Origin of the sequence: Amycolatopsis sp. NPDC004079 (assembly GCF_040610415.1) — a bacterium.
Taxonomy (GTDB): Bacteria; Actinomycetota; Actinomycetes; order Mycobacteriales; family Pseudonocardiaceae; genus Amycolatopsis; species Amycolatopsis halotolerans.
Genome location: NZ_JBEXMH010000021.1, coordinates 1 through 54,216, shown reverse-complemented (window position 1 = coordinate 54,216; position 54,216 = coordinate 1). Strand labels below are relative to the sequence as shown.

Annotated in this window: 56 protein-coding genes (1 of these 56 only partly in view); 29 read left to right on the top strand and 27 right to left on the bottom strand. The window is 67.9% G+C overall.

All coding sequences use genetic code 11. The features are described from left to right. Positions 1–263 carry the 3' portion of an NADP-dependent isocitrate dehydrogenase gene (locus ABZX37_RS22415; protein ID WP_354742371.1) on the top strand. The gene continues 961 nt to the left of window position 1, outside the view, so the window shows 263 of its 1,224 coding nt (coding positions 962–1,224); its start codon lies beyond the left edge, outside the window; the stop codon is at positions 261–263. 191 nt (positions 264–454) lie between these two features. Beyond that, positions 455–766: an SH3 domain-containing protein gene (locus tag ABZX37_RS22410; protein ID WP_354742369.1), complete on the top strand. Its 312-nt coding sequence runs from the start codon at positions 455–457 to the stop codon at positions 764–766. Positions 767–1,160: 394 nt separating this feature from the next. Here the strand turns inward: ABZX37_RS22410 and ABZX37_RS22405 are convergent, their stop codons facing one another. Next, positions 1,161–1,892 carry an MBL fold metallo-hydrolase gene (locus ABZX37_RS22405; protein ID WP_354742367.1) on the bottom strand — a complete coding sequence of 244 codons (732 nt, stop codon included), beginning with the start codon at positions 1,890–1,892 and terminating at the stop codon, positions 1,161–1,163. A gap of 64 nt (positions 1,893–1,956) precedes the next feature. On the opposite strand from ABZX37_RS22405, the gene ABZX37_RS22400 reads away from it, so the two are divergent. The 4 genes from ABZX37_RS22400 (at position 1,957) to yhjD (ending at position 6,054) form a co-directional block, all read left to right on the top strand. After that, complete coding sequence (locus ABZX37_RS22400; RefSeq protein WP_354742511.1) at positions 1,957–2,772, top strand: exodeoxyribonuclease III; 816 nt, start codon at positions 1,957–1,959, stop codon at positions 2,770–2,772. 350 nt (positions 2,773–3,122) lie between these two features. Beyond that, positions 3,123–3,608: a hypothetical protein gene (locus ABZX37_RS22395; protein WP_354742365.1), complete on the top strand. Its 486-nt coding sequence runs from the start codon at positions 3,123–3,125 to the stop codon at positions 3,606–3,608. 345 nt (positions 3,609–3,953) lie between these two features. Next, the gene (trpS, locus tag ABZX37_RS22390; protein ID WP_354742363.1) at positions 3,954–4,973 is read left to right on the top strand and encodes a tryptophan--tRNA ligase; all 1,020 of its coding nucleotides are present in this window, start codon (positions 3,954–3,956) and stop codon (positions 4,971–4,973) included. A 67-nt stretch (positions 4,974–5,040) separates the two neighbouring features. Continuing rightward, positions 5,041–6,054 (top strand): inner membrane protein YhjD, encoded by a 1,014-nt coding sequence (gene yhjD / locus ABZX37_RS22385; protein WP_354742361.1) that lies wholly within the window; start codon positions 5,041–5,043, stop codon positions 6,052–6,054. A 69-nt stretch (positions 6,055–6,123) separates the two neighbouring features. Here yhjD and ABZX37_RS22380 read toward each other — a convergent pair whose 3' ends face one another. Beyond that, positions 6,124–7,353, bottom strand: a complete 1,230-nt coding sequence (locus ABZX37_RS22380; RefSeq protein WP_354742359.1) for a D-alanyl-D-alanine carboxypeptidase family protein — start codon at positions 7,351–7,353, stop codon at positions 6,124–6,126. Positions 7,354–7,395: 42 nt separating this feature from the next. Here ABZX37_RS22380 and ABZX37_RS22375 point away from each other — a divergent pair, with 42 nt between their 5' ends. Together ABZX37_RS22375 and ABZX37_RS22370 are read left to right on the top strand one after the other, a co-directional pair. After that, positions 7,396–7,641 carry a hypothetical protein gene (locus ABZX37_RS22375; protein WP_354742357.1) on the top strand — a complete coding sequence of 82 codons (246 nt, stop codon included), beginning with the start codon at positions 7,396–7,398 and terminating at the stop codon, positions 7,639–7,641. Positions 7,642–7,710: 69 nt separating this feature from the next. Next, the gene (locus ABZX37_RS22370; protein ID WP_354742355.1) at positions 7,711–9,093 is read left to right on the top strand and encodes a S8 family serine peptidase; all 1,383 of its coding nucleotides are present in this window, start codon (positions 7,711–7,713) and stop codon (positions 9,091–9,093) included. 65 nt (positions 9,094–9,158) lie between these two features. On the opposite strand, the gene ABZX37_RS22365 is transcribed toward ABZX37_RS22370, so the two are convergent. Genes ABZX37_RS22365 through sdhC form a run of 4 tightly spaced genes read right to left on the bottom strand, consistent with a single transcriptional unit; the run spans position 9,159 to position 12,589 of the window. Further along, on the bottom strand, positions 9,159–9,929 hold the full coding sequence (locus ABZX37_RS22365) for a succinate dehydrogenase iron-sulfur subunit (RefSeq protein ID WP_354742353.1): 771 nt from the start codon (positions 9,927–9,929) through the stop codon (positions 9,159–9,161). After that, positions 9,929–11,683, bottom strand: a complete 1,755-nt coding sequence (sdhA, locus tag ABZX37_RS22360; RefSeq protein ID WP_354742351.1) for a succinate dehydrogenase flavoprotein subunit — start codon at positions 11,681–11,683, stop codon at positions 9,929–9,931. The genes ABZX37_RS22365 and sdhA overlap by 1 nt, the downstream gene beginning before the upstream one ends. Before the next feature lie 35 nt (positions 11,684–11,718). Then, on the bottom strand, positions 11,719–12,135 hold the full coding sequence (locus ABZX37_RS22355; RefSeq protein WP_067589564.1) for a succinate dehydrogenase hydrophobic membrane anchor subunit: 417 nt from the start codon (positions 12,133–12,135) through the stop codon (positions 11,719–11,721). 4 nt (positions 12,136–12,139) lie between these two features. After that, positions 12,140–12,589 carry a succinate dehydrogenase, cytochrome b556 subunit gene (sdhC, locus tag ABZX37_RS22350; protein WP_354742349.1) on the bottom strand — a complete coding sequence of 150 codons (450 nt, stop codon included), beginning with the start codon at positions 12,587–12,589 and terminating at the stop codon, positions 12,140–12,142. 553 nt (positions 12,590–13,142) lie between these two features. On the opposite strand from sdhC, the gene ABZX37_RS22345 reads away from it, so the two are divergent. From ABZX37_RS22345 to ABZX37_RS22320, 6 genes are all read left to right on the top strand, one after another. Next, positions 13,143–14,285 (top strand): BMP family ABC transporter substrate-binding protein, encoded by a 1,143-nt coding sequence (locus ABZX37_RS22345; RefSeq protein ID WP_354742347.1) that lies wholly within the window; start codon positions 13,143–13,145, stop codon positions 14,283–14,285. Between the two features lie 79 nt (positions 14,286–14,364). Beyond that, on the top strand, positions 14,365–15,930 hold the full coding sequence (locus ABZX37_RS22340) for an ABC transporter ATP-binding protein (protein WP_354742345.1): 1,566 nt from the start codon (positions 14,365–14,367) through the stop codon (positions 15,928–15,930). Then, positions 15,927–17,024 carry an ABC transporter permease gene (locus ABZX37_RS22335; protein WP_354742343.1) on the top strand — a complete coding sequence of 366 codons (1,098 nt, stop codon included), beginning with the start codon at positions 15,927–15,929 and terminating at the stop codon, positions 17,022–17,024. Before ABZX37_RS22340 ends, ABZX37_RS22335 begins: the two co-directional genes overlap by 4 nt. Positions 17,025–17,071: 47 nt before the next feature. Beyond that, positions 17,072–18,304, top strand: coding sequence for an ABC transporter permease (locus tag ABZX37_RS22330; protein WP_354742509.1), 1,233 nt, complete (start codon positions 17,072–17,074; stop codon positions 18,302–18,304). Continuing rightward, on the top strand, positions 18,304–18,693 hold the full coding sequence (locus tag ABZX37_RS22325; protein WP_067589577.1) for a cytidine deaminase: 390 nt from the start codon (positions 18,304–18,306) through the stop codon (positions 18,691–18,693). The genes ABZX37_RS22330 and ABZX37_RS22325 overlap by 1 nt, the downstream gene beginning before the upstream one ends. Further along, positions 18,690–19,964, top strand: a complete 1,275-nt coding sequence (locus tag ABZX37_RS22320; protein ID WP_354742341.1) for a thymidine phosphorylase — start codon at positions 18,690–18,692, stop codon at positions 19,962–19,964. Before ABZX37_RS22325 ends, ABZX37_RS22320 begins: the two co-directional genes overlap by 4 nt. Positions 19,965–20,025: 61 nt before the next feature. Here ABZX37_RS22320 and ABZX37_RS22315 read toward each other — a convergent pair whose 3' ends face one another. Beyond that, positions 20,026–21,117, bottom strand: coding sequence for a PA containing protein (locus ABZX37_RS22315; protein WP_354742339.1), 1,092 nt, complete (start codon positions 21,115–21,117; stop codon positions 20,026–20,028). Positions 21,118–21,328: 211 nt separating this feature from the next. Here ABZX37_RS22315 and ABZX37_RS22310 point away from each other — a divergent pair, with 211 nt between their 5' ends. After that, a complete protein-coding gene (locus ABZX37_RS22310; RefSeq protein WP_354742337.1) occupies positions 21,329–22,420 on the top strand; it encodes an adenosine deaminase in 1,092 nt (363 codons plus the stop codon). 112 nt (positions 22,421–22,532) lie between these two features. Further along, positions 22,533–23,741, top strand: coding sequence for an MFS transporter (locus ABZX37_RS22305; RefSeq protein WP_354742335.1), 1,209 nt, complete (start codon positions 22,533–22,535; stop codon positions 23,739–23,741). On the opposite strand, the gene ABZX37_RS22300 is transcribed toward ABZX37_RS22305, so the two are convergent. Beyond that, positions 23,738–24,292, bottom strand: a complete 555-nt coding sequence (locus tag ABZX37_RS22300; RefSeq protein ID WP_354742333.1) for a helix-turn-helix domain-containing protein — start codon at positions 24,290–24,292, stop codon at positions 23,738–23,740. The two genes, ABZX37_RS22305 and ABZX37_RS22300, sit on opposite strands and share 4 nt — an antisense overlap. A 100-nt stretch (positions 24,293–24,392) precedes the next feature. Here ABZX37_RS22300 and ABZX37_RS22295 point away from each other — a divergent pair, with 100 nt between their 5' ends. Then, positions 24,393–25,097 carry an SDR family NAD(P)-dependent oxidoreductase gene (locus ABZX37_RS22295; protein WP_354742331.1) on the top strand — a complete coding sequence of 235 codons (705 nt, stop codon included), beginning with the start codon at positions 24,393–24,395 and terminating at the stop codon, positions 25,095–25,097. A gap of 5 nt (positions 25,098–25,102) precedes the next feature. Here ABZX37_RS22295 and ABZX37_RS22290 read toward each other — a convergent pair whose 3' ends face one another. Further along, positions 25,103–26,356 carry a primosomal protein gene (locus ABZX37_RS22290; RefSeq protein WP_354742329.1) on the bottom strand — a complete coding sequence of 418 codons (1,254 nt, stop codon included), beginning with the start codon at positions 26,354–26,356 and terminating at the stop codon, positions 25,103–25,105. Positions 26,357–26,508: 152 nt separating this feature from the next. On the opposite strand from ABZX37_RS22290, the gene ABZX37_RS22285 reads away from it, so the two are divergent. Further along, positions 26,509–29,013, top strand: coding sequence for a DUF3516 domain-containing protein (locus ABZX37_RS22285; RefSeq protein ID WP_354742327.1), 2,505 nt, complete (start codon positions 26,509–26,511; stop codon positions 29,011–29,013). A gap of 36 nt (positions 29,014–29,049) precedes the next feature. Here the strand turns inward: ABZX37_RS22285 and ABZX37_RS22280 are convergent, their stop codons facing one another. From ABZX37_RS22280 to ABZX37_RS22270, 3 genes are read right to left on the bottom strand one after another with little or no spacing between them, the layout of a single operon-like run. Beyond that, positions 29,050–29,673, bottom strand: coding sequence for a hypothetical protein (locus ABZX37_RS22280; protein ID WP_354742325.1), 624 nt, complete (start codon positions 29,671–29,673; stop codon positions 29,050–29,052). A 6-nt stretch (positions 29,674–29,679) separates the two neighbouring features. Then, entirely contained in the window at positions 29,680–30,834 is a 1,155-nt protein-coding gene (locus tag ABZX37_RS22275; RefSeq protein ID WP_354742323.1) for an FAD-dependent monooxygenase, read from the bottom strand. A 21-nt stretch (positions 30,835–30,855) separates the two neighbouring features. Beyond that, complete coding sequence (locus ABZX37_RS22270) at positions 30,856–31,437, bottom strand: NAD(P)-binding domain-containing protein (RefSeq protein WP_354742321.1); 582 nt, start codon at positions 31,435–31,437, stop codon at positions 30,856–30,858. Between the two features lie 73 nt (positions 31,438–31,510). On the opposite strand from ABZX37_RS22270, the gene ABZX37_RS22265 reads away from it, so the two are divergent. After that, entirely contained in the window at positions 31,511–31,828 is a 318-nt protein-coding gene (locus ABZX37_RS22265) for a helix-turn-helix domain-containing protein (RefSeq protein WP_354742319.1), read from the top strand. Positions 31,829–31,860: 32 nt separating this feature from the next. Here the strand turns inward: ABZX37_RS22265 and ABZX37_RS22260 are convergent, their stop codons facing one another. Then, complete coding sequence (locus tag ABZX37_RS22260; RefSeq protein ID WP_354742507.1) at positions 31,861–32,790, bottom strand: sugar-binding domain-containing protein; 930 nt, start codon at positions 32,788–32,790, stop codon at positions 31,861–31,863. 185 nt (positions 32,791–32,975) lie between these two features. Here ABZX37_RS22260 and ABZX37_RS22255 point away from each other — a divergent pair, with 185 nt between their 5' ends. From ABZX37_RS22255 to ABZX37_RS22230, 6 genes are all read left to right on the top strand, one after another. Further along, positions 32,976–33,983, top strand: coding sequence for a zinc-dependent alcohol dehydrogenase family protein (locus tag ABZX37_RS22255; RefSeq protein ID WP_354742317.1), 1,008 nt, complete (start codon positions 32,976–32,978; stop codon positions 33,981–33,983). Beyond that, the gene (locus tag ABZX37_RS22250; RefSeq protein ID WP_354742505.1) at positions 33,970–35,316 is read left to right on the top strand and encodes a sugar ABC transporter substrate-binding protein; all 1,347 of its coding nucleotides are present in this window, start codon (positions 33,970–33,972) and stop codon (positions 35,314–35,316) included. The genes ABZX37_RS22255 and ABZX37_RS22250 overlap by 14 nt, the downstream gene beginning before the upstream one ends. Continuing rightward, positions 35,313–36,245 (top strand): sugar ABC transporter permease, encoded by a 933-nt coding sequence (locus tag ABZX37_RS22245; RefSeq protein WP_354742315.1) that lies wholly within the window; start codon positions 35,313–35,315, stop codon positions 36,243–36,245. Before ABZX37_RS22250 ends, ABZX37_RS22245 begins: the two co-directional genes overlap by 4 nt. Positions 36,246–36,334: 89 nt before the next feature. Beyond that, positions 36,335–37,123 carry a carbohydrate ABC transporter permease gene (locus ABZX37_RS22240; protein ID WP_116201681.1) on the top strand — a complete coding sequence of 263 codons (789 nt, stop codon included), beginning with the start codon at positions 36,335–36,337 and terminating at the stop codon, positions 37,121–37,123. Positions 37,124–37,135: 12 nt separating this feature from the next. After that, entirely contained in the window at positions 37,136–38,218 is a 1,083-nt protein-coding gene (gene ugpC / locus ABZX37_RS22235) for a sn-glycerol-3-phosphate ABC transporter ATP-binding protein UgpC (RefSeq protein WP_354742313.1), read from the top strand. 111 nt (positions 38,219–38,329) lie between these two features. Then, positions 38,330–38,899: a DUF3995 domain-containing protein gene (locus ABZX37_RS22230; RefSeq protein ID WP_354742311.1), complete on the top strand. Its 570-nt coding sequence runs from the start codon at positions 38,330–38,332 to the stop codon at positions 38,897–38,899. A gap of 30 nt (positions 38,900–38,929) precedes the next feature. Here ABZX37_RS22230 and ABZX37_RS22225 read toward each other — a convergent pair whose 3' ends face one another. After that, positions 38,930–39,529 (bottom strand): TetR/AcrR family transcriptional regulator, encoded by a 600-nt coding sequence (locus ABZX37_RS22225; protein ID WP_354742309.1) that lies wholly within the window; start codon positions 39,527–39,529, stop codon positions 38,930–38,932. 51 nt (positions 39,530–39,580) lie between these two features. Between ABZX37_RS22225 and ABZX37_RS22220 the strand changes: the two genes are divergently transcribed. Then, a complete protein-coding gene (locus ABZX37_RS22220) occupies positions 39,581–40,384 on the top strand; it encodes a class I SAM-dependent methyltransferase (protein ID WP_354742307.1) in 804 nt (267 codons plus the stop codon). Positions 40,385–40,391: 7 nt separating this feature from the next. Here ABZX37_RS22220 and ABZX37_RS22215 read toward each other — a convergent pair whose 3' ends face one another. The 3 genes from ABZX37_RS22215 to ABZX37_RS22205 are packed head-to-tail and all read right to left on the bottom strand — an operon-like array spanning position 40,392 to position 43,069. After that, on the bottom strand, positions 40,392–40,586 hold the full coding sequence (locus tag ABZX37_RS22215; RefSeq protein WP_116201635.1) for a ferredoxin: 195 nt from the start codon (positions 40,584–40,586) through the stop codon (positions 40,392–40,394). A gap of 40 nt (positions 40,587–40,626) precedes the next feature. Beyond that, complete coding sequence (locus ABZX37_RS22210) at positions 40,627–41,832, bottom strand: cytochrome P450 (RefSeq protein WP_354742305.1); 1,206 nt, start codon at positions 41,830–41,832, stop codon at positions 40,627–40,629. Between the two features lie 10 nt (positions 41,833–41,842). Next, positions 41,843–43,069: a cytochrome P450 gene (locus ABZX37_RS22205; RefSeq protein WP_354742303.1), complete on the bottom strand. Its 1,227-nt coding sequence runs from the start codon at positions 43,067–43,069 to the stop codon at positions 41,843–41,845. A 205-nt stretch (positions 43,070–43,274) separates the two neighbouring features. Between ABZX37_RS22205 and ABZX37_RS22200 the strand changes: the two genes are divergently transcribed. Together ABZX37_RS22200 and ABZX37_RS22195 are read left to right on the top strand one after the other, a co-directional pair. Then, positions 43,275–43,907 (top strand): helix-turn-helix domain-containing protein, encoded by a 633-nt coding sequence (locus ABZX37_RS22200; RefSeq protein WP_344270676.1) that lies wholly within the window; start codon positions 43,275–43,277, stop codon positions 43,905–43,907. Positions 43,908–43,953: 46 nt separating this feature from the next. Next, positions 43,954–44,592, top strand: a complete 639-nt coding sequence (locus ABZX37_RS22195) for a DUF4232 domain-containing protein (RefSeq protein ID WP_354742301.1) — start codon at positions 43,954–43,956, stop codon at positions 44,590–44,592. 12 nt (positions 44,593–44,604) lie between these two features. On the opposite strand, the gene ABZX37_RS22190 is transcribed toward ABZX37_RS22195, so the two are convergent. The 10 genes from ABZX37_RS22190 to ABZX37_RS22145 form a co-directional block, all read right to left on the bottom strand. Further along, complete coding sequence (locus tag ABZX37_RS22190) at positions 44,605–45,453, bottom strand: helix-turn-helix transcriptional regulator (RefSeq protein ID WP_354742299.1); 849 nt, start codon at positions 45,451–45,453, stop codon at positions 44,605–44,607. A 140-nt stretch (positions 45,454–45,593) separates the two neighbouring features. Continuing rightward, positions 45,594–45,833: a hypothetical protein gene (locus ABZX37_RS22185; RefSeq protein WP_354742297.1), complete on the bottom strand. Its 240-nt coding sequence runs from the start codon at positions 45,831–45,833 to the stop codon at positions 45,594–45,596. A gap of 139 nt (positions 45,834–45,972) precedes the next feature. Further along, the gene (locus tag ABZX37_RS22180; protein ID WP_354742295.1) at positions 45,973–46,725 is read right to left on the bottom strand and encodes an ESX secretion-associated protein EspG; all 753 of its coding nucleotides are present in this window, start codon (positions 46,723–46,725) and stop codon (positions 45,973–45,975) included. A gap of 15 nt (positions 46,726–46,740) precedes the next feature. After that, on the bottom strand, positions 46,741–48,093 hold the full coding sequence (locus ABZX37_RS22175; RefSeq protein ID WP_354742293.1) for a hypothetical protein: 1,353 nt from the start codon (positions 48,091–48,093) through the stop codon (positions 46,741–46,743). Then, entirely contained in the window at positions 48,090–48,716 is a 627-nt protein-coding gene (locus tag ABZX37_RS22170) for a DUF3558 domain-containing protein (protein WP_354742291.1), read from the bottom strand. Before ABZX37_RS22170 ends, ABZX37_RS22175 begins: the two co-directional genes overlap by 4 nt. Continuing rightward, positions 48,713–49,141, bottom strand: a complete 429-nt coding sequence (locus tag ABZX37_RS22165) for a hypothetical protein (RefSeq protein ID WP_354742289.1) — start codon at positions 49,139–49,141, stop codon at positions 48,713–48,715. Before ABZX37_RS22165 ends, ABZX37_RS22170 begins: the two co-directional genes overlap by 4 nt. Positions 49,142–49,508: 367 nt before the next feature. Beyond that, entirely contained in the window at positions 49,509–50,375 is an 867-nt protein-coding gene (locus tag ABZX37_RS22160; RefSeq protein ID WP_354742287.1) for an aldehyde dehydrogenase family protein, read from the bottom strand. After that, positions 50,368–51,801 (bottom strand): aldehyde dehydrogenase family protein, encoded by a 1,434-nt coding sequence (locus ABZX37_RS22155; protein ID WP_354742285.1) that lies wholly within the window; start codon positions 51,799–51,801, stop codon positions 50,368–50,370. The genes ABZX37_RS22160 and ABZX37_RS22155 overlap by 8 nt, the downstream gene beginning before the upstream one ends. 1 nt (position 51,802) lies before the next feature. Further along, positions 51,803–52,777 carry a deoxyribose-phosphate aldolase gene (gene deoC / locus ABZX37_RS22150; RefSeq protein WP_354742283.1) on the bottom strand — a complete coding sequence of 325 codons (975 nt, stop codon included), beginning with the start codon at positions 52,775–52,777 and terminating at the stop codon, positions 51,803–51,805. Between the two features lie 136 nt (positions 52,778–52,913). Beyond that, positions 52,914–53,546, bottom strand: a complete 633-nt coding sequence (locus ABZX37_RS22145; protein ID WP_354742502.1) for a DUF1707 domain-containing protein — start codon at positions 53,544–53,546, stop codon at positions 52,914–52,916. A gap of 105 nt (positions 53,547–53,651) precedes the next feature. On the opposite strand from ABZX37_RS22145, the gene ABZX37_RS22140 reads away from it, so the two are divergent. Next, positions 53,652–54,095 (top strand): protein tyrosine phosphatase, encoded by a 444-nt coding sequence (locus ABZX37_RS22140; RefSeq protein ID WP_354742281.1) that lies wholly within the window; start codon positions 53,652–53,654, stop codon positions 54,093–54,095. Positions 54,096–54,216 lie beyond the last annotated feature (121 nt).

The following is a 54,216-nucleotide window of genomic DNA, read 5'->3' as shown; positions in this document are numbered from 1 at the left end:
AGGGCAAGCCGACCTCCACGAACCCGATCGCCTCGATCTACGCGTGGACCCGGGGCCTCGAGCACCGCGGCAAGCTGGACGGCAACTCGGAGCTCATCGGCTTCGCGAACAAGCTGGAGCAGGTCGTCATCGACACCGTCGAAGGCGGCAAGATGACCAAGGACCTCGCGCTGCTGGTCGGCAAGGACCAGGAATGGCAGACGACCGAGGACTTCCTCGCGACGCTGGACGAGAACCTGGCCAAGAAGATCGCGCAGGGCTGATCTTTCTTTAGCCGTTAAGGAGAAGGGCACCTCGGAGGAGTCTTCCGAGGTGCCCTTCTCTTGTGTGTCACTCTTCGTGTTGTGTCGGTGACAGGATTGGCACCTCCGGGTGGAATGGGGTCGGGAACCTGTCCGGGCACGGCCGGACTGCCTACTCTGGACGAGGGGTTTTTCGCGACTGAGGAGCGGCCGTGATTCTGGGTTTGCCCAAGAAGACACTGATTATTATCGGCGTCATCGCTGCGGTCGTGGTCATCTACGCGTTCGGCCAGAAAGGCCAGGCGGACGCGCAGGGATCCCCGACCGGCTGCAAGGTCTCGGTGACCGCCGACGTGCTCAACGCGCGGGAAACCGCCGCGGGTAACGGGAAAGTCATCGGGAAGTACTTGCGCGGCGCGGAATTCGACGCACAACCCGTGGTGCAGAACGGGTTCCGGAAGATCGCTGACGGCAAGTGGGTCGCGGACGGCTTCGTGACGCCGGTTCCTGGGGCCAAGTGCTGAGTCCGTTTCGGGCTGGTGCCTGGTTGCGGCGCTGATCGTCCTCTGTGCGGACCCAGGTCCGCGCGGACTGCTTGCGGTGCTTGGGTTCGTGTGGTTGCTGGGTTCGATGCGTCGCGTGGTTCGCCTGGGATCGAGCGATTGGTGAGCCCGGTTCCGGGCGTGTCCGGTGTGGTGTCTCGGCTCCGGTGATTGTTCGTCTCATGTGGTGGGACGGCTTCCGTTGTCCACCCGGGATTGCCGCCGATCGGCTGAGCCGATGCCCCCGTGCGGCTCGGAACTTTCGCGATTGCCGGATGCCTTTACGGCACCTGCTGCGGTTCGGTTTGCTCTTTGAACTGCTCGGTACCGCCGCGAAACGTGCGGTGGCCGATCGCGATTTTTATCCGGCGCGCGATTATGCGCGATTCAGCATGAGTCCTTCTTCCGCGGCGAGCACTTCCCCGGAGAACTCGGCGCGGGCTTCGGCCACCGAAACCGCTCGGTCGGAACCCGGCCAGAAATGCGTGAGCAGCAGCGTTCGGACATTCGCCGCGGTGGCGAGCCAGCCTGCTTCCGCGGCGGTCATCAGGTAGCGGGGGCCGTCCGGCGGCGCGCCTTGCAGGGTGGCTTCGCAGATGAGGACGTCGGCGTCGCGGGCCAGATCGGTCAGTTGCGGAGCGGGGCCGGTGTCGCCTGTGTAGGCGAGGGTATAGCCGGATGTGGTGAGGCGGATTCCGTAATTCGGCACGTGGTGCGGCAGGAGCGCGGTCGTGAGCCGGAACGGGCCGAGATCGGTCTCGGGGCCGAGGTCGTGGAGGTCGAAGTTCTCGTCGGGGGCCGGGCTGGGCTCCATCGCGGCGAGCCGGCGCACGGTGCCGGGAGTGCAGTGCATCGGGAGCTTGCGGTCGGTCGTGTAGTGGCGGGCCCGGCCGAGCGCGCTGACGTCCGCGAGGTGGTCGGGATGCTCGTGCGTCACGACGATCGCGTCGAGCCGGTCGGCGGGGACGTGCTGGAAGAGCTGTGCGGCGGCGCCGTAGCCGAGGTCGAGTGCGACGTGGAAATCCTCGTGGGACAGCAGGAATCCGGCGCAGGCGCGGCCGGGTTCCGGCCAGGCGCCACAGCTGCCGAGGACAGTCAGTCGGGGCATGGCGGTCATTCTGGACCTTGCCGGACCTGCCGTGCGCGGAAAATTGTCGGACCCGGCGGGTAGCGTGCGCGGGGTGCTGATCGTCTCCACTGTCAACGTCAATGGCCTCCGGGCCGCCGTCAAGAAGGGCTTCGTCGAGTGGCTGGCCGCCACCGAGGCGGATGTCGTCGCGTGTCAGGAAGTGCGGGCCGAGGCCGCGCAGCTGCCCGCGTCCGTCGTCGCGCCGGAGGGGTGGTTCGCCGCGCACGCGCCCTCGGTCGCGAAGGGACGCAACGGGGTCTCGCTGTACAGCCGCGTCGAGCCGGACGAGGTGCGGACCGGGTTCGGCGAGCCCGAGTTCGAGGACAGCGGGCGGTACCTGGAAATGCACCTGCCCGGCGTGGTGGTGGCGAGCCTGTACCTGCCGAGCGGCGACGTCGGCACCGAGCGCCAGGACGAGAAGGAGCGCTTCATGGCCGCGTTCCTGCCGTACCTGGTCGAGCTGCGCGCGAAGTCGGCCGCGGAGGGCCGGGAAGTTGTCGTGGTGGGCGACTGGAACATCGCCTACGACACGGTCGACCTCAAGAACTGGCGCGGCAACCAGAAGAACTCCGGCTTCCTGCCCGAGGAGCGCGAGTGGATGGGCCGCGTCTACGAGGCGGGCTACACCGACGTCCAGCGCCGTCTCGACGCCGAGGGCCCCGGCCCGTACACGTGGTGGTCCTACCGGGGCAAGGCGTTCGACAACGACTCGGGCTGGCGCATCGACTGCCAGCTCGCGACCCCCGGTCTCGCGGAGAAGGTGACGTCCGTGGTGGTCGAACGGGCAGAGTCGTACGACCAGCGCTGGTCGGACCACGCGCCGGTCACCGCGAAGTACGACGTGCCGTTCCCGGGTTGAGCCTGGTTGTGGTGCTGGTGACTAGCTGGTGAATAACCTGCTGAGGGTAGTTCGGGTTTGTTCTGCGGGGTGATTCTGTCCGGTTTCGCCGGGGTTGAGGACACTGTGCGTGGTTCCGCGAGCCGCGCACGGCGCTGACCACCGACGACACCGAGACGTCAGGGGTGCCCATGGTTACTCCCCGAGTGGGCGCTAGCCTCGGCACCCGAGTTGATCAGATCCGACAGGTCTTGACACGCTCGGTAGTTTTCTGACCAGTAGCACGTCGAGAACTCATCCTTACGGGTGAGGCACTCACTCAGAACAGTCACCTCGCGGGAGGCACTCCGGTGCGCAACCCAGGCCGGTTCGTGACACGGTCCACGCTGGCGCTTGGCCGTCCGGTGCCGCGCGCGTCCGTCACCCCATCGGGGGTGCCCGGCGCGACGGCAACCAAACCGACTTCGATTCGCGACGCGGCGCGGGACGGTCGCGGTGCTTTGGCGGCAGGCAGCAGGGCAGCGGCTTCGGGCCGTTCCTTGGCTGTTGCGGGCGGACGCGTCCTGGCGGTGCTGACGACGATCCTGGTCGCGGCCGTCGGAACGGGCGCGACAGCTTTCGCGGACGACGGTGTGGTCCGCGCGGAGACGACGTCGACCGGGTTCGGGATGCTCGGACCGGTCGGCCTGGTCGCGGTGGGCTTCGGCATCATCGGGATGGCGCTGGGCGTCGTCCGGCAGCGGCGCAAGGCCCGCGCGAAGACGATCGAGGCGGTGGCTGCCGCCGGTGCTCTCGACGAGGAGCCGACCCGGCCGCTCGAACCGGCTCCGGCCGCGCTGCCCCTGCGGCAGTCCTAGTCGGCTGGCCGGTCCTCCGGCAGCCCGGCAGCGGCGGTGAATTTCCCCGCCAGAACCTTCTTACGGCCTGGTCGGCACCGAGTCGCCAGCAGTCCCGGCGAGCTGTGTTCGGTTCGCAGAGTGCCCAGGCCTGAATCTCACGGCGGTGCTGAATCGTCGGCGGTCCCGACAAACCGCGCTCAGTTCGGGGGCTGAGCCTTCCGGCGGCGCTGAATCGCCAAGCAGCGGCTCCTCCCCGGAAGTGAATCTTCGGGCGGAGCCGTCGAGGCGTCCCGGCTGCCCGTCCGTCCCGCGAACCGGCGGGCCCGCGGCGCCGCCTCCTTCGCAGCCTGAAAGAATCTCGGCGTGTCCGACGAACAGAACGGGCGCCTGCGGGTGCTTTCCGGGATCCAGCCGACTGCCGACTCCTTCCACCTCGGCAATTACCTCGGTGCCCTGCGTCAGTGGGTGCGGCTGCAGGACACCCACGACACCTTCTACTGCGTCGTCGACCTGCACGCGATCACCGTCGAGCAGGACCCGAAGGTGCTGCTCGAGCGGACGCGGCGCTCGGCCGCGCAGCTGCTCGCCATCGGGGTCGACCCGGCGCGCAGCGCGCTGTTCGTGCAGAGCCACGTGCCCGAGCACGCTCAGCTGAGCTGGGTGCTCGAATGCCAGACCGGCTTCGGCGAGGCCGGGCGGATGACGCAGTTCAAGGACAAGGCTGCCAAGCAGGGCAGCGACCACGCGAGCGTCGGCCTGTTCACCTACCCGGTGCTGATGGCCGCGGACATCCTGCTCTACCAGACCAACGCGGTGCCGGTCGGCGAGGACCAGCGGCAGCATCTCGAGCTGACCCGCAACCTCGCGCAGCGGTTCAACAGCCGGTTCGGCAAGACGTTCGTCATGCCGGAGCCGTTCATCGTCAAGGACACCGCGAAGATCTACGACCTGCAGGAACCGACGGCGAAGATGAGCAAGTCGGCGGCGACCGCCAACGGGCTCGTCGAGCTGCTCGAGGACCCGAAGCGCTCGGCGAAGAAGATCCGTTCCGCGGTCACCGACACCGGCCGCGAGGTCCGGTTCGACCGCGAGGAGAAGGCGGGCGTCTCCAACCTGCTCACGATCTACTCCGCGCTGACCGACCGCAGCGTCGCCGACCTCGAAACCGCCTACGAGGGCAAGGGTTACGGCGATCTCAAGAAGGACCTCGCCGAGGTGCTCGTCGACTGGGTCACGCCGCTGCAGGAGAGCGTCCAGTCCTATTTGGACGATGTCGCCGAGCTGGACCGGATCCTCGCCGCGGGTGCCCGGCAGGCGCGCGAGGTCGCGTCGGCCACGCTCGCGTCGGTCTACGAGCGGATCGGGTTCCTGCCCGCGAGCTGATCGCGACCGGTAACCGCGCGGGCACGCTCGCGTTGCGGGGCCCGGTTGCCGTGGTTAGCGTTTTCCGGTGGCGAAAGAGACCGGTGACAAGGAAAAGCTGCTGCCCCGGCTGCGGCGGAAGTACCCGTGGCTGGATCACCTGATCCGCGCCAACGACTCCTTCAACGAAAACTACGGCAACCATTACGCGGCGGCGATCACCTATTTCAGCGTGCTGTCGGTGTTCCCGATCTTCATGGTGGCGTTCGCGGTCGTCGGCATGGCGCTCGGGCACAACACCGCGGTGATCGACCAGATCACGCACGGGATCGACAGCTCGGTGCCGGAGGGGCTGCGCGGCCTGGTCAAGCAGATCACCGACGCCGCGCTGAAGTCCGGCAGCGGCATCGGGGTCTTCGGGCTGCTGCTGGCGCTCTACTCCGGCATCGGCTGGATGGCCAACCTCCGCGACGCGCTCACCGCGCAGTGGGGCCAGGAGAAGAAGACGGAACCGTTCGTCAGCAAGACGATCAAGGACCTGCTGTCGCTGCTCGGGCTCGGGCTGGCGCTGGTCGTGTCGTTCGCGCTCACCGCGGCGGGCAGCGGTCTCGGCGAGCTGCTGCTGAAGCTGGTCGGGCTGGAAGGCCAGGGGTGGGCGAAGTTCCTGCTGCACCTCGCGACGATCGTGCTCAGCCTGATCGCCAACGCGCTGGTGTTCCTGTGGGTGATCGCGCGGCTGCCGCGGGAGCACGTCGCGCTGCGGAGCGCGGTCAAGGGCGCGCTCATCGCCGCGGTCGGATTCGTGGTCTTGCAGCAGGTCGCGACGGTCTACCTGGCGAGCGTCACGAAGTCCCCGTCGGCAGCGATCTTCGGGCCGGTGATCGGGTTGCTGGTGTTCGCGAACCTCGTGTCGCGGTTCCTGCTGCTGGTGACGGCGTGGACGGCGACCGCGCGGGAGAACCAGCGGCGGGTGGTGCAGCCGCCCGCCCCGGTGTTGCTGGAGCCGCGGATAACGGTGCAGCACGGGCTGGGGCTCGGTTCGGTGGCCGGCGCGTTCAGCGCTGGTGCCCTGCTTGCCTGGCTAGGCCGCCGAAAAGGCTGAAAAGTACGTGAGGGGAACCCTGAGGGAATCAGATTCCCTCAGGGTTCCCCTCACGTACCTGGCCGGTTACTACGCGCGGGGGTTGCGCTTTCGCTGATAGCTGATGACGAACCCGGCCACGATGATCACCAGCACGAGCACCGTCAGCACCCAGCCGGTGGTCCCGAACGGGTCCGGCTTTTCCGCGGCCGCGGTCGTCGCGCCAGCGGGGGTGACCTGCTTGTCGGACATCGGGGCGGAGTCGGCGCTCAGCGACTGGTAGGCGATCTGACCGACCGGCTGCGCGCCGTTCTTCTCCAGCGCGAAGCCGTAGTCGAGCAGTTTCGCCGCCTGGTCGACCACCTTCGTCGGGCGCTGTTCGGCCCGCATCATCACGATCGCGAGGCGGTGGCCGTCGCGTTCCGCGCCGCCGACGTACGTGTGCCGCGCGTCGTCGGTGAAGCCCGTTTTCCCGCCGAGGAAACCGGGATACACGCCGAGCAGCTTGTTGTCGTTGAACACCGGGATCGGCGGCTTCCCGTCGATGGCCGGGATCGTGAAATTCTTCGTCGCCACCACCTTGGCGAATTCCGGCTGCTTCATCGCGTAGTGGAAGACGAGGCTCAGGTCGTACGCCGAGGTCGACATGCCCGGTCCGTCGAGGCCGGACGGGGTCGCCGCGCGGGTGTCGGTCGCACCGATGCGGGCGGCGAGCGCGTTCATCTTGGCGACCGCCGCGTCGGCACCGCCCAGCGCGGTCGCGAAGGCGTGCGCCACGTCGTTGCCCGAGTGCATCAGCAGGCCGTGCAGCAGCTGGTCCATCGTGTAGTGCCCGCCGGCGGCGATGCCGACGCAGGTGCACTCCTGCTCGGCGTCCTCCTTCGTCGGGACGATGACCTGCTCGGGCTTCAGCTCGGTGACGACCACCAGCGCCAGCAGCGTCTTGATCAGCGACGCGGGCCGCTCCCGCGCGTGCGGGTCCTTCGCCGCGACGACCGCGCCGGTGTCGAGATCCTGCAGGACCCACGACGCCGAGGTGTCGCCAGGAGGCAGCGCGGGCGCGCCCGGCGGGAGGATCGGGCCGCAGCCGCCCAAACGGTCACCGCCGACCGGCTGGGCGGGCACCGGGAGCGGCGGCGGGACGGTCTGGCCCGGCTTCGGCTTCTCCGAGGTGTCCACCGGGGCCGGCGGCGCGGCGTGCTCGGTGCATTGCTCCGCCGACGCCGGGGCGGCGAGGGCGACAGGCGCGGCGACGGCTACGAGGGCTGCGGCGAGTGGCGCGGCGAATGCTCGCAGCGACCGGGCGAAAGCAGGGTGCACCCACGCAATCTAGCGCCGATGGCCCGGCGGCATACTCGAGACATGCGCATTTCACGAGGTACAGCGATGGCCTTGTTCGCTTTCGGCATCTGGTCCTGGATCATCTGGATCACGTTCGCCAAGAACCTGTGGGCCAGCAACCAGTCCTGGGCGGCCGACGGTTCACCCACTGGGTACTTCGTCGTGCACGCGGTGCTGACGGTCGTCTCGTTCGTGCTCGGCACCGCCATCGGGGTGCTCGGCTGGCGCGGCATCCGGGCGACGTCGAAGGACCGCGCTAACACCTGATGGGTCCTTTGGTCGGTGGCGCGTGCGTCCGGGCTGGCTTAGTTTCGGGCGACCGACCATGGAGGCTAAATGTCCCGTTTACGTCGATTGCTCGTCCCCGTCGCGGTCGCTGGGGTCGCCGCAGGAGCGGTGGCCGTGCCAGCGTCCGCCGCGCCCGCGCCGTCGTGCGACACCACCAGCACGCAGTACAGCTACGTCGTGTTGTACCAACCGGGCGAGAAGCAGCGTTCGGTCGACACGGAGCTGAGCGCCAAGTGCGGCAAGCGGATCGCGTACTACCCGGAGATCGGCGTCGCGGTCGCGAGCTCGCGCAACGCGGACTTCGCCGACCGGCTCGGCGTGAAGCGGGCGTACTCGGCGGGCAAGGACGTCGCCGCGAAGGCCGCCGCCCGCGCCGGATTGCGCTCGGCGGTCGGCATGCTGGAGCGGACGGAGAGCGTCGCCGCCGGTGACGATTTGTCGACTCAGCAGTGGGACATGCGCGCCATCCACGCTCCGGAGGCGAACAAGATCAATCCCGGTTCGCGATCGGTCACCGTCGGCGTGCTGGATTCCGGCATCGACGCCAAGCACCCCGCGCTCGCGCACGCGGTGGACCCGCGGTCGTCGACCGGCTGCGTCACCGGCGCACCGGACGCTTCCGCGTGGACGCCGACGAACTCCGACCACGGCACGCACGTCGCGGGCACCATCGCGGGCAAGGACCCCGCGCGCGGCTTCACCGGCATCGCGCCGGGCGTGCGCTTGGCGTCGGTGAAGGTGGTGAACGACGACGGCTACATCTTCCCGGAGGCGGCCGTCTGTGGCTTCGTTTGGGCCGGACAGCACGGCTTCCAGGTGACGAACAACAGCTACTACATTGACCCCGGGATGTTCTACTGCCGCAACGAAGCAGGCGACGCTGCCGCGTACGAGGCCGTACGGCGCGCTGTCACTTACTCGACGCAGCGCGGGACTCTTAACATCGCTGCAGCGGGCAACTCCGGCTTCGACGTGCGTACGCAGACTGTGGACCCGAACCGTCCACACAAGATTGACTCTTCGTGCGGCATCCTGCCGAAGGCGATCGACGGTGTGGTGACGGTGTCTGCGGTTGGTTACGCGGGTACGAAGTCTGTTTACTCCAACTACGGCTCGGTCACGGTCACAGCGCCGGGCGGGGATTCGGGGCAGAAGCCGCCTGCCGGGGAAGGCGCGGGATGCCCGCTGTCGACAGTGTTCAATGGCGCTTACGGCACTAAGTGCGGCACTTCGATGGCCTCGCCGCATGCGGCCGGGGTTGCGGCTTTGCTGGCTTCTACGCATCGGAACGCGCCGCCGCGCGCTTTGGCGGCTTTGCTTACCGCGGAGGCGGATCCGGTGGCTTGCGATGTTTCGGCTTGCGAGGGCCCGAAGCAGAACAACTCGTACTACGGGCGCGGTTTGGTGAACGCGCTCGACGCGGTTCACTGAAGTACGTGAGGGGAACCCTGAGGGACTCAGAGTCCCTCAGGGTTCCCCTCACGTACGTTCGGAGATCAGACGCGCTTGAAAAGCAGCGCCCGCTTCACTTCCTGAATCGCCTTCGTCACCTGGATCCCGCGCGGGCAGGCGTCGGTGCAGTTGAACGTCGTGCGGCAGCGCCACACGCCCTCGCCGTCGTTCAGGATGTCCAGCCGCTCTTCGGCGCCCTCGTCGCGGGAGTCGAAGATGAAGCGGTGGGCGTTCACGATCGCCGCCGGGCCGAAGTACGAGCCGTCGTTCCAGTAGACCGGGCAGGACGACGTGCAGCAGGCGCACAGGATGCACTTGGTGGTGTCGTCGAACCGGTCGCGGTCGGCCTGGGACTGGATCCGCTCGCGGGTCGGCTCGTTGCCGTAGGTGATCAGGTACGGCTTGATCGCCCGGTACGCCTCGAAGAACGGGTCCATGTCGACGTAGAGGTCCTTCAACGTCGTCAGGCCCTTGATCGGGGCGATGGTGATCTCGGTCTTCTTGCCGTTCTTCTCCAGCAGGTCCTTCATCAGGACCTTGCAGGCGAGGCGGTTGATGCCGTTGATCTGCATGGCGTCCGACCCGCACACGCCGTGCGCGCAGGAACGACGGAAGGAGAACGTGCCGTCGATGTAGTCCTTGACGTAGAACAGCAGGTTCAGCAGCCGGTCCGTGCGCTGTGCCGGGACGTCGTAGGACTCCCAGTGCGGCTCGGTGTCGACCTCCGGGTTGAACCGGAGGATCTTCAGCGTGACCGTGATGGGGGTGTGGTCGGCGTCCGCCGTGGCCTCTGCTTCAGGGGTGGCCGTCGTCATCAGTACTTCCGCTCCATCGGTTCGTAGCGGGTGAAGGTGACCGGCTTGTAGTCGAGCCGGATGTCGGACGACAGCCCCTCGCCCTGCTTGTAGGCCATGGTGTGCCGCATGAAGTTCGTGTCGTCGCGGGTCGGGTAGTCCTCGCGGGCGTGGCCGCCGCGGGACTCCTTGCGCGCGATCGCGCCGACGACCAGCACCTCGGCCAGCTCCAGCAGGAAGCCGAGTTCGACGGCCTCGAGCAGGTCGGTGTTGTACCGCTTGCCCTTGTCCGCCACGGTGATCCGCTGGTAGCGCTCCTTGAGCGCCTGGATGTCGGTCAGCGCCTGCTTCAGCGTGTCCTCGGTGCGGTACACCGACGCGTGCGAGTCCATCGTCTGCTGCATTTCCTTGCGGATGTCGGCGACGCGCTCGTCGCCGTGCTCCGACAGCAGACCGGCCAGCTGCTCCTCGACCAGGGTGGTCGGGTCCTCCGGCAGTTCGACGTGCTCGTGCGCCAGCGCGTACTCCGCGGCGGCGATGCCCGCGCGGCGGCCGAAGACGTTGATGTCCAGCAGCGAGTTCGTGCCCAGCCGGTTCGAGCCGTGCACGGACACGCAGGCGACCTCGCCCGCGGCGTACAGGCCCGGGATGACGTGCTCGTTGTCGCGCAGCGCCTCGCCGTGGATGTTCGTCGGGATGCCGCCCATGACGTAGTGGCACGTCGGGAACACCGGCACCGGCTCCTTGACCGGGTCGACGCCCAGGTAGGTGCGGGAGAACTCGGTGATGTCCGGCAGCTTGGTCTCGAGGACCTCGACCGGGAGGTGGGTCACGTCGAGGACGACGTAGTCCTTGTTCGGCCCGCAACCGCGGCCCTGCAGCACCTCCTGGACCATCGACCGGGCGACGATGTCGCGCGGCGCGAGGTCCTTGATGGTGGGGGCGTAGCGCTCCATGAACCGCTCGCCGTCGGCGTTGCGGAGGATGCCGCCCTCGCCGCGCACCGCCTCGGAGATCAGGATGCCGAGGCCGGCGAGGCCGGTCGGGTGGAACTGGAAGAACTCCATGTCCTCCAGCGGAAGGCCCTTGCGGAAGATGATGCCGAGGCCGTCGCCGGTCAGGGTGTGCGCGTTCGAGGTGGTCTTGAAGATCTTGCCCGCGCCGCCGGTGGCGAACACGATCGACTTCGCCTGGAACACGTGCAGCTCGCCGGTGGCCAGCTCGTAGGCGACCACGCCGGTGGCGATCGGGTTGCCGTCCTCGCCCTCGGAAAGGACCAGGTCGAGCACGTAGAACTCGTTGAAGAACTCGGTGCCGTGCTTGACGCAGTTTTGGTACAGCGTCTGGAGAATCATGTGGCCGGTGCGGTCCGCGGCGTAGCAGGCGCGGCGCACCGCGGCCTTGCCGTGGTCGCGGGTGTGCCCGCCGAACCGGCGCTGGTCGATCTTGCCCTCGGGCGTCCGGTTGAACGGAAGGCCCATCTTCTCCAGGTCGAGGACGGCGTCGATGGCCTCCTTGGCCATGATCTCCGCGGCGTCCTGGTCGACCAGGTAGTCACCGCCCTTGACGGTGTCGAAGGTGTGCCACTCCCAGTTGTCCTCTTCGACGTTGGCCAGCGCGGCGCACATGCCGCCCTGTGCCGCGCCGGTGTGGGACCGGGTCGGGTACAGCTTGGTGAGGACCGCGGTGCGGGCGCGCTGGCCGGACTCGATGGCCGCGCGCATGCCGGCGCCGCCCGCGCCGACGATCACCACGTCGTACTTGTGGAACTGCATAGGGAAAGACTCCGCTAGCTAGTGGTGGGTGCGCCTCAGGAGGCAGGCATCTCGGGGTCGAACGTGAAGATCACCATCGTGCCGACGGCCAGGATGAGCGCCATCGAGACGTACAGCAGGATCTTCAGCCAGAACCGGGTGGAGTCCTTGCGCGCGTAGTCGTCGATGATCGTGCGCAGGCCGTTGCCGCCGTGGATCTCGGCGAGCCACAGCATCGCGAGGTCCCAGAACTGCCAGAACGGCGAGGCCCAGCGGCCGGCGACGAAGCCCCAGTTGATGCGGTGCACGCCGCCGTCGAGGATGTTCATGATGAACAGGTGGCCCAGCACCAGGATGATCAGCGCGAGCCCGGAGATGCGCATGAACAGCCAGCTGTAGAGCTCGAAGTTGCTGCGCCGGGCGGACGGGCGCCGCGGCGAGCGCGGCTTCTCGAGGATCAGAGCGTCGGCCATGGGATCAGGCACCCCCGAAAAGCGTCTCGACGGTGCGCTTCAGCATGAAGAACGCACCCGGAACCATCACGACCACCCACACGACGCCGATGACCCAGAGCATCGTCTTCTGGTACTTCGGGCCCTTGGCCCAGAAGTCGACCAGCAGGACGCGCAGCCCGTTGAGCGCGTGGAACAGCACCGCGCCGACAAGGCCGACCTCGAGCAGGTTCACGACCGGCGTCTTGTACGTCTCGATGACCTGGTCGTAGGTGTTCGGCGACACGCGCACGAGCGCGGTGTCGAGCACGTGCACGAACAGGAAGAAAAAGGTCAGCACGCCGGTGATGCGGTGAAGCACCCAGGACCACATGCCGGGGTCGCCCCGGTAGAAAGTTCCCTGCCGGCGTGAGGCACCCGCCCGATCGCTAGCTCCTGCCCCGCTTTCGGTGGCAGTGCTCGCCGTGGTGGACATCGGTGAACGGCCTCCAACGTCATGACTGTCGTGCCCGGGTGACCGGTGAGGTCCGCACCCGCGGCCGGGGTCGGTCCACTGGGGACAACTCCGGCGACGGTGCCGAGATCAGGGGCCATCGAGCGTGGATGCATGGATGCTAGACCCGACCCATACGCGCGGCTCACCTCCGGGTTCCTCTCTGTGATGGACCAGACACCGGTGACCACGGCAGACCACTCGGACGTGTGGTCTGGAGCACGTCAAAGCGGTCCGTGAGGGGAACCCTGAGGGACTCTGATTCCCCCAGGGTTCCCTTCACGGACTTTTTCCGGGCGAAAGGCGCCACGGTGCGTGATCGCGGCGGGCGGGGCGGCGGCTCTTGATCACGGTCGGCGCCGGATTGGTCGCGGATCGAGCCTCCGAGTAAACATTTGTGTTACGTAGCGTGCCGTTCCTATGGCGGTTACCCGGCGGTTGGGTACGGTCTGCCAGTTGAGCCCGGGCGACCGTGACCGGGCCGTTCCTGGATCGTCCGCTGGATCAGCGGGGAGGGAGACACACGTTGCGTCGCATGCGTGGAACCGCGCTGGCCGCCGCGACCATGGCTGGGGTGCTTGCACTGGCCGGGTGCGCGAAGGACACCGGGGGAAGCAACAACAACGCGTCCGGTTCGGACGGTAATTCGGGCTCGAACTGCATCACCGCCCCGAAGCCGCCCGCCGCCCCGGCCGCCGCCACGAGCAGCAGCGCCGCCTCGGGCAAGGTCGACGGCAGCAAGCTGAAGGTCGGCCTGGCCTTCGACGTCGGCGGTCGCGGTGACGCTTCCTTCAACGACGCGGCCGCCGCGGGCACCGACCGGGCGAAGTCCGACCTCGGCGTCCCGACCGTCAACGAGAGCACCGCGAGCGCGTCCGAGAGCGAAGCCGCCAAGCAGCAGCGCCTCGAGCAGATGGCGCAGCAGGGCCTGAACCCGATCGTCGCGGTCGGTTTCGCCTACGCGCAGTCGGTCAAGGCCGTCGCCACCAAGTACCCGAACACCAAGTTCGCGATCGTCGACGACGACTCGATCACCCTGCCGAACGTCACGCCGCTGGTCTTCGCCGAGGAGCAGGGCTCGTTCCTGGCCGGCGTCGCCGCCGCGTACAAGAGCAAGAAGTGCCACGTCGGCTTCGTCGGCGGCGTGAACACCCCGCTGATCCAGAAGTTCGAGGCGGGCTTCCTGCAGGGCGCGAAGGCCGTTTCGAGCAAGATCAAGGTCGAGGACGAGTACCTGACGCCGGCCGGCGACTTCTCCGGCTTCCAGGACCCGCCGAAGGGCAACGCGAAGGCCGCCGCCGAGATCTCGCGCGGCGCGGACGTCGTCTACCACGCCGCCGGTGCCTCCGGTAAGGGAGTGTTCGACGCGGCGAAGCAGAACAACGCGCTGGCCATCGGCGTCGACTCCGACCAGTACAACCAGAAGACGGTCGCCGCCGACAAGGACATCATCATCACGTCGATGATCAAGCGCGTCGACGTCGCGGTGTTCGAGTACCTGCAGGCCGTCGCGAAGGGCGACCTGAGCACGGTGCCGAAGCGCTTCGACCTCAAGTCCGACGGGGTCGGCTACTCCACCTCCGGTGGCAAGGTCGACGACATCAAGGACGTGCTCGACGGGTACAAGGCCCAGATCGTTTCCGGCGCCATCACGGTTTCGGACAAGCCGGCCAAGTAACGCTCATGACGCGTCAGGGCTCGGAAGGATCTTCCTTCCGGGCCCTCACGCGTTTCGACAGAACGGGATGTCCCCTCCGATGACCGAGATCGAGGCCGAAGCCGTCCCCGACCGGGGCGTGCCGGCCGTCCAGTTGACCGGGATCACCAAGCGGTTCCCCGGCGTCGTCGCGAACTCCGACGTCAACCTCACCGTCGCGGCGGGCGAGGTGCACGCGCTGTGCGGCGAGAACGGCGCGGGCAAGTCGACCCTGATGAAGATCCTGTACGGGATGCAGCAGCCCGACGAGGGCAGCATCGCCATCAACGGCGCCGAGGTGCGACTGCGCAACCCGCAGGACGCCATCCGCACCGGGATCGGCATGGTGCACCAGCACTTCATGCTCGCCGACAACCTGACCGTCGCGGAGAACGTGTTCCTCGGCGGCGAGGCGCTGCACGGCATCGGCCGCGCGGCGCGGGCGCGGCTGGCGGAACTGTCGAAGCGGACCGGGCTGCACGCGAAGCCGGACGCGCTGCTGGAGGAACTCGGCGTCGCCGACCGCCAGCGCGTCGAGATCGTCAAAGTCCTTTACCGGGGCGCGAAAATCATCATCCTCGACGAGCCGACCGCCGTGCTCGTGCCGCAGGAAGTGGACGCGCTCTTCGCCACCGTCCGCGAGATGCAGGCCGACGGGTACACGTTCCTCTTCATCTCGCACAAGCTCGACGAGGTGCGCGCGATCGCCGACACGGTCACCGTGATCCGGCGTGGCACCACGGTCGGCACCGCGGATCCGAAGAAGATCACCAGCCGCGAACTGGCCGAGATGATGGTCGGTTCGGAGCTGCCGAGCCCGGAGACGCGCGAGTCGACGGTGACCGACCGCGAGGTCCTGCAGGTGCGCGAGCTGCGGCTGTCCGCCGAAGGCTCCGAGCGCAACGTACTGGACCACATCTCCTTCACCGTGCACGCGGGCGAGGTGCTCGGCATCGCGGGCGTCGAGGGCAACGGCCAGACCGAACTGGTCGAGACGATCATGGGGATGCGCAAGGTGAGCGGCGGCCACATCGAGCTGACCCCGCCGGACGGCAAGACGCACGATCTGGTCAAGCTGGGCACGCTCGCCCGGCGCGAGGCGGGCATCGGCTACATCGCCGAGGACCGCACCCGGCACAGCCTGCTGCTGACACAACCGTTGTGGGTCAACCGGATTCTCGGCTACCAGACGCGCGAACCGGTGTCCGGCGGGCAACTGCTCAACATCGCGGGCGCGCGCGAGGACACCGAGCGGATCGTGCGCGAGTACGACGTCCGCACGCCCGGCATCGACGTTCCGGCCGCCGCGCTGTCCGGCGGAAACCAGCAGAAGCTGATCGTCGGCCGCGAATTGTCCGGCAACCCGGTGCTGCTGATCGCTTCGCACCCGACGCGCGGGGTCGACGTCGGCGCGCAGGCGTTGATCTGGGAACAGATCCGCCAGGCGCGTGCCGACGGCCTCGCCGTGCTGTTGATCTCGGCGGACCTCGACGAGCTGATCGGGTTGTCCGACACCATTCGCGTGATGCTGCGCGGGCGGCTCGTGAGCGAGGCCAACCCCGCCACCGTCACTCCGCAGGAACTCGGTTCCGCCATGACCGGCGCCGAAGAAGGTGAAGACTCATGAGTTCGTGGCGCACGCGGCTGTTGCCGCCTCTGCTCGCGATCGCGTTCGCAGTGATCCTGTCCGCGATCGCGCTCGTCATCTCCGGCGCCGACCCGTTGCAGGCCTACGGGACGATGATCGGCCAGCTGTTCAAGGGTTCCACCGCGGTCGACACGGTGAACCTCGCGACGGTGTACTACCTGTCCGGCCTCGCCGTGGCGATCGGGTTCCAGATGAACCTGTTCAACATCGGCGTCGAGGGCCAGTACCGGTTCGCCGCGGTGATCGCCGCGATCGTCGGCGGCGCGCTGCAGCTGCCGCCGGTCATCCACACCATCGTGATCCTGCTGGTGGCCATCGTTTCCGGCGCGCTGTACGCGACGATTCCGGCGGTGCTCAAGGTGACCCGCGGCGTCAGCGAGGTCATCTCGACGATCATGCTGAACTCGATTGTCGCCGGCATTATCGCGTTCCTCATCAACGCCGACCAGTTCGGCGTGCAGACCGGCAACAACATCGGCACCAGGGTGATCGCGCCGTCCGGCCGGATCCCGGGCATCCCGCTCGGGTCGGGCACGCTGTTCGGGTTCGTGTTCATCGCGGTCGTGATCGGCGCGGCGTACTGGTTCATGTTGAACCGCACCAGGTTCGGCTTTGAGCTGAAGGCGAGCGGCGAGTCGTCGACGGCCGCCGCGGCCGGTGGCGTGAGCGCGAAGAAGATGACGCTCATCGCGATGATCCTGTCCGGTGCGGTGGCCGGTCTGGTCGCCATGCCGGAACTGCTCGGCCGCGACTACAGCTACGGCATCACCGCGACCCAGATGTACGGCTTCACCGGCATCGCGGTCGCGCTGCTCGGCCGCAACCACCCCGGCGGCATCGCGTTCGGCGCGCTGCTGTGGGCGTTCCTGGACACCTCCGCGGTGTCGCTGGAGCAGATCAACGTGTCCAAGGAAATCGCGACGATCATGCAGGGCGTCATCGTGCTCTCGGTCGTCGTGGCGTACGAGATCGTGCGCCGGGCCGACCTCGCCGCGGAACAGCGAAGGGTCGGCAGGGCGCTCGCCGGCAACGGCCGCAAGGGCGCCTCGGTCGCGGAAGGCGGTGCGGTGTGACCACCACGACGGAGTTCTCCCGGCCTGGTCCGGAATCCGGGACGCCGATGCCGGTCAAGCGCAAGCGGCCGCGGATCCCCGGCTGGCTGCGCGGCGTGATCTGGGCCGTGGTCGCGATCGCGGTCATGTCCACCGCGTCGTACGCCACCGGCGTTTCGGCGCTGACGTCCAGCAACACCGCGTCGACCGCGCTGCGGCTGGCGCTGCCGATCCTGCTGTGTGCGCTGGGCGGGCTGTGGGCCGAGCGCGTCGGTGTGATCAACATCGGCCTCGAGGGCATGATGATCCTCGGCACCTGGGGCGCGGCCTGGGGCGCGTATTACGGCGGCGCGTGGGTCGGCCTGCTGGCCGCGATCGCGTTCGGCGCGCTGGGCGGGCTGCTGCACGCGGTGGCGACGGTGACGTTCAACGTCAACCACATCGTCTCCGGCGTCGCGATCAACCTGCTCGGGCTCGGCGTCGCGAAGTATCTGGCGAACCTGATTTTCGAGCCGCTGTCGGGAAACCCGCGCCAGTCGCCGCCGGTGCCGAAGTTCGACACCTATTCGGCGGCCGGGTTGTCGGACTGGCTGGGCTCGCTGGAGAACCAGCAACGCGTCGGGCTGTCCGACGTCGCGGGCATTCTGCGCGGGCTGGTGACCGGTGTCGCGCCGCTGACCATGCTCGCGATCGTGCTGATTCCGGTGAGCTACTGGGTTCTCTGGCGCACGCGGTTCGGCCTGCGGCTGCGTTCGTGCGGCGAGAACCCGGTCGCGGCGGAGTCACTCGGCGTGAACGTGTACCGCTACAAGTACGTCGGCGTGCTGATTTCCGGCGGCTTCGCGGGCATGGGCGGTGCGTCGCTGGTGCTGCTCAAGGGCGGCGCGGACTATCTGGAGAACCAGACCAACGGCCGCGGGTACATCGGTCTGGCCGCGATGATTTTCGGCAACTGGCGGCCGGGCGGGCTCCTCGGCGGTGCGGCGCTGTTCGGGTACTCCGACGGCCTGCAGCTCGCCGGTGGCGGTGACGCGGTGCTGGCACTGCTGTACGGCGCGGTCATTCTGCTGGCGATCATCGTGATCGTGCAGCTGATCCGGAAGCGCTGGCTCGCGGCTGCCCTCGGCGTCGTCGGCGCTGGAATTCTTTACGCGATCTACTGGACCAACGACACTCTGCCGAGCGACTTGATCCCGTACACCGCGCACTTCGTGACGCTGATCGTGCTAGCCGTTGCGTCGCAACGACTTCGGCCGCCCAAGGCGGACGGTGCGCAGTACCGGCGAGGTGAGGGCGACTGATGTCCGAAGTGGACTGGGAAGCGTTGCGGGCTGAGGCGGTCAAGGCGGCTTCGCACGCTTACGCGCCTTATTCGGGACTGCACGTCGGCGTCGCGGCCATTGTGGACGATGGCCGTCAGGTGACCGGATGCAACGTCGAAAATGCTTCGTACGGTTTGGGTTTGTGCGCTGAGTGCACAATGGCCGGACAATTGCGACTGTCCGGCGGTGGCCGTTTGGTCGCCGTCGCTTGTCGCAGCGGCGCGGGCGAATTGCTGATGCCGTGCGGCCGTTGTCGGCAGATTCTGTTTGAGCTTGGCGGTTCTTCTTGCCTGGTCGACACTCCTCGCGGGGTGCTGCCGATGTCGGAGGTGCTGCCGGACGCGTTCGGGCCGGAGGATCTGCCGTGACTTTCACTGCGGTAGATGTCATCCGGGCCAAGCGCGACGGCGGACGGCTGAGCGACGAACAGATCGACTGGGTCGTCGACGCCTACACGCACGGGGTCGTCGCGGAAGAGCAGATGGCCGCGCTGGCCATGGCGATTTTCTTGCGTGGCATGGACGACGGCGAGATCTCGCGCTGGACCGGCGCGATGATCGACTCGGGCTCGCGGCTGTCGCTGGACGTCGCGCGCCCGACCGTGGACAAGCATTCGACCGGTGGGGTCGGCGACAAGATCACCTTGCCGCTGGCTCCGCTGGTCGCGGCGTGCGGAGCCGCGGTGCCGCAGCTGTCCGGCCGCGGGCTCGGCCACACCGGCGGGACGCTGGACAAACTGGAGTCGATCCCTGGCTGGCGCGCCGCGCTTTCGCTGGACGAGATCGCGGCGCAGCTGAACTCAGTCGGCGCGGTGGTCTGCGCGGCGACCGAAGGGCTGGCTCCGGCGGACAAGAAGCTTTACGCGCTGCGGGATGTCACGTCGACCGTCGAGTCGGTGCCGTTGATCGCCAGCTCGATCATGAGCAAGAAGATCGCCGAGGGTGCTTCGGGGCTCGTGCTGGATGTGAAGGCTGGCTCCGGGGCGTTCATGAAGACCGTGCCGGAGGCGCAGCTCCTGGCGCGGACGCTCGTGGACATCGGCACCGCGCACGGCGTCGCCTGTACCGCGTTGATCACCGACATGAGCACGCCGCTCGGGCGGGCGGTCGGTAATGCAGTGGAGGTCGCCGAGGCGGTCGAGGTGCTCAAGGGCGGCGGGCCGTCGGACGTGGTCGAGCTGACCGTGGCGCTGGCCCGGGAAATGCTTACGCTCGCGGGCATTTCGGTGGATCCGGCTGAGGTGCTGGCGTCCGGCGAGGCCTACGAGGTGTGGTCCCGGATGATCGCCGCGCAGGGCGGAGACCCGTCGGCTGAGCTGCCGCGTCCGGCGCACGTGCACGTTGTCGCCGCGCCGGAGTCGGGAGTGCTGACGTCGCTGGACGCCTACGCGGTGGGCGTCGCTGCCTGGCGGCTCGGGGCTGGCCGGGCGCGGAAGGAAGATCCGGTGCAGGCCGCGGCGGGGATCTTGTGCCACGCGAAGCCTGGGGATGCGGTGGTGGCGGGGGAGCCGTTGCTGGAGCTGCACACGGACACTCCGGAGGCGATCCCGGCGGCTTTGGCTGCGCTGGAAGGCGGGTACGCGGTGGGTGCGGAAGCGCCTGCTTCGCGGGAGATCGTGCTGGAGACCGTTCGGCCCTGACCCTCGGAACGACGAAGCCCCCGTCCAGATCCTGGACGGGGGCTTCGGTCATTCAGAGACTTCAGTCAGTCGACTCGTCCGAGTCGCCGCCAGCCTTCGCCTTGGCGTCAGCCGCCTTGGGCGAACGCCCGTTACGCGAGCTACGGCGCGGCTGCCGCGGAGCGGGCGGCGGCGGGGCGATCTGCTGCACCGCGGGTCCGCCGCCCAGCATCAGTTCCGCGAAGGTCGCCATGGCTTCGTCCAGCTGGCCGCCGATGCGGCGGACCGATTCGTCGTTGCTGCGGCGCACCAGCGAGTCGACCGAGTCGGTGTCCGGCTGCTTCGACAGCGTGCTTTCGACCTTCGACAGGCCGCTGCGCACCGAGCCGTCCAGGTCGCCGATGCGGCCGGTGACGTCGTCTTCGACCTTGTCGATGCGGCCGGACAGGTCGTCGAGACGCTGGGTGATCGTTTCGAGCTTCGTGCCCACCGAGTCGAGGCGCGCGGCCGGGTCGATCATCTCGCCGGTGTCGGAGACCGCGCTCTTCAGCGCGTCGGTCGCAGTGGCGATGCGTTCCTTCGTCGCGCGGTCCAGTTCGTCCACGCGGGAGCGCAGTTCCTGGTCCGTGGTCTCGATCCGCTCGCGCAGCGACGTCTCGGCCATCTCGATCCGGTCGCGGATCGGTCCCTGCGTGGCCTGCGGCAGCGACTCGAGCTTCGCGTCCTGCTTGTCCAGGTGCCCGCCCAGCTCGTCGAGCCGGCGGTGGATGTTCTGCAGCTTGTCCTCGAGCCCGTCCATCCGGCCCGCGACGCCCTCGAACCGCGCCGCCACGCCGTCGAGGCGTCCGTCGAGCTGGGCGAAGGGCTTCGCCAGCTTGTCGACGATGCTCTCCACCGCGTGCGTGAGCGCGGCGATCGCGTTGTCTTGGGACTCCAGCCGCGTCATCGCCTCGTCGAGGCGCTCCGCCAGCACCCCGACCTCGGTCCGGTCCGGCATTTCCGACAGCCGCTTGCGCACCGCGCCGAGGGAGTCCACCGGCGCGAGCCGGGCGTAGATGTCGTCGAGCGCGTCGAAGATCTGCTGCTGCTCGCTCTCACGAACCTCGGCCGCGCGCACCAGCATGTTGCGCATCCGGTCGAACGACGGTGCGGCAATGTGGTTGTCAGTGGTCACTGCGGTGTCCTTCGTCGGCGGGGAAAATGGAAGGGACTGACCCGAGCTTATCGATGAAGAAAATTGCTGTGCGTATGGCCCCCGGGGAACGCGGATAAGGGGCGCGCCACCCGGATGGCCGATTCCTTGCGCACAGTGCTGAGCAGAGGGTTGTTCCGGTGCTCTCGGTTACGACCAGGTAGGGGAATGACAGCGAGGCTACCGTTGGAGCATGTCGGACGTAACCCCGCTGAGCGCGGAGATCCTGCGCCGTGCCCCCAAGGTCCTGCTCCACGATCACCTCGACGGCGGCTTGCGCCCGGCCACCGTCGCCGAACTCGCCGAGGATCTCGGCTACCGGGACCTTCCCGCGACGGATCCGGGGGAACTCGGCCGCTGGTTCCGCGCCGCCGCGGACTCCGGTTCCCTCGTGTCGTACCTCGAAACGTTCGACCATACGTGTGGTGTCATGCAAACGGAGGAAGCGCTGGTCAGGGTTGCCGCCGAAGCGGTGGAAGACCTGGCCGCGGACGGGGTCGTCTACGCCGAGTCGAGGTACGCGCCGGAGCTGTTCGTGGAACGCGGACTGTCACTCGATGCAGTGGTCGAGGCCGTCCAGGAAGGCTTCGCCGAGGGGACGCGGAGGGTAGCCGCGGGCGGCGGCCGGATCCGGGTGCGGACGCTGTTGTGCGGCATGCGCCAGCACGCCCGCGCGCTCGAGATCGCCGAACTCGCGGTGCGCTACCGCGACGCGGGCGTGGCCGGATTCGACATCGCCGGACCGGAGGACGGATTCCCGCCCACCCGCAATCTGGACGCATTCGACTATTTGCGCCGGAACAATGCGCACTTCACTATTCATGCCGGCGAAGCGTTCGGACTTCCGTCGATCGGCGAGGCAATCCAGTACTGCGGTGCGGAACGGCTCGGGCACGGTGTGCGGATCGTCGAGGACATCACCACCGACGCCGACGGAAATGTCCATCTTGGACGGTTGGCGGGCTACGTCCGGGACCGGCGCATCCCGCTCGAAATCTGCCCCTCGTCGAATGTCCAGACCGGAACCGTGCCTTCGCTGGCCGAACATCCCATCGGGCTGCTGGCCCGGCTGCGCTTCCGCGTCACGGTCAACACGGACAACCGGCTGATGAGCGGCTGCACGATGACCAGTGAATTCGCCGCGCTGGCCGAGACGTTCGGCTTCGGCCTCGACGACTTCCGCTGGTTCACCATCAACGCCATGAAATCCGCGTTCCTCGATTTCGACGAGCGGCTCGAGCTGATCGAGAAGGTCGTCAAACCCGGGTACGCGGCGCTCGGCTGAATCCCGGCTCCCCGAACGCGGCCGCCCCCGAAAGGCGGTTGCGTTCGTTAGCTATGCCAACTATCGTTCACTATGTAAGACATATTTCTCAAATAGTGAGACGGTGGACGGAATGGCGCAGGTCGAGACCGGGGAGCAGGTGCGGCAACAGGGCAGCTCGCGGCGGTGGCTGATCCTCGCGCTCGGCCTCGCCGCGCAGACCGCCAGTTGCTCCTTCCTTTATGGGCTGCCATTTCTCGTGCCCGCCATGCGCGAGGCCGACCATCTGACGCTGGCGCAGGCGGGCACGGTCGTCGCGGCGCCGAGCATCGGCCTGTTGCTGACGCTCATCGCGTGGGGCGCGGCTGCGGACCGTTACGGCGAGCGCCTCATCATGGCGCTCGGCCTGGGCGTTTCGGGGTTACTCCTCGTGTACGCCGCCCTGTGGCACCACCCGGTCAGCCTTCTCTTTGGTGTGTTTCTCCTGGCCGGTGCGTGCACAGCTTCGGTGAACGCGGCGAGCGGCCGGGTCGTGATGGGCTGGTTCGCCAAATCCGAGCGTGGCGTCGCGATGGGGATCCGGCAGACGGCGCAGCCGCTGGGCGTCGGCGTGGCCGCGCTCGGGCTGCCGCCACTGGCCGCGCGGTGGGGATTCCAGGCGGCGATGCTGCTTCCGGCCGTGCTGGCGGTGGGCGTGGCGCTCTTGGTGGCGCTGTTCGTCGTGGACCCGCCGCGGCCGCCGCGCGCGGCGAAGGGGGAGCGGCCGCCGTCGCCGTATCGCAAGCCGTGGCTGTGGCGAGTGCACGGCGCGAGTGCGCTGTTGGTGGTGCCGCAGTTCGCGGTGTCCGCCTTCGCGCCGGTGTATCTGGTGTCGCAGCATCAGTGGACCGCCGCGCAGGCCGGGGTGTTCGTCGCGGTGGCTCAGGTGCTCGGCGCGCTCGGGCGGCTGGCGTCGGGGTATTGGTCGGACCGGGTCGGCAGCCGGTTGCGGCCGATGCGGCAGCTCGCCGTCGCCAGCGTCGTCGTGATGCTGCTGGTCGCTGTCGGCGACGCGACTGGGCTGTGGCTCGTGTTGGCCGCGCTGGTGCTGGCTGCGGTGATCACGGTGGCGGACAACGGTCTTGGCTTCACCGCGTCGGCCGAGCTGGCGGGTGTCGCGTGGTCGGGGCGGGCGATGGGGACGCAGAATACCGCGCAGAACATCGCCGCGTCGTTGACGCCGCCGTTGCTGGGTCTGGTGATCGGGGATAGCCGGTATGCGCTGGCGTATTGCGTGGCGGCGGTTTTCCCGCTGCTGGCAATAGGTTTGGTTCCGGTGCGCGCGGAGTCCGAAAAGGACTAAGCGCGCAGGCCGTCGAGAAAGAACGCCAGGTGCCGTCGCCAGGTTTCGGGGGATTCGCGGATCAGCTGCGACATCGCGGACACCAGCGGGGCGAGATCCGCAGGTTCGAAATCCGTCCGCAACTGACCGGATTCCTTTGCCCGGTCGATAATCCGCGCCGCGTGCTCGAAGCCGGTGTGGCATGCCTCCAGTACGGCTGGGCTCAGCGGCAGCCGCCGGGCGAGTGCGTCGCTGAGTCCGTGGTCCTTGGCCTGTAAGGCAAACAATCCGTCGAGGAAGCCGGTGAAGCCCTGCCACGGGTCCGGCTCCGCCAATGCCTTCGTCGCCAGGTCGTCCAACGCGGCGAGTTGCGCGGGCAGGATCGCGTCGACAAAAGCTTCTCGCGTCGGGAAGTGCGCGTACAGCGTGCCGATGCTGACCCCGGCGCTGCGAGCGATCTGCTCCAGCGGCGCGTCGAGGCCGTGCTCGCCGAACGCGCGCGTCGCGGCGGCCAGCAGCTTGTCGCGGTTGCGGGCGGCGTCCGCGCGCAACGGCTTCGATCCGGTGGCCATGGGACCCATCGTACAAAGTCGAGGGTGCCCTCGGGTTTTGTGGTAGCTTGGCGAACGAAGTCGAGGGTGACCTCGAGTTAATCCTGGGGAAGGACAAGCCATGACCACTCGCCCGACCGCTGTCGTGCTCGGAGCCGGACCCGGCCTCGGAATGTCGATGGCACACCGGTTCGCCGACGAGGGTTACCACGTCGCCCTCGTTTCGCGTACCGCTGAGCGGCACCCGGCCTACCTGGCCGAACTCGACAACGCGGAAGCGTTCGTCGGCGACGTCCGCGACGGCATCGGGACGACGCTCGACGAAATCACCGAGCGGTTCGGGATCATTGACGTCGTCTACTACGGTCCGGCCGCGATCGAACCGGACAGCATTCCCACGGACATCACCGAAGCGACCGCGGACGCCGTCCAGAAAGCGATGAGCTGGGTGTATCCGGCGGTCGAGGTCGTCGGCAAGCTGCTGCCGGGAATGCTGGAGCGCGGCAGCGGCGGATTCCTGTTCGCCGGCGGGCTCAGCGCGGTGCGGCCGATGCCCGCGCTCGGCGCGCTGGCGGTGTCGTCAGCGGCGTTGCGGAACTACGCGCGGACCCTGCACGAGGGGCTGGCCGGGACCGGGGTGTACGCGGGCAGCCTCATCATCGGCGGTCTGATCGAACGCGGCGACATTCACCGGATGGTCGTCGGGCAGCCGGAAAAATACGGCGACGCCGGCGGCCACACCCTGGATCCGGATGCGATCGCCGGCGTCGCCTGGAAGATGTTCTCCGCCGGTGACTCGGCCGAGAGCGTGTTCGACGCCCTCTAAAAGGTTCAGACCACCGTGAGGCGGTTTTCGAAGTCCTCCACCAGCTTGCGCCACGCGCTCTGCTCGGTGTCGAACGGAGCGCTCGGCTCGAGCCGGCTCGGGTCCGGCCGCAGCACGAAGGACACCAGCCAGCCGAGGCTTTCGTTGGCCGCCAGCGCGGTTTCGACGGTGTCGTCGCCGGCCCATTCGGCGGCGTCGGTGATCAGCTCGACAGCCAGCTCGAGCTGGGTCGGGTCGATCGACTCCGGGCCCTCGGCGATGTCGTCGTCGAGGCCGGGGAACACGTAGGTGTTGTCGGTGTCGACCTCCACCTCGAGCTCGTCGGCCGCCGCCTTCTCGCGGACCTCGTCCCAAGTGGACACGCCGGCGATGTCGGTGTCGGCCAGTTCGTCGCCGGCCTTGATCGCCTTGAGCAGCGCCTTCGGCGAGCTGAACACGTCGATCTCGCCGTCGTTGCCGAGGAACACCGGCTTGTCGTCGAGGTAGCAGCGCAGCGTGTAGTACTCCGCGCCGGAGGTGACGATCTTGATCGGGTCGATGCCGACCTCGCCCCAGAAGCCGACCGGCTCGTCCTCGGCGTCCTCGTCCTCGCCGTCGACGGCCTCGAGGTCTTCCGGCCCGCCGTCCTCCTCGCCGGCTTCCGCCTCAGCGGACTCCTCGTGGAAGGCGGCCAGCTCTTCGGCGGTCTGCTCCAGCACCGCGGCGTCGACGTCCGGCACGGTCACCAGGTTGTCGATCGCGTCGAGCACGGTGTCCCACTTCTCGGAGACGGCCTTCGACAGGTCGTTCCACAGCGCTTCGCCCTCGCGCCCGGTGAACGGCAGCCGGCCCTGCTCCAGCAGCGAGAAGCCCTCGTAGGCGTCGAGCACCTCGTGCACCTCGTCGAGCTCGCACACGTCGGCGAGCGAACGCACGATGCCGACGATCTCGGCCAGTTCGCCGATCGTCCACGAGTCCGGCTCCTCGGCGACCAGTTCGGGCACGCCGACGAGGTCGTAGGAGTGGTCGTCGTCGGGGATCAGCTCGGGCACGTTCAGCGCGGGCACCGCGTCCCACGCCGGGTGGTCGAGCAGGTCGTGCTGCTCGGCCGTGCGCACGAAGGCGGCCAGGTGCGCGGCGTCCGGGAAGGCGTACAGGTCGTCCTCGTCGCCGAGGAACGCTTCCCACTCCTCGCCGTCCTCCCGCCAACGGGGGGCCCAGAGGGTGACCACGTCGCCCTGCGGCAGCCCGAGTTCGATCGGGATGATGTCCTGTGCCATTGCCGAATCCTCCGCGAGTACCGCCCGTGTGCGCGCCCGCCTGTCCGTCCCCTCCGGCAGCGCGCGGTACCGGAAGCCTACGGGTTAGGGCAAGCACCCGCGATCTCCCCTGCACCCGCGGCGGGGGACGGGATGGCACGATGGTCGACACAATGACTCTCACCGACCTCCTGCCAGCGGATCCCGACGCAGATGCCCTGTTCGAAGCCTTCACGACGTGGACGGCCGAACGGGGGATCGAGCTGTACCCCGCGCAGGAGGAGGCGGTGATCGAGGTCGTCTCCGGGGCCAACGTGATCCTGTCGACGCCGACCGGCTCCGGCAAAAGCCTCGTGGCGGTCGGCGCGCACTTCACCGCGCTCGCACACGGCAAACGCAGTTTTTACACCGCGCCGATCAAGGCGCTCGTGTCGGAGAAGTTCTTCCAGCTCATCGAGATCTTCGGGGCTGAGCAGGTCGGCATGATGACCGGCGATTCGAGTGTCAACGCGGACGCCCCGATCATCTGCTGCACCGCGGAAATCTTGGCGAACATCGCGTTGCGCGACGGTGCCGACGCCCCGGTCGGCCAGGTCGTCGCGGACGAGTTCCACTTCTATTCGGAACCGGACCGCGGCTGGGCGTGGCAGGTCCCGCTGATCGAGCTGCCGAACGCGCAGTTCGTGCTCATGTCGGCCACCCTCGGCGACGTCTCGTTCTTCGAAAAGGACCTGACCCGGCGGACCGGACGGCCGACCGCGGTGGTCACGTCGGCGCAGCGGCCGGTGCCGCTCACCTTCCGGTACGCGCTCACGCCGCTGCACGAGACGATGTCCGAGCTGCTCAACGGCGGCCAGGCGCCGGTGTATGTCGTGCATTTCTCGCAGGCCGCGGCCATCGAGCGGGCGCAGACGCTGATGAGCATCAACGTCACCACCAAGGCGGAGAAGGAGGCGATCGCCGACCTGCTCGGCGACTTCCGGTTCTCCGCCGGATTCGGCAAGACGCTCTCGCGGCTCGTGCGGCACGGCATCGGCGTGCACCACGCGGGCATGCTGCCGAAGTACCGGCGGCTGGTCGAAACGCTGGCGCAGTCCGGGCTGCTGAAGGTGATCTGCGGGACGGACACCCTCGGCGTCGGCATCAACGTGCCGATCCGGACGGTGGTGTTCTCGGCGCTGACGAAGTACGACGGCGTGCGGCAGCGGCATTTGAAGGCGCGCGAGTTCCACCAGATCGCCGGACGCGCGGGCCGGGCCGGTTACGACACTGACGGTTATGTCGTCGTGCAGGCCCCGGATCACGTGGTGGAGAACGCGAAAGCGCTGGAGAAGGCGGGCGACGACCCGAAGAAGAAAAAGAAGATCGTCCGGAAGAAAGCGCCGGAGGGCTTCGTCAACTGGACCGAGAGCACATTCGACCGGCTGATCGCGGCCGATCCGGAACCGCTCACGTCCAGCTTCCGGGTCAGCCACTCGATGCTGCTGAACGTGATTTCGCGCCCCGGCAACGCTTTCGACGCGATGCGGCATCTGCTGGAGGACAACCATTCGGACCGTCCGACGCAGCGGAAGCTGATCCTGCGGGCGATCGAGATCTACCGCTCACTGCTGGCCGCCGGCGTCGTGGAACGGCTGCCCGAGCCAGATGCCGAGGGGCGCATTGTCCGCCTGACGGTGGATCTGCAGTTCGATTTCGCTTTGAATCAGCCGCTTTCGCCGTTCGCGCTGGCCGCGGTGGAATTGCTCGACATGGAGTCGCCGTCGTACGCCTTGGATGTTGTGTCCATTGTGGAATCCACTGTGGACAACCCGCGGCCGGTGCTGTCGCAGCAGCAGTTCAAGGCGCGTGGCGAAGCCGTGCAGGCGATGAAGGCCGACGGGATCGAGTACGACGAGCGGATGGAGCTTCTCGAGTCCGTCACGTACCCGAAACCGTTGGAGGAGCTGCTTAACGCGGCTTATCAGTCTTATCGCGCCGGGCATCCGTGGGTGGCGGATTACGAGCTGTCGCCGAAGTCGGTGGTGCGCGATATGTACGAGCGCGCGATGAACTTCGTGGAATACGTGGGCTTCTATCAGCTCGCGCGTTCTGAGGGTTTGGTGCTGCGCTACCTCGCCGACACTTACGACGCGTTGCGGCACACCGTGCCGGACGAGGCGAAGACCGAATCGTTGCAGGACCTCATCGAATGGCTCGGCGAATTGGTGCGCCAGGTCGACTCGAGCCTGCTGGACGAATGGGAAGCGCTGCGGCATCCGGACGAGGAGGGCCCGGTTTCGCACCGCCCGCCCGCCGAACCGCCCGCGGTCACGCGCAACGAGCGGGCGTTCCGGGTACTGGTGCGCAACGAATTGTTCCGCCGGGTGGAGCTGGCTTCGCGCCGGGCTTACGACACCCTGGGCTCGCTGGACTCCGGCTCCGGCTGGGACTCCGGCGCGTGGGAAGACGCGATCGAGGACTACTTCGACGAGCACGATTCGCTCGGGATCGGCCCGGACGCGCGTGGCCCGGCTCTGCTGCTGATCGAGCAGGAGCCGGATCTGTGGCGGGTGCGGCAGATCTTCGACGATCCGGCCGGGGACCATGACTGGGGGATCAGCGCGGAGGTCGATTTGCGTGCTTCGGACGAGGTGGGCACTGCTGTGGTCCGGGTCGTGGATGTGAATCAGCTCTGAGGGTTCGCGCCCGGACCGTCGGCCGCTGGTGAGCATTCAGTGCTTCCGCCGACTGCTCGTGACTCGGGATTCGATGTCCTGGACGAGAAGATGCGGGAGGTCGAACACCGCGTCAGCACCCGCCGTGCGGGCGGCGTCGGCGGCGCTGGAACTGGCGTTCGCGGTGTAGACCACGACCGGAATCCGGTTGCCTGCGGCCCGGAGTTCCTGGATGAACCGGGTGCCTGCCTCGGGATCGTCGTCGCGTCCGAGGTTGGTGACGACCGCGGCGAAATCCATCCGGCTGAGGTAAATGCGCGCGGCCGCGCTGGTGGTCGCCACGGTGACGAGCTTTCCGAGGCGCTCGAGTGCGAGGGTTTCGTAGACGTTGTTGCCCGGGTGGTCGTCGATCCAGAGCACCCGGGCCAGCGCGCTCGTCGCCCCCGGTTCGGGAAGTGCGGCCGGGGAGCTTTGCGCGGACTTGGTCTTCTCTGCCTCGCGGATGTCTTCCTGTGCCTGCGCCGTGTTTTGCGGGGACAAGGACAGGTCCATCTTGAAGATTTCGGCCAGGGAGAGCTTGAGAGTGCTCGGCCGGGTGCCCTTCTGTCCTCGCCACAGCAGCACCAGAACACCGACCACTACGAGTACGCCGAGGATCAGGATGACAGTGTTCGTGTCCATTGCCGGTTACTCCTGCTCGCTAGGGTTCAGGCGTGGCGGTTGCCACCGGGTGTAGCGCAGCATCGACCGGGCCATCACCGACGTCGGCATGGCCCGGAACATCAGATTCCGCACCGCGATCCCGACCGGGTTCGTCAGCTGCTGGCCCATCCGGCCGGTGCGTCGGGCGGCGAGGGCGACGGCTTGGCTGCGCGGGCGGCGTTCGGCGTCGTATCGGGTGAGCGCGGTGTCGATGTCGGCGGACGAGAGCGCGGCCGCCAGTGCCACCGCGTCTTCCAATGCCTGGCAGGCACCCTGCCCGAGGTTCGGTTGCATAGCGTGTGCGGCATCGCCGAGAAAGGCAACGCGACCGGCCACATAGGACGGCAACGGCGTAACCAGCTCGTACACATCGTGGTGCAGAACAGCTTCCGGTTCGGTCGCGTCGAGCAACGCGGTGATCGGCTCGTGCCAGGAACCGAAGCGGCGGCGCATTTCGGCCAGCGGATCCGGATACCGGGTGCCCGGCGGAACAGTCAACACTGCGTGCCATTCCGCTCGACCGTCCGCCAGGACGATGTGGCCGAACTCCACTCCTCGGCCCCAGGTGAGGTTGAAGTCCGAAGAGGACAGTCCGATCGGTTCGGCGGTAATGGCCCGAACCACTGAAGATCCACTGTAGACAGACCCGGGATGCGAGGGAAAGAAGTGCTTGCGCAGTCGGCTGTTGACGCCGTCGGCGGCGATAACCACGTCCGCTTCGTGGCGGCCGGACGTGGTGAGCACAGTGTTGCCCTCGACGGCGGTGACCTCATCTCGCACCGCCGGCGAGGGCAGCAGCGACCGCAACAACCGATGCAGTTCGTACCGTGCGATGCCGACGATCGGGGTTCCGGCGACGCGTTCGAGTTCGGCTCCGTCCATGCGGGCCAGCCAGGTGCCGCGGGGGTCGCGGGTGCTCACCGTGCGCTGGAAGCGGCCGGCGGCGCGGAGTGCGTCGCCGGCTCCTAAAGCGTCCAGGGCTCGAACTCCGTTGGCGGCCAGGGAAATGCCGGAACCGGCGTCGTCCAGTTCGCCGGGCAGGCGTTCGAGGACCGTGGCCTGCCAGCCGGCTCGGGACAAGCCGATCGCTGCGGCCAGGCCGCCGATTCCCCCGCCGACAATGATCGCTGATCCGCCCATAGGCGACCAGGATAGGCCCGATCAGCTCCCCATGAGCATGGAACGCGCGTCCAAGCCGTCGAACCACAGGCCGATCGCCAGCCCGGCGGCGGCTTCCAGCAGGGCGGCTCGCTCCAGGCCGCCAGCGGGCAGGGGAGTGCAACCCAAGTCCTGGACCAGCTCCGTTGCCACGGCGACGGCGTCCGGGGCGCCGCACAGCGGGACGCCGAGCGGACGGCCTTCGAACAGCGGCGGAGTCATGCGCCAGACGTCCACGTGGGCGAGGTTGAACGCCTTCACCACCGACGCGCCCGGGGCGTATTCGGCGATCCGGGCGGCCACCGGTTCGCCGGTCGCGCCGGGGGTATTGGTGCAATCGATGAGGACTTTGCCAGCCAGGTCGAGCGGGGTGAGCAGGGCTTCGAGGGCGGTGGTCGGGACGGCCAGCAGGATGGCGTCCGCTCGGGCGGCGGCGTCGGCCCAGTCCGCGACCTCGGTGCCGAGTTCGGTTGCCAAGGCTGCGGCAGCGGCGGGGGAACGGCCGGAAACGGTCAGGTCGTGCCGGGTCCATTGGCCGCCGAGGGCGGACGCCATTCCGCCGGTGCCGAAGAGGGCGATGCGCATGGGAAGGTCTCCTGTCGTCGCGTGGTTGTACGGAAGCGACGTTATGGACCAGGGCAGGAACCGAAAGGTAACTATGGAGTTCATGGCCGATTGCCGCACCCGGCTCGCGTTCGACCTCGTGGCCAACACCTGGCATCCAGTCGTGTTGTGGGCGTTGAGGAACGGCCCGCTGCGGCACGGTGAGCTCCGCACGCGCATCGGCGGGATCAGCGCGAAGGTGCTCACCGAGGCGGTGCGCAGGCTGGAACGCGACGGGCTCGTCGAGCGTGCGGCAGGGGCGTATCAGCTGACTGAGCTGGGGGTGAGTTTCCTCGGGCCGATCGAGGGGTTCGGAAGGTGGGCGGAGGAGTACGGGGATCGGGTGGTGGAGGCGCAGACTCGGGTGTCGTGAGTGGCGGCGCCGGTTAGAACCGGCGCTGGCGCTCACGAGGGCAACGGCCTGGCCCGCGCCAGCTCCAGCAGCGGTACGGCGGCCGCGGCGTCGGTGACCAGCGTCGACACCAGTCCGGATCGCAACACAGCGTCCACGGCCTCGGCTTTCGGGCGGCTGTAACCGATCGCGATCACCTCGGGCACTGAGCTCAGCTCCTCGTGGCTGATCGCCAGCACGTGGTGCGCGAGCCCGGTGCCGAGCGAATTCCCGTCCGCGTCGAACAGCCGCGCGGCGACCTCGGCGGTCGCGCCCCGGGCGGCGATGGCGGCGCGTTCGGCCTCGTCCAGCGCGTCGTACACAGTGGACTCCCCGGCCTCCCACGAACCGATACTCACCACGGCCTTGGTGAGTTTTCCGAACTGTGCGAACGTTTCCGCGATGCCCGGCTGGTGCCGCAGGATCTCGGTGGTCCGCCGGTCAGGCAGGACGAGCGGGCCGAAGATCGGGTACGAATCGCCGCCGGACACCGACGTCACCCGGCTGACCGTCTCCACTGAGCGGCCGCGCATGTCCATCCCGGCCTGCACCCCGCACAGCTGCACGATCGGGCAGCGCGGCAGGGTCCGGATCGCCTCGGTCATCGCGTTGACCGACCGCGCCCAGGACAGCCCGATGACGTCGTCCGGCGTCGCGATCTCCTCCAGCAGCCGGGCGGCCAGCGCGCCGACCTGCTTGCGGACGATCTCGCGCGGCTCCGTCTCGGATGCTCGTTCGAGCACGAGGACGCGGTCCAGCCGGTAGGCGCGGCGGATGTCGTCGGACAGTTCGACGTCGATCGGCGCGGGCAGGTCGAACTCGATCCGCACCAGCCCGGACTCGAGTGCCGCGTCCAGCATCCGCGCGACCTTGAACCGGCTCATGCCGAACTCGTCGGCGATCTCCAGCTTCGAGGCGCCCTGCACGTAAAACCGCCTGGCCATGGTCGCCAGCAGCAGCGTTTCGGTCAGCGGCGGTGGCCCCTTTTTCCTGCTCACATGAGCAGGATAGCGCAAAAATGAGCTTTGCCGGTTGACGGATCTGCAGGCAGGAGCCTGTAATGCCTACGCATGTTACCTACGGCATAAGTCAAAATCGCTCAAATGAGCATCTTGGAAGGTGATGACGCATGCGCGCCGCGATCGTGGACCGGCCCGGGGAGATCCGGGTCGGCGAGGTTCCCGATCCGAAGCCCGGGGAGCGCCAGGTCGTCGTGAAGGTGGGTGCCTGCGGGATCTGCGGCACGGACCTGCACATCGCCGACGGGCATTTCCCGCCGACCCCGTATCCCATCGTCCCCGGGCACGAGTTCTCCGGGGAGATCGTCGAACTCGGCGCGGACGTGCCCGCCGAGTGGAAGGTCGGCGACCGGGTCGCGGTCGACCCGTCGATCTACTGCGGATACTGCACCCCGTGCCGGTCCGGGCACGGCAACCTCTGCGCGAACTGGAACGCCACCGGCGACACGGTCAACGGCGCCTTCGCCGAGTACGTCGCGGTGCCCGCCGACACCTGCTACCGGATGCCCGACTCGATGACCTGGGAGCAGGGCGCGCTGGTCGAACCCGTTTCCTGCGCGGTGCACGGCGTGCGCCGGATCGGCGTGGAAGCGGGCGAGCGCTTCCTCGTCGTCGGCGCGGGCACAATGGGCCTGATCATGCAGCAGCTTCTGCTCCGCGCGGGCGCGCACGTGACGATGGTCGACCGCAACGCCGCACGGCTGCCGCGGGCGACTGATCTCGGTGCGGCCGCGGTGGCTTCCGATGTGTCCGAATTGGACGATAAACGCTTCGACGCCGCCGTGGACTGCACTGGCGCGGCACCTGCCATCGAGGCCGCGTTCAACGCGCTGCACCGCGGCGGCCGGTTGCTCGTGTTCGGCGTCGCCCCGGCTGAGGCACGCGTCGCACTTTCGCCGTTCCGCATCTACAACGACGAAATCACCATCGTCGGTTCGATGGCCGTGCTGAACAGCTACGGCAACGCGCTCGACCTCGTCGCGAACGGCTACATCGACACCGAAGCGCTGATCACCGACACCCTTCCGCTCGAGCAGTACCCCGAGGCGCTGGCGAAGATGCGCAGCGGGTCCGGCCTCAAGATCCAGGTGCTGCCCGGAGGTGGTGGCGGTGCGTAAACTCCTGTGCCTCCTTGCCGCGACAGCGTTGTTAGTGACGGGATGCGCCGGAGCCGGGGCGCTCGGCACCGGCGGGCGGACACTGGTCGTCGCGATCGTGTCCAATCCGCAGATGAAGGACGCCATCTCGCTCAAGGGCGAGTTCGAGCAGGCCAACCCCGGGATCAAGCTGAAGTTCGTCTCCCTGCCGGAAAACGAGGCGAGGGCGAAGATCACCGCGTCCACCGCCACCCAGGGCGGCGAGTTCGACGTGGTGATGATCAGCAATTACGAGGCTCCGCAATGGGCGGCCAACGGCTGGCTGGAGAACCTCGAACCGCACATGAAGGCGACGCCGGGCTACGACGAGGCCGACTTCATCCCGAGCATCCGGCAGTCGCTGTCGTATGAGAACCAGATGTACGCGGTGCCGTTCTACGGCGAATCGTCCTTTGTGGTCTATCGCAAGGACCTGTTCCAGAAGGCCGGGCTGGACATGCCGGCGCACCCGACGTGGCAGCAGATCGCCGGTTTCGCCGCGAAACTCGACGACAAGCAGGCCGGGATCGCGGGAATCTGCTTGCGCGGCAAGCCGGGCTGGGGCGAGAGCCTCGCGCCGTTCACCACGATGGCGAACACCTTCGGCGGGCAATGGTTCGACAAGGACTGGAACGCGAAGCTGACCAGCCCGGAGTTCACCCAGGCGGCGAACTTCTACGTCAACCTGCTGCGCGACCACGGCGAGGTCGGCGCCTCCAGCGCCGGGTTCACCGAATGCGGCACGAAGTACGCGCAGGGCAACGCCGCGATGTGGTACGACGCCACGTCGATGACCGGCACCACGGAAGACCCGAAGAGCAGCCACGTCAGCGGCAAGAACGGGTACGTCGCCGCGCCGGTGGAGAAGACGCAGGCGAGCGGCTGGCTCTACACCTGGTCGCTGGGCATTCCGAAGGTCGGCAAGAACAAGGACGACGCCTGGAAGTTCATGGCGTGGATGACGAACAAGGAATACGCGAAGAAGATCGGGCAGACCTACGGCTGGAACCGGGTGCCGCCGGGCACGCGCAAGTCCACCTATGAGATCCCGCAGTACAAGGAAGCCGCGAAAGCCTACGCACAGCCCACTTTGGACGGCATCGCGGCGGCCAACCAGCAGAAGACGATGGTGAATCCGGTGCCGTACCCGGGCATCCAGTTCGTCGGGATCCCGGAGTTCCAGGACCTCGGCACCCGGGTGAGCCAGCAGCTGTCCGCCGCGATCGCCGGTCAGACCTCCGTCGCCGACGCGCTCGCGCAATCGCAGAAATACGCGGAATCCGTCGGAAAGTCCTATCAGGAGGTGCAGCGATGAGCACCCTCTCCGTCCCCGCCGGAACCGCGCCGTCGACCGCGAAGCCCGCTGCGAAGAAAGTGACCGGTTCGACCGGGAAACGGCGGCTTCCGCTGCTGCCCGCGTTGATCTTCGTGATCGCGGTGACGCAGATTCCGTTCCTGCTCACCTTGTTCTACTCGTTCCAGTCGTGGAACCTGGTGCGCCCGGGCTCGCGGCACTTCGTCGGTTTCCGCAACTACGTCGACGTCTTCACCGACACGACGTTCCTCGGCGCGCTGCTGAACACGGTGGTGCTGACCGTGGTCTGCGTGTTCCTTTCGCTGCTGCTCGGACTCGGGCTCGCGGTGCTGCTCGACCGGAAGTTCTTCGGCCGCGGCTTCGTCCGCACGCTGCTGATCACGCCGTTCCTGATCCTCCCGGCAGCGGGTGCGCTGTTGTGGAAGACGACGGTGTTCGACCCGAGTTTCGGGTTGCTGCACTTCGTGTTCGGCACGGACACCGACTGGCTTTCGCAGTTCCCGATGGCCGCGGTGATGGCGCAGATCATCTGGCAGTGGACGCCGTTCATGACGCTGCTGATCCTCGCCGGGCTGCAAAGCCAGTCGAAGGAGGTGCTGGAGGCGGCGTCGGTGGACGGCGCGAGCCGCTGGCGCACCTTCGTGTCGATCACGCTGCCGCACCTGTCGCGCTTCCTGCAATTGGCCACGCTGCTCGGCGCGATCTACATCGTGAACAGCTTCGACGCGATTTTCCTGATGACGCAAGGCGGTCCGGGCACGGCCAGCACGAACCTGCCGTTCTACATCTACCAGCGCGCGTTCGAGGGCTTCGACATCGGCCAGTCGTCCGCGATGGGCGTCGTCGTGGTCATCCTGACGATGATCGTCGCGACGTTCGCGCTGCGGCTGATGTTCCGCGCGTTCTCCGTGGACGGAGGAGTCAAGTGAGCACCGCAACCGCCACCGCCTCGCCCGCCGCCACCGACACCGCGCCGCCGCCGCGGCGCAAGACCAAACGCCGCTACGGCCCGGGCACGCTGACCGTCGCGACCTGGATCATCGCGATCCTCTTCGTTTTCCCGTTGCTGTGGATGATTCTCACCGCGTTCAAACAGGAAAACGACGCCTACACCGATCCGCCGAAGCTGTTCTTCACGCCGACTTTCGACCAGATCTCTGGCGTGCTCAACAGCGGTTTCCTGCCGTACCTGGGAAATTCGGCGTTCGTCACGGTGATTTCGACGCTGCTCGTGCTGCTGCTGGGAATCCCGGCCGCGTACGCGCTGTCGCTGGCCCCGGTGAAGGGCACGAAGAACGCGCTGGGCTTCTTCCTGTCGACCAAGATGCTGCCGATCGTCGCGGCGATCATCCCGTTGTACGTGATCTCGCAGAACACCAACCTGCTGGACACGGTGTGGGCGCTGATCATCCTGTACACCGCGATGAACCTGCCGCTGGCGATCTGGATGATGCGGTCGTTCTTCCTGGAAGTCCCCGGCGAAATGATCGAGGCGGCGCGGATCGACGGGGCGAACCTGCCGACGCTGCTGCGCAAGATCATCATGCCGGTGGTCGCGCCCGGCATCGCGGCGACCGCGCTGATCTGCGTGATCTTCTCCTGGACGGAGTTCTTCTACGCGGTCAACCTCACCGCCGCCCGGGCCGGCACGGTGCCGGTGTTCCTGGTCGGCTTCATCACCAGCGAGGGCCTGTACTGGGCCCAGCTGTCCGCCGCCGCGCTGCTGGCCTCGCTGCCGGTGATGATCGTGGGCTGGATCGCGCAGAACCACCTGGTGCGCGGGCTTTCCATGGGTGCTGTGAAGTAAGGGAGAACGCAGATGTCCGCTGAAGTGATCTACGACAAGGCGTCGCGCGTCTATCCCGGCAACCCGGGCGTCCGCGCGGTCGACCAGTTGAGCCTCGAAGTGCCGGACGGCGAATTTCTCGTGCTCGTCGGCCCGTCCGGCTCGGGCAAGTCCACCGCGCTGAGGATGCTCGCCGGGCTGGAGGACGTCAACGAGGGCGCCATCCGGATCGGCGACCGCGACGTCACCGACCTGCCGCCGAAGGACCGCGACATCGCGATGGTGTTCCAGTCCTACGCGCTGTACCCGCACATGACGGTCGCCGACAACATGGGTTTCGCGTTGAAATTGCGCGGTTTCTCGGCGGCTGACATCAAGAAGCGCGTCGACGAGGCCGCCGCGATGCTCGACCTGTCCCGTTTCCTCGACCGCAAGCCGAAGGCGTTGTCCGGCGGGCAGCGGCAGCGGGTCGCGATGGGCCGGGCGATCGTGCGCGAGCCGAGCGTGTTCCTGATGGACGAGCCACTGTCCAATTTGGACGCGAAATTGCGCGTCGAAACCCGCGCCAACATCGCGAAACTGCAGCAACGGCTCGGCACGACGACCATCTACGTGACGCACGACCAGGTCGAGGCCATGACGATGGGCGACCGGGTGGCCGTGCTGAAGGACGGCGTGCTGCAGCAATGCGCCGCGCCGCGGTCGCTGTACGAGAAACCGGAGAATTCGTTCGTGGCCGGGTTCATCGGGTCGCCGGCGATGAACCTGGCGACGCTGCCGCTGTCCGACGGCGGCGTGCAGCTGGGCGACCTGGTGGTGCCGCTGCCCACCGAGGTGCGGACCGCGGCCGCGGGGCTGTCGGAGGTCGTGTTCGGGATCCGGCCGGAGTCGCTGCGCCTGGTCGGCGAGGCAGACGAGGGCTTCGAGCTGGTGGTGGAGCTCGTCGAGGAACTGGGCGCGGACGCGTACCTGCACGGCAAGGTCGGCGACGACCGGTTCGTGGTCCGGGTCGACGGGCGGACGCCGCCGCGGATCGGCGACAACGTCCGGGTCGCGTTGCGCGGCGCGGGCGAGACGCACGCGTTCGACCCGAAGACGACGCTTCGGCTGGGTTGAACGGAAGTGCCGGTGCTGGCTCTATCCGGCACCGGCACTTCGCTCTCACGGGGGAGATGCTTCCCTCTCGCGCCCGATCCTTTCGGCCGCCCTCCAGACGACGCTTGACGCATGTCGTCGAAGCAAGCCGAGTTGACCCAATGGCCGGGCTACGCAGCCGCGGCCTGGGGAGTGTTGTTCGCGATCCCCAGCTTCGTCTGGGCGACCGGTAACACCTTCGGCGCAACCTCGACGGTGTCCCCGTCGCTGGTCAAACTCGCGCAGGACCGGGTGCCGTGGTTTGTGGCCGTCCTGGTGATCACCGGTCTGCTCAAGGTCTTCGGCGCCGTAATCGGCATCAGCCTGACTCAACCGCGTGGCCGGTGGCTAAGCCGCACGATGGTGTTCTGCGGTGCTGGCGCGGCGATTCTGCTGACCTGGCACGGCGGGCTGTTCGTAGTGCAGGGAGTGCTGGTCAAGACCGGTGCCGTCGCCGTCGATCCGGCGTTGTCCGACCTGGTCGGCTGGTACCTCTATCTGTGGGGGCCGTGGTTCATCGCTGGTGGTCTCGCGTTCGCCGCGACTGTCGCGCTGTACCTCCGGCACCACGATGACCGACGCACGTTGACGCGCTACGGAGTGGCGGGCGCGTTGGGTGCGTTGGCCCTGTCGGTGGCCGCGGTGGCCACCGGCATCGGGTGAACTGGGGGTCGTGAGTGTTGATCCCGGGTTCTAATTGGGATCAACACTCACGAGCACTCCGGCCAGGACGGTGGCCGCCATCTGCCGCACCGCTTCCTCGGTCGGCGGCTCCCCGGTGCGATCGGCGAAGAGCAGGTGGCCAGCCCCGATGAGCGTCGGAGCCAGCGTCTTTACGTCCGCTTCCGGAGCGAGCCGACCGAGATCTCGTTCCGCGGCAAGGTAATCCGCGAGCACGTTCGCCGCGTCGGTGGCCAGCGGAATCCCCGGGCCCGGCCGCGCGGCCCGGAGCCGGTGCCGCAGTTCGTCGCGGAAGGTGATCAGGGCGACGATCGACACCGCGACCGACGAGAAGACTTCGGTGAGCACCTCGGCCACTGTCTCGACCAGGTCGCCGGTTCCGGCCCGCAGGTCGTCCGCGCGGGCTTCGAGGCGATGGATCCGGTCGAGCACCAGCGCGGCGAGGAAAGCGTCGAAATCCTCGAAATGCCGGTGCAGCACGCCCTTCGCGCAATCCGCCTCGGCGGTGACGGCGCGGCTGGTGAGGCCGCTAGGGCCCGCGCGCAGCAAAACCCGTTCCGCGGCGTCGAAAAGCTGGGCGCGGACGTCGCGGAGATGGATCCCGGTGGGCACCTCGAAGGTCCTTCCTAGCCATAGTGGGCGCTTGCCCACTATGGTGGGCACATGCCCACTTTACCCCGTCCCGAACCCCATCAGCACCGGACCATGGCGGAGTCGTTCGGCGTCGATCCCGAGCGCTACGACCGGGCCCGCCCGCGTTACCCGGACGAACTGGTGACCGCCCTCCTCGAAGCGAGCCCGGGGAGGGAAATTCTCAACGTCGGCTGCGGAACCGGCATCGAGGGGCGGCAATTTCGCGCCCACGGCGCCGCGGTGCTCGGCGTGGAGCCGGACGAGCGGATGGCGGAGTTCGCCCGGCGCGGTTTCCCGGCCGAGGTCGCGAAATTCGAGGATTGGGACCCGGCGGGGCGGACGTTCGACGCCCTCGTGTCCGGGCAGGCGTGGCACTGGGTCGACCCGGTCGCGGGAGCCGTGAAGGCCGCGCGGGTGCTCCGTCCGGGCGGCCGGTTCGCCGCGTTCTGGCACGTCTTCATGCCGCCGGAAGAAATTTCGCACGCACTGGCGGACGCGTTGCGCCGGGCGATGCCGGATTCGCCGTTCAGCGGCAACTACCTGAAAAGCCCCGGCCCGGACGCCTATCAGCCGATGCTCGACAAAGCCGCGGCCGGTTTGGCCGAGACCGGCGCGTTCGCCGAGGCGGAGTTCTGGCGCTACGACTGGACGCAGGACTACGGCCGTGACGAGTGGCTGGACCTGCTCGCCACCCAGGGCGGCGTGACGGTGGCGACGCCGGAGCAGCGCGACCAGGTGCTGGCCGAGGTCGCCGCGGCGATCGACGCGCGCGGCGGTCACCTGACGACGAATTACTCGACCGCCGTGGTGACCGCCGTGCGCCTGTCTTCGTGACCGCTGGTCACTCCTCCAGCGAAAGCGCCTGGCTCGGGCAGATGTTCACGGCCTCGCGCGCCTTCTCGATCAGTTCGCCGTCCGGAGTGTCGTTGAGGACGATGACCGTGCCGTCGTCCTCGCTCTGGTCGAACAGCGCGGGCTCGGTGAGCACGCACTGGCCGGCGCCGACGCACTTGCCGGTGTCCGCGATGATCTTCATGATGGCCTCTTCCTGGCTTGTGGTGGGAGCACTCTGATCTCTACCAGGTCACCGGCAACTGGTACAGGCCAAAGATCGTCGCGTCCTTCTTCACCGGCAGCTCGGCGGCCGGGAGCGTGCACGTGAGTGTCGGGACGCGGCGGAACAGCGTGTCGAACACGATCTGCAGTTCCATCCGCGCCAGGTTCTGCCCGAGGCACTGGTGCGGCCCGAACCCGAACGCGACGTGGTGGCGCGCGCCGCGTTCGAGGTCGAGCTTTTCCGGGCTCTCGAACACCTCCGGGTCCCAGTTCGCGGCGTAGCCCAGCACGAGCACGCCCTCGCCGGCCTTGATCGTGACGCCGCCGATCTCCACGTCCTCGGTCGCGACTCGCGCGGTCGCGCCTTCGACGATCGTGAAGTAGCGAAGGAGTTCCTCGACCGCGAGGAGCGTCTTGCCGGGGTCGGCCTCGATCGTCGCGCGCTGCCCGGGGTTCTCCAGCAGTCCGATGGTGCCGAGCGAAATCATGTTCGCGGTGGTCTCGTGCCCGGCGACCAGCAGCAGGAAGGCCAGCCCGATCATCGCGTCGTGGTCGTAAGTGCCTTCCTCGCGGCGCTTGACGATCTGCCTGCCGAGCAGGTCGTCGGTCGGGTCCTTCTCCTTCGCCGCGACGAGACCGCTGAGGTATCCGCGCAGTTCCTCGGACGCCTTCTTGCGATCCTCGACGCTGGTGCTGCGGCGGATGAGCGCCATGGTGCGCTCTTGGAAGTAGTCGTGATCGCCGTACGGGACGCCGAGCAGCTCGCAGATCACCAGCGACGGCACCGGCAGCGACAGCTTTTCCACCAGGTCCGCCGGCTTCGGGCCGGCGAGCAGGTCGTCGATGAGGCCGTCGACGATCTCCTGGATCCGCGGCCGCATCGCTTCGACCCGCTTGACGGTGAACTCGCCGAGCACCTCCCGGCGGGCCTCGCCGTGCTCGGGCGCGTCCATCCCGATCATGGCCTTCTGCTTGACGTTGGTGAGGATCGCGGCCCCGCCCTCGGCCAGGAACGGGAAGTTGGGCAGGAACCGGTCGGAGGAGAACCGGCGGTCGCCAAGGATCTGCCGGGCTTCCTCGTGCCGCACGGCCACCCAGGCTTCCTTGCCGCCGGGGATCCGCACGCGTTGGAGCGCGCTTTCCTCGCGCATCCGGACGTATTGCTCCGGCTGGGAGAACGGGCAGGTGCGGGCGACCGGCATGCGGAGTTCTTCAGTGGCAGTCATCGTTTCCCCTTCACCAGGTCACCGGGAGGCAGTAGAGCCCGAAGACGCCGGAGTCGTGTTTGAACGGCAACTGGTCGACCGGCGCGGCGAGACGCAGCGTCGGGATGCGGCGGAAGAGCGTGTCGAACACGATCTGCAGTTCCATCCGCGCGAGGTTCTGGCCGAGGCATTGGTGCGCGCCGAAGCCGAACGCGACGTGGTGCCTGCCGCCGCGGGTGATGTCGAGCTGTTCGGGCTCAGGGAAGACGTCGGGGTCGAAGTTGGCCGCGTAGCTCAGGCCGAGCACGCCTTCTCCGGCTTTGATGGTAACGCCCGCGATGTCGACGTCCTCGAGAGCGACGCGAGTGGTGGCGAATTCCGCGATGGTGAAGTAGCGCAGCAATTCCTCGACGGCGTCGAGGGTTTTGCCCGGATCCTCCTTGATCGCGGCGAGCGCGTCCGGGTTCTCGAGCAACGCGACGGTGCCGAGCGAAATCATGTTCGCGGTGGTTTCGTGCCCGGCGAGGAGCAGCAGGAAGGCCATCGACACGAGGTCGTCGCGCTCGTAGGAGCCCTCCTCGCGCTTCTTCGCGATCTGGCGGCTGAGCAGATCGTCCGCTGGTGCGGTTTCCTTCGCGGAGATCAAGTTGGACAGATACTTCTGCATTTCCTCGACCGAGGCGCTGCGTTCTTCGCCGCTCACTTCCCGGTTGAGGAGCCGTGAGCTGTGCTTCTGGAAGAACTCGTGGTCGGAGTACGGGACGCCGAGTTGTTCGCAGATCACCAGCGACGGCACCGGAAGCGAGAGCGCGGACACCAGGTCGGCGGGCTTGTCGCCGGCCAGCATCGCGTCGAGGTGCTGGTCCACGATCTCCTGGATACGCGGCTGCAAAGCCTTCATCCGCTTGACGGTGAACTCGCCGACGACGGCGCGCCGCGCCGGGCCGTGGTCCGGCGCGTCCATCCCGATCAGCGAGGGACGCAGCGTCGGGCGGCGCTGCTGGCCGTCCTTGAACAGGATCGGGAAGCCGGGGTTGAAGCGGTCCGAGCTGAATCGCGGGTCGTTCAGCATCGCCCGCAGGTCCTCGTGCCGGTGGAGCACCCAGGCGCGCTGGCCGGTTCGTTCGAGTTCGACGTAGTGCGCGCGAGCGTCGCGGAACCGGTCGTAGCCCGGCGGCGGCGCGAACGGGCAGGTCCGTTTCATCGGGAAAGCGGCCTGTTCCGGCTGGATGCGGCTGGGCTGGGCGACTTCGGTCATCAGAACCCCCTGTGGTGGGTTTGCCCCGTTACGGAATGAATGTGGAGGATTACATTCCGGTTCACTGCCCAAGGTACCGAAGTGGAGGATCGCCGTCCACTAGCAACGGGGTGACAATTGCTGTCCGGCCCGGCTCGCCGGCACGTTTGCGCAGTTGGCCGGGCATGCGAGAATGCGCGCCAACCGGAAGAGGGAAGGCCGGGTTATGAGTGCAGACCCCGAGACGCCGCTGCGGGCGGACGCGCAGCGCAACCGCGACCAGATCATCGCCGCGGCTCGCGTCATCTTCGCCAGTCATGGTCCCGAGGTCCCGATGGAGGAGATCGCGCGCGCGGCCGGCGTCGGCGTGGGCACCCTCTACCGGCGCTTCCCGGACCGCGACGCGCTGATCCGCGCGGTGGCGGTGGACAACTTCGCGGGCGTGCTGGACAACGCCAAACGGCTGTCGGTGGAGGCTCCGTCCGCGTGGGAAGCGTTGGTGCAGTTGCTGTACCACGGCGCGGAACTGCAGCTGTCGATGCAGCTGGCGATGCTTTCGCAGCGGGCGCACGAAATTCTCAAGGACGATCCCGAGGTGGCGCACCTGCGCGAAGCGGTGCTGCTCGAGGTCGACGACCTGGTGGTCCGGGCGCAGGCCGAGGGGGCGCTGCGGAAGGACGTGGGCGCTGGCGACGTCGCGGTGCTGTTCGCGCGCATCGTGCGGCAGCTGCCCGCGCATCGGCTGAAGACGCCGGAACTGGCGACCGCTCGCAGCATCGCGATCATGATCGACGGCCTGCGCGCCGGTCCGGTCACCCCGTTGCCGGGGCGGCCGCTCGGCAAGGACGACTTGATCTGACCCTTTCTTCGGACGCGGCGGGCGGTCCGGGGTTGCTCCGATAGGGGTGATCACACAACGGGCCATCGGGATCCGGCCGGGGACGTCTTATCTCGTGAAAGCCGGTGCGGAGCCGCCGGAAAACGCGAGAGGGGACGAGATCATGAAGAACATCCGCCGCATTGCCATCGCCGTCGCTGTCGCCGGGGGCGCTGCCGCGGCCTTCGCCGGGACGGCCGCCGCCACGACCGCGAGCACGGACTCGTCGGCGCTTCCGTGCACGGCGAACCAGTTCAGCACCAAGCTCGTCTACGGCGGGGCCGGCGCGGGCCAGCGCCAGGCGGCGCTGCAGTTCACCGCGAACGAGGGCGAGCGGTGCGTCCTGTCCGGCCGGGCCGACGTCAACCTGGTCGGCGCGCACGACGTCCTGGTCAACAACGAGGCGCCGGCCGACGCGCCGCCGGTGCTGATCGCGAACGGATCGTCGGCGTACGCGCCGCTGCACTGGACCGCGATCGGCGGCGAGGACGAGCAGCAGACGCCGAACGCGGTGACCATGACCGCTCCGGCCGACTCCAACCCGCACGGGGACCCGATCGACCCGAACGTGACGGTGGACTGGACCTTCGGCGCGGTGGACGCCAACGCGGACAGCCACACCGTCGACGTCGGTGCGCTGACCGCCGGTGAAGCGCCTGCCGCGTAAGGATTTCCTGGCTTAGCTCGGCGGTGTTGCGCGGGTGAGGGAATCGAGGACCCGCAGCAGCACCGCCCGGGCGGCGTCGCCCTCGGCCGCGACTGTCCACAGTAGATCCGCGACCTCGTGGTACGGGTCGGCGTCGCTCGCGATGTGCTCGCCCTCCGGGGTTTCGACCATCGCGACGTCGTCGACGACCCAGAAGTCCGCGGTGACCGGGTAGGGCAGGACGACGTCCGCGGGGATGATGCCGAAGCGGATGTTCGGGGTGCCGAGCAGCGCGAGCAGCTTGTGCGCCTGCGCGATCATCACCTCGTGCGGCGCGTTCGGGTAGCGCAGCGCGGCTTCCGAGGTGAGCAGTTCGATGGTCCGGCCGGGTTCGTAGAGGATCTGCTGGCGCTGCATCCGCGCCCGGACCGCCTCGGTGATGTCCTGGCCGCCGCCGTGGATCCGGGCGTGGGCGAGCAGCGTGTGCCGTGCGTACTCTGGAGTTTGCAGTAATCCGGAGACAATTCGGAGGTCGACCGCGCGAATTCGTAGCGCGCGGGCCTCTCTGGCAATGGATTCCTCTTGTCTAGCCCGGTGCCCGTCGCGGACCTTGTCTTTCCAGCTGGCGTGCGCGTCGCGGACCCCGACAAGCTGCTCCCGCAGCTGTTCGGCCAGCTCCGGCGGCCCGCCGACGGCGGCGATCCAGGCGTCGAGGTCGTCGTCGCCGACGGTCTGTCTGCCGTTCTCGATTTTGCTGACCTTGGGCGCGTTCCAGCCGATGGCCTTGGCGAAATCCTTCCCGGTCTCGTAGCCCGCGTCGACCCGGAGCCGGCGCAGGCGGTCGCCAAGCTCTGCCCGGCGTTTCTCGAAACTGGTAGGCACTCGCCCTCGCTATCGCATGCGGAATTCCTCGAACCCGATGGCATCTTCCCACACCTGGGGTCGAGTTTCGAGAAATCCTGGGCGCCTAGTGCGTCTGGATCGCCGGGACGCCTTGCCTCGCCTGCGCCGGTCCGTCGCGCTCAGGCTTCCTGCGGGAAGAACTTGAGCAGGCCGACGGGGATTTCGACGGCCGTTTCGGTGTCCGGCAAGCCGCGTTCGCGCAGTTGCCGCAGCGCTTGCTCGTCGGTGACCCGGTAGCCCTGGACGACGAACGTGCCGCGATTGGTGCGATAAGCGTTGGGGCAGTTGCCGCCCGCGCTGGTGGTGCCGAGGAACTCGAGGGCGAGTGCTTCTTCGGGCTGAGCGGGACGCAGGGTCATGCGGAGTCCTCCTGACGTGCTGGCGGCGCCTGAACCGGACACGGGGCGTCGAAATTTCCCCAATGGCACATGTTGGCAGAGAATTTCGCGAAAGGATAGAGGTGTGGCGCGAAATGTTGCCGCCTCGTTGATCCTTCGCTCAGCCGAGTTCGGCGAGCGTCAGCGCCAGCGCGTCGACGAGATGCGAGCGGGTGCCGGAGTAGACGTTGATCTGCAGTCCGCCAGCACTGTCCGGGCTGACGAAACTCAGCACGCGCCCGCGTCCGGTGAGGTCGATCGCGGACAGCGGGGTGCTGTGCGTCCGGTTTCCGTCCTGCCCGCGGACAGCGACGTGCATCAGGTGCACCGCGTCGCGCCGGGCCCGCATCAGATGCCGCAATTCGTCCGCGCTGGCCGAGGATTCGGCGAGGGGATCGGCGAATGCGCTGTCGTAGTAGTCCTTGGGCACCTTGAGCGGCCGGAGCTTCGCCGGATCGCAGCAGGGGAGCAGATCGACCAGGCTGCCGCCAATGTCGCGCGGTGAAACGGGTTCGAGCTGCACGGACCGGTTGTCCGTCACGAGCCGCACGGCCTCTCGCCCCGCTGCCGCAACGAGAATCGCCCCGTTGTCCCCGCGCCGATTGCCGAAATCGCTCCAGGAATACACCTCGCGCCGGGCCTCGGCGAGGAGTTCGAGAGTGTCGCGCAGCCGCGGACTGGGCGCGCCGCTCGCCGCGAGCCCGAACCTCGACAGGAGTCCGTACGACTGGACCCGGAGCTTCTCGGAGAACTCGTCGGTCATGAACATCGGCGCGTGCTCGACGACGACCGGCGGTTCGCCGAGTTTCTCGTGGCCCCACAGGGCGAGAAACGCCAACCGCGGCATCCGGACCGGTCTCTCGAGGATCGGCATCGTCGGCGATCTCCCTTAGCCGCCGATGGTCGGTGGCGTAGGAGGCAAGCCAGTGCGGGGGTCCACGGTGCGTTCGCCGTCGTCGTCGACGAGGGAGAAGGCGGCGTCGGTGTCCAGGCCGTATTTGCGGTGGTGTTCTTGGGAGTCTTGGTCTTTGTCTTTGCCGCGGGTCGGGGTTATTCCGCCTGCGCCTGGGGTGCCTCGGGTTCCGGTTGCACCCGTTGTGCCGCGTGTTGTGTTGCTTGGCGCTCGTGGTTCCTCTGCCGCGCCGGTTCCTCTGCCGATGCCCGGCCGGGGCGGGCCGTCCGTTCGGCTCCGGGACCCGCCTGCACGGTTGCTTTCCCCTCGACCGGTTCCGGCTGTGCGGCCTCCGGCAGTTCCGCCGATGTTGCCCGCGGTTCCGCGTGCGCCTTGCGCGGGAATCCCTACTGGCCCAGGCGGCCACGTGCCGCTTCCGGATGTTTCGGGGTGAGGTGCGGCAGTCGGCGGAATCCCGGTGGTCGCCGGCCCCGGTGCCCACCCGGAGGCCGTCGTCTGATCCCCGGTTCTCGGCGGCGGCGCCGTGCTCGGTCCGGACTTTTCGTTGGCCCCGTGCGTTATGTCAGGACCTGGCGGCGGTGCCGACGGCCCGCTCACCGGCGGCGCGGCGGCCGGGGGAGGAGCGTCCGGCGGCTGCCTCGGGTGTCGGGGCTGGGGGAAATGCGGTGCTTCCTCGGGCCCTCGCCGCGGCTTCGGCTTGGCGTCGACTGTGGTGCTCCGCCCGCCGAAGTCGTCGAGCCGCCCGTAGTCGGTTTGCAGTTGCTGGCTGCCCGCGCGGGCGTGCTGGACGTAAGCCTGGTAGCGGTCGATGTTCTGCTGGGCCACCGCGTTGTAGTGGTTGATCTCCCTCTCCGCGTCAGTCTCCCAAGGAGCAGCCCGATCGAGAAAGGTCAAGTGCGGCGGCCTGTCCGGCATCGGCTGCAAGGAGGTCTTCATGGCATCGAACCCGTGCGCGACGTCGGAGAGATTGGCCCCGTTGGTGGTGTAGATCGCCGCGGACACGGACGCGATCTCCGCCAAGGCCCGAATCCGAGTCTGCGCGGCGTCTGCGGCCCGGCCGGTCCAGGCGGATTCCATCCCGGTGCTCATGCGGGCGACCAAGTCGCTGGCCTCGTGATGCTGGTTGCTGAGTTCGACCGCCCGCCTGGTGCCTTCGTGCCAAACGGACGTGCCCGGTCCGGCGAGCACCTTCTGGGCAAGCTCTGGCGCGGGAATGGTCTCGGTGCCGGTGTTGCCTTGCAGCGCTGCGGAATAGAACTTGCCGAGATCGTCGACGTGCTCGCCGACCCAGTGGCCGACGTCCCCGAGAATCTCCAAGAAGCCCATCACGAACCCGCTCGCTGCCGAAGGTTCCCGGCGACCATGTCGGCGACCCTGGCCGTCAGCTCGCACGGGTCGGCTTTTCCTTCTTTGCGGCGGCCGAGGGTCAATGCCGTGTCGAAGGTGTAGTCGTCGGCGATCCCCACGCTCACGTCACAGGAATTGTCGATGCCAGGGCCGGGGTGGATCGAGAATGCGACCGCGGGGAATCCCTGGACCGAAGGAAGTGGCCGCCACGTGGTCGTCTTGGGTTTGGTGTTCTGGTAAACCGAACTGAGTCCCTGGTGGGTGCGGATGTCGTAGAAAACATTCAGTCCGGCACCGGAGTCCGGATGGTCCCAGCGGCAGGACGGCCCGGTGGCCGCGATGTTCTCGGATTTGGGCGGATCCGTGGTGCCGAGGATTTCCTTGAGCTGTCCAGTGGTCAGCGCGTTGTGGCACGGGTCGCCCGACAGGACCGACGAAGGCAGGGGCCGGTCCACCTTCGGCGCTCCTCCATAGGGCAGGGAAGCCGCAGTTGGCGAGGGTGCCGAGGAGGCAGGCAACGCGGGAGCCTCGCCTCCCGAGCAGCTCGCGGCGATGACGAGGGCTCCGACCGTGACGAGCAGCCACGCTGTCGAGTGGCGGTTCATCCGGCGAACCCCCCTGGATCGCCGGAAGCCTTCACTTCGGCGGCTGCGGCTTGGTCGGAGCTCTCGGTGATCCCGAGTGCTTGCTCCAGCTTCCGGACAAGCTCGTCTGTGTATTCGCGCAGGTGAATGAGGTTCGCCAGGCCTGTCCCGAACGCGCCGTCTTCGGGTCCGCTGCCGGTTAATCGCCTGTTGTAATCGTTGCTCGCCGGTTCGTCGGCGGGCGGAGTCAGCCTGGTCAAGTACCTCGCGTGGCTCCTCATGTCGTCGAACTGCTTGACTGCCTGTTTGGCCAGGTTGAGCATGCTGCGGGCGTCGTCGCGGCTCATGGTGAAGCCGGGGCCCGGCGGTGCTGCGGTGCCGTCGGTGATGGTGAAGGTGAAGTCCGGCAACCGGTTCTTGCCTGCGTTCGCGGCAGGCTGGTCCATGTCCTCGCCCTCCCCAAGACACGGCGGACATTTCGCGCAACGGTTGGTTCGGTGCCTCGCGGCGATATTCACCGTAACCGACGGGGCACGGTAAGTCGTGGGGATGGAGTGTATTTGTAGGAAATCGCTGGAGGGATTGAGAAATTGCGCGAATCTGGCCGTATGCCAAGATGGCTGCTGCGAGAACCTTTGTCCGGTAAATGGATGTCTCGGCTTGCTGAGCGCAGCGTAACTCACCGTAGTCCTTTCGGGGTAATCGCCTCATCTTAGGGGCGAAAACCTGCCCACCGCGCATTTGTCTGCCGGGGTAAACAAAAACCCGCCGTCGGGTGATTAGCCCGAACGGCGGGTTGAGCGAACTCGAATGTCAGACGCCCATCGGGTGCCAGACGGTCTTTGCTTCCAGGTACCGCCGAATGCGGGACAGGTCTGGCTCCGCGGTCCAGTCCGGTTCGGTGTCGGGGACGGACAGGACTCGCTTTACCGTCCCGGCGGCTTCTTGGGCCAGGGTGACTCGGTCGGCGGGGGTGGCGCCGGTCGGGTCCAGGGCGTTGACGTCGCCGTGGGAGGCCAGCCAGGGGGCCAGTTCCGCGGCTCGGCCGGTGAGGATGTTGGCGGTGCCGCCGGGGACGTCGGAGGTGGCCAGGACCTCGGACAGGGTGATGGCGGGCAGGGGGCGGTCCGCGCTGGAGACCAGGACCGCGGTCGAGCCGGTGGCCAGGACTGGGGCCAGGACCGTGATCAGGCCGAGCAAGGACGACTCTTGCGGGGCCAGGACTCCGACAACTCCGGTGGGTTCGGGAGTGGTGAAGGAGAAGTACGGGCCGGCTACCGGGTTGGCGGCGCCAAGGACTGACGCGATCTTGTCGGTCCAGCCCGCGTACCAGACCCAGCGGTCGATGGCGGCGTCCACAATGGACTCGGCCTTCTTCGCGGCGACGCCTTCGCAGGCGGCTACCTCGGCGGCGAACTGGGCGCGGCGGCCTTCCATGACCTCGGCTACGCGGTAGAGGACCTGGCCGCGGTTGTATGCAGTTGCCGACGACCAACCCGGGAACGCCTTGCGGGCGGCCGACACCGCGTCGCGCAGGTCTTTGCGCGATGCGTGGGCCGCGTTGGCCAGGAAGGAGCCCTTGGAATCGGTGACGGGGTAGACCCGGCCCGATTCCGAGCGGGGGAATTTTCCGCCGATATAGAGTTTGTAGGTCTTCGCCACCGAAATTCGGTCAGACATTGAGGTAGGCCTCCAAACCGGTGCGTCCGCCTTCGCGGCCGAAACCGGACTCCTGGTAGCCGCCGAACGGGGCGGCGGGGTCGAAGCGGTTGAACGTGTTCGCCCAGACGACGCCTGCCCGGAGCTGGTTCGCCATCCACAGAATGCGCGAACCCTTCTCGGTCCAGATGCCCGCGGACAGCCCGTACGGCGTGTTGTTCGCCTTCGCCACAGCCTCTTCCGGGGTGCGGAAGGTGAGAACCGACAGCACGGGGCCGAAGATTTCCTCCCGCGCGATGCGCATCGACTGGTGGACTTCGGAGAACACTGTCGGCGCGAAGAAGAAACCGCGGTCGGGCACCGGGCACGGGCTGGTCCAGCGTTGCGCGCCTTCCGCGTCGCCGGATTCGACCAGGCCGCGGATCTTCGCCAGCTGCTCGGCCGAGTTGATGGCGCCGAGGTCGGTGTTCTTGTCCAGCGGGTCGCCGAGGCGCAGCGTCGAGACCCGGTAGCGGAGTTTCTCCAGCACCTCTTCGGCTACCGACTCCTGCACCAGCAGTCGTGAGCCCGCGCAGCAGACGTGGCCCTGGTTGAAGAAGATCCCGTTGACGATCCCCTCCACCGCCTGGTCCAGCGGGGCGTCGTCGAACACCACGTTCGCCGCCTTGCCGCCGAGTTCCAGGGTCAGCTTCTTGCGGGTGCCCGCGACGGTGCGCTGGATCAGCTTGCCGACCTCGGTGGAGCCGGTGAACGCGATCTTGTCGACGTCCGGATGCTCCACGATGGACGCTCCGATGTCGCCCGCGCCGGGCAGGATGTTCACCACGCCCGGCGGCAGCTCCGCCTGCTGGCAGATCTCGGCGAACACCAGCGCGCTCAGCGGGGTGGTCTCGGCGGGCTTGAGCACCACGGTGTTGCCGGTGGCCAGCGCCGGCGCGATCTTCCACGCCAGCATCAGCAGCGGGAAGTTCCACGGGATCACCTGGCCCGCGACGCCGAGCGGCTTCGGGTCCGGGCCGTAGCCCGCGTAGCCGAGCTTGTCCGCCCAGCCCGCGTGGTAGAAGAAATGCGCGGCCGCGGTGGGCACGTCGGAATCGCGCGATTCCTTGATCGGCTTCCCGTTGTCCAGCGTTTCCAGCACCGCCAGCTCGCGCGAGCGTTCCTGGATCAGCCGGGCGATGCGGAACAGGTACTTCGCTCGTTCGGTGCCGGGCATTTTCGACCAGACCGACGTGTACGCCTTGCGCGCGGCCTTCACCGCGGTGTCCACATCGGACGCTGACGCGGTGCCGACCTCGGCGAGGATCTCCTCGGTGGCCGGGTTGATCGTCTTGAGCGGCTCGCCGGAGCCGTCGACGAATTGGCCGTTGATGAACGGCTTGTAATGCTCTTTCAGATTGGCCAGAGCGCGCGATTCCGGCGCGGGCGCGTATTCGAAGATGCCCATGTCAGTCCACCGTCACGTAGTCAGGGCCGCTGTAGTGGCCGTCCACCTGGGTGCGCCGCTGCAGCAGCAGGTCGTTGAGCAGGCTCGACGCGCCGAACCGGAACAGGTCCGGCGTGAGCCACTGCTCGCCCGCGACCTCGTGCACGGCGACGAGGTACTTGATCGCGTCCTTCGTCGTCCGGATCCCGCCCGCGGGCTTGACGCCGCGCAGTTCGCCGGTGCGCTCGTGCCAGTCGTGCACCGCCTGCAGCATCACGTGCGTGACCGGCAGCGTCGCGGCGGGCGACACCTTGCCGGTGGACGTCTTGATGAAGTCACCGCCGGCCAGCAGCGCGAGCCAGGACGCGCGGCGCACGTTGTCGTACGTCGCCAGCTCGCCCGTTTCCAGGATCACCTTCAGGTGCGCCGAGCCGCAGGCCTCTTTCACAGCGCGGATCTCGTTGAACACCTCCAGGTAGCGGCCTTCGAGGAAGGCGCCGCGGTCGATCACCATGTCGACCTCGTCCGCGCCCGCTTCGACGGCCATCCGGGTGTCGGCCAGCTTGACCTCGCGGCTCGTGCGGCCCGCCGGGAAGCCGGTCGCGACGCTCGCCACCCGCACCCCGCTGCCCGCGAGCGCTTCGACGGCCGTCTCCACCAGGTCCGGGTACACGCACACGGCCGCGACGCGCGGGCAGTCCTGCCGCTCGGGGTCCGGCCGCATCGCCTTGGCGGCGAGGCCGCGGACCTTGCCGCGCGTGTCGGCTCCCTCGAGCGTGGTCAGGTCGACCATCGACACCGCGGTGTCGATCGCCCACCGCTTGGCTTCCTTCTTGATGCTCCGGGTCGCGAGCCCCGCCGCGCGCTGCTCGACGCCGACCTGGTCGACACCGGGCAGCCCGTGCAGGAACCGCCGCAGGCTCGCTTCGTCGCGAGTGACGTCCGTCAGCGGCGACGGGGTTTCCGGCGCCGCTGCCGGGCTGGTGGTAGCTGTCATACCGCTGAGTGTAGGTGCGAGACAGCAGGCGCCGGAGCGCTCACCGGAATCTGTGGACAGCTGGTCACGGGCTCGCGGTTGTCCACAGCCGCGAGCCGGGAGCGGTGGTTTTTGTCGGTGCTGTGTGCCGTCGGGTTCAGGACTCGATCCGCGGCGCGTTCGTGTCCTTGGCCGGTTTGCGGTAGACCACGACGCCGCCCCAGAAGCCGAGGCCGTTGATCGTCACGGTCGGGGCGGTCGGCGGGGCGGGCGGCGCGCCGGACTTGTCCTCCAGCATGAACGCGCCCATGAAGCCGATGCCGGTGACGTTCACGTTGATGTCGTCGGGCACCGTGATCTCGATCCCGCCCATGATCGCGACGGCGGTGATCGTGCAGGACTTCTCGGCGAACCGGGCGCTGCGCAGGTCGATCTCGGCGCCGCCCCAGAACGCGAAAGTCGTGTGCTGCTGCGGCAGGACCCAGCTGCCCTTGCGCACGGCCCCGGACATCACGCCGATCGACACGGCGGAACCCGGATGCCCGCCGACGCGGTTGTCCGGCAGCCCGAGCGCGCGCGAGGGGGCGGGTTGCAGCGAGGCCGAAGCGGTGGTGGCGACCGCGGCGCTGCCGGGCAGGTCCGCGGTCACCGGTTTCAGATCGGCGAACGTTTTCGCGGAGTAGACGCTGGAGAGCCGCTCTTCCAGTTCGTTGATCGTGATGCGGCCTTCGGACAGCGCCTGGTGCAGTACCTGCGCGACCTGCTCCCGATCGGCGTCCGACACTCGCATCTGGTCCGGGCCCGGCGTGGCTGGGTCTTCACTCACCTGGGGCAGCCTAGTCCTGTCGGGTCTGGCTTGGGTCCGTCGAACGGTGGATAGGGGGATCATGGCGTGATGGATTCTGCGTTGGTGGGTACTTTGGTGCTTCCGGACGGGGCGGTCGTGCGGGCTCGGGGGCTGGGGAAGCCGAAACCGGAGGGGCCGGAGCCGGAATTCGGGTTGTATTTGGGGTCTCGGCGGATGCAAGGGAAGTACGAGCCCGGTCTGCGGTGGGAGCATCGGTGGATTCGGTGGCCGGACTTTCTGCTGCCGAGGGATCGGGAGGGGGCTCGGCGGGAGATTCTGGGGTTGCATGAGCGGGCGGTTGCTGGGGAGGCCGTGGAGGTGGCTTGTCTTGGTGGGGTTGGGCGTAGTGGGACTGTGTTGGCTTGTTTGGTGACGATTGGTGGGGCGGGGGCTGACGAAGCCGTCGCTTGGGTTCGGGAGAACCATCACGCTCGGGCGGTGGAGACGCCTTGGCAGCGGCGGTGGGTTCGGTGGTTTGCTGAGTCTCGGTAGGGGCTGCTCGTCGCCTGGCGGCGACATTGCCGCAGGGGTTGCGTGGGGCACCCCGAAGGTTGATTGTGCTGACGGTTCGGGGGTGCTTGTCAAGGCGGGAAAGATGCCTTGACACTTGGCC

Excerpts from the sequence above, each read along its gene's own strand:
- ABZX37_RS22405 (WP_354742367.1), bottom strand. The coding sequence starts at position 1,892 with ATGCCCCGACTGACTGTCCTCGGCAGCTGTGGCGCCTGGCCGGAACCC.
- ABZX37_RS22375 (WP_354742357.1), top strand. The coding sequence starts at position 7,396 with ATGCGCATTTCACGAGGTACAGCGATGGCCTTGTTCGCTTTCGGCATC.
- ABZX37_RS22370 (WP_354742355.1), top strand. The coding sequence starts at position 7,711 with ATGTCCCGTTTACGTCGATTGCTCGTCCCCGTCGCGGTCGCTGGGGTC.
- ABZX37_RS22365 (WP_354742353.1), bottom strand. The coding sequence starts at position 9,929 with ATGACGACGGCCACCCCTGAAGCAGAGGCCACGGCGGACGCCGACCAC.
- sdhA (WP_354742351.1), bottom strand. The coding sequence starts at position 11,683 with ATGCAGTTCCACAAGTACGACGTGGTGATCGTCGGCGCGGGCGGCGCC.
- ABZX37_RS22355 (WP_067589564.1), bottom strand. The coding sequence starts at position 12,135 with ATGGCCGACGCTCTGATCCTCGAGAAGCCGCGCTCGCCGCGGCGCCCG.
- sdhC (WP_354742349.1), bottom strand. The coding sequence starts at position 12,589 with ATGTCCACCACGGCGAGCACTGCCACCGAAAGCGGGGCAGGAGCTAGC.
- ABZX37_RS22345 (WP_354742347.1), top strand. The coding sequence starts at position 13,143 with ATGCGTGGAACCGCGCTGGCCGCCGCGACCATGGCTGGGGTGCTTGCA.
- ABZX37_RS22340 (WP_354742345.1), top strand. The coding sequence starts at position 14,365 with ATGACCGAGATCGAGGCCGAAGCCGTCCCCGACCGGGGCGTGCCGGCC.
- ABZX37_RS22335 (WP_354742343.1), top strand. The coding sequence starts at position 15,927 with ATGAGTTCGTGGCGCACGCGGCTGTTGCCGCCTCTGCTCGCGATCGCG.
- ABZX37_RS22330 (WP_354742509.1), top strand. The coding sequence starts at position 17,072 with ATGCCGGTCAAGCGCAAGCGGCCGCGGATCCCCGGCTGGCTGCGCGGC.
- ABZX37_RS22325 (WP_067589577.1), top strand. The coding sequence starts at position 18,304 with ATGTCCGAAGTGGACTGGGAAGCGTTGCGGGCTGAGGCGGTCAAGGCG.
- ABZX37_RS22310 (WP_354742337.1), top strand. The coding sequence starts at position 21,329 with ATGTCGGACGTAACCCCGCTGAGCGCGGAGATCCTGCGCCGTGCCCCC.
- ABZX37_RS22305 (WP_354742335.1), top strand. The coding sequence starts at position 22,533 with ATGGCGCAGGTCGAGACCGGGGAGCAGGTGCGGCAACAGGGCAGCTCG.
- ABZX37_RS22300 (WP_354742333.1), bottom strand. The coding sequence starts at position 24,292 with ATGGCCACCGGATCGAAGCCGTTGCGCGCGGACGCCGCCCGCAACCGC.
- ABZX37_RS22295 (WP_354742331.1), top strand. The coding sequence starts at position 24,393 with ATGACCACTCGCCCGACCGCTGTCGTGCTCGGAGCCGGACCCGGCCTC.
- ABZX37_RS22290 (WP_354742329.1), bottom strand. The coding sequence starts at position 26,356 with ATGGCACAGGACATCATCCCGATCGAACTCGGGCTGCCGCAGGGCGAC.
- ABZX37_RS22285 (WP_354742327.1), top strand. The coding sequence starts at position 26,509 with ATGACTCTCACCGACCTCCTGCCAGCGGATCCCGACGCAGATGCCCTG.
- ABZX37_RS22280 (WP_354742325.1), bottom strand. The coding sequence starts at position 29,673 with ATGGACACGAACACTGTCATCCTGATCCTCGGCGTACTCGTAGTGGTC.
- ABZX37_RS22275 (WP_354742323.1), bottom strand. The coding sequence starts at position 30,834 with ATGGGCGGATCAGCGATCATTGTCGGCGGGGGAATCGGCGGCCTGGCC.
- ABZX37_RS22270 (WP_354742321.1), bottom strand. The coding sequence starts at position 31,437 with ATGCGCATCGCCCTCTTCGGCACCGGCGGAATGGCGTCCGCCCTCGGC.
- ABZX37_RS22265 (WP_354742319.1), top strand. The coding sequence starts at position 31,511 with ATGGAGTTCATGGCCGATTGCCGCACCCGGCTCGCGTTCGACCTCGTG.
- ABZX37_RS22260 (WP_354742507.1), bottom strand. The coding sequence starts at position 32,790 with ATGGCCAGGCGGTTTTACGTGCAGGGCGCCTCGAAGCTGGAGATCGCC.
- ABZX37_RS22255 (WP_354742317.1), top strand. The coding sequence starts at position 32,976 with ATGCGCGCCGCGATCGTGGACCGGCCCGGGGAGATCCGGGTCGGCGAG.
- ABZX37_RS22245 (WP_354742315.1), top strand. The coding sequence starts at position 35,313 with ATGAGCACCCTCTCCGTCCCCGCCGGAACCGCGCCGTCGACCGCGAAG.
- ugpC (WP_354742313.1), top strand. The coding sequence starts at position 37,136 with ATGTCCGCTGAAGTGATCTACGACAAGGCGTCGCGCGTCTATCCCGGC.
- ABZX37_RS22230 (WP_354742311.1), top strand. The coding sequence starts at position 38,330 with ATGTCGTCGAAGCAAGCCGAGTTGACCCAATGGCCGGGCTACGCAGCC.
- ABZX37_RS22220 (WP_354742307.1), top strand. The coding sequence starts at position 39,581 with ATGCCCACTTTACCCCGTCCCGAACCCCATCAGCACCGGACCATGGCG.
- ABZX37_RS22215 (WP_116201635.1), bottom strand. The coding sequence starts at position 40,586 with ATGAAGATCATCGCGGACACCGGCAAGTGCGTCGGCGCCGGCCAGTGC.
- ABZX37_RS22210 (WP_354742305.1), bottom strand. The coding sequence starts at position 41,832 with ATGACTGCCACTGAAGAACTCCGCATGCCGGTCGCCCGCACCTGCCCG.
- ABZX37_RS22205 (WP_354742303.1), bottom strand. The coding sequence starts at position 43,069 with ATGACCGAAGTCGCCCAGCCCAGCCGCATCCAGCCGGAACAGGCCGCT.
- ABZX37_RS22200 (WP_344270676.1), top strand. The coding sequence starts at position 43,275 with ATGAGTGCAGACCCCGAGACGCCGCTGCGGGCGGACGCGCAGCGCAAC.
- ABZX37_RS22185 (WP_354742297.1), bottom strand. The coding sequence starts at position 45,833 with ATGACCCTGCGTCCCGCTCAGCCCGAAGAAGCACTCGCCCTCGAGTTC.
- ABZX37_RS22180 (WP_354742295.1), bottom strand. The coding sequence starts at position 46,725 with ATGCCGATCCTCGAGAGACCGGTCCGGATGCCGCGGTTGGCGTTTCTC.
- ABZX37_RS22170 (WP_354742291.1), bottom strand. The coding sequence starts at position 48,716 with ATGAACCGCCACTCGACAGCGTGGCTGCTCGTCACGGTCGGAGCCCTC.
- ABZX37_RS22165 (WP_354742289.1), bottom strand. The coding sequence starts at position 49,141 with ATGGACCAGCCTGCCGCGAACGCAGGCAAGAACCGGTTGCCGGACTTC.
- ABZX37_RS22160 (WP_354742287.1), bottom strand. The coding sequence starts at position 50,375 with ATGTCTGACCGAATTTCGGTGGCGAAGACCTACAAACTCTATATCGGC.
- ABZX37_RS22155 (WP_354742285.1), bottom strand. The coding sequence starts at position 51,801 with ATGGGCATCTTCGAATACGCGCCCGCGCCGGAATCGCGCGCTCTGGCC.
- deoC (WP_354742283.1), bottom strand. The coding sequence starts at position 52,777 with ATGACAGCTACCACCAGCCCGGCAGCGGCGCCGGAAACCCCGTCGCCG.
- ABZX37_RS22145 (WP_354742502.1), bottom strand. The coding sequence starts at position 53,546 with ATGCGAGTGTCGGACGCCGATCGGGAGCAGGTCGCGCAGGTACTGCAC.
- ABZX37_RS22140 (WP_354742281.1), top strand. The coding sequence starts at position 53,652 with ATGGATTCTGCGTTGGTGGGTACTTTGGTGCTTCCGGACGGGGCGGTC.